38 protein-coding genes and 1 tRNA gene (1 of these 39 running past the window's edge) are annotated in these 57671 nt (G+C 41.3%); 26 read left to right on the forward strand and 13 right to left on the reverse strand.

Features of this window, described 5'->3' with window-relative positions; all coding sequences use genetic code 11:
• Positions 1–319: 319 nt before the first annotated feature.
• Positions 320–952 carry a MarR family winged helix-turn-helix transcriptional regulator gene (locus BMX56_RS27530; protein WP_090652935.1) on the reverse strand — a complete coding sequence of 211 codons (633 nt, stop codon included), beginning with the start codon at positions 950–952 and terminating at the stop codon, positions 320–322.
• A gap of 199 nt (positions 953–1151) precedes the next feature.
• On the opposite strand from BMX56_RS27530, the gene BMX56_RS27535 reads away from it, so the two are divergent.
• The 4 genes from BMX56_RS27535 (at position 1152) to BMX56_RS27550 (ending at position 6834) form a co-directional block, all read left to right on the forward strand.
• Entirely contained in the window at positions 1152–2900 is a 1749-nt protein-coding gene (locus tag BMX56_RS27535) for an ABC transporter ATP-binding protein (RefSeq protein ID WP_090652936.1), read from the forward strand.
• Between the two features lie 141 nt (positions 2901–3041).
• Positions 3042–4802, forward strand: a complete 1761-nt coding sequence (locus BMX56_RS27540) for an ABC transporter ATP-binding protein (RefSeq protein WP_090652937.1) — start codon at positions 3042–3044, stop codon at positions 4800–4802.
• A gap of 142 nt (positions 4803–4944) precedes the next feature.
• Entirely contained in the window at positions 4945–5490 is a 546-nt protein-coding gene (locus BMX56_RS27545) for an REP-associated tyrosine transposase (protein WP_090652938.1), read from the forward strand.
• A 159-nt stretch (positions 5491–5649) separates the two neighbouring features.
• Positions 5650–6834 carry a tetratricopeptide repeat protein gene (locus BMX56_RS27550; RefSeq protein WP_090652939.1) on the forward strand — a complete coding sequence of 395 codons (1185 nt, stop codon included), beginning with the start codon at positions 5650–5652 and terminating at the stop codon, positions 6832–6834.
• Positions 6835–6915: 81 nt separating this feature from the next.
• Here BMX56_RS27550 and BMX56_RS27555 read toward each other — a convergent pair whose 3' ends face one another.
• A complete protein-coding gene (locus BMX56_RS27555) occupies positions 6916–9003 on the reverse strand; it encodes a glycoside hydrolase family 97 protein (protein WP_255369940.1) in 2088 nt (695 codons plus the stop codon).
• Positions 9004–9531: 528 nt separating this feature from the next.
• Here BMX56_RS27555 and BMX56_RS27565 point away from each other — a divergent pair.
• Entirely contained in the window at positions 9532–10236 is a 705-nt protein-coding gene (locus tag BMX56_RS27565) for an NUDIX hydrolase (RefSeq protein WP_090652941.1), read from the forward strand.
• Positions 10237–10249: 13 nt separating this feature from the next.
• Here the strand turns inward: BMX56_RS27565 and BMX56_RS27570 are convergent, their stop codons facing one another.
• Positions 10250–12379 (reverse strand): sensor histidine kinase, encoded by a 2130-nt coding sequence (locus tag BMX56_RS27570; protein ID WP_090652942.1) that lies wholly within the window; start codon positions 12377–12379, stop codon positions 10250–10252.
• Positions 12380–12501: 122 nt separating this feature from the next.
• Here BMX56_RS27570 and BMX56_RS27575 point away from each other — a divergent pair, with 122 nt between their 5' ends.
• From BMX56_RS27575 to BMX56_RS27585, 3 genes are all read left to right on the forward strand, one after another.
• On the forward strand, positions 12502–12951 hold the full coding sequence (locus tag BMX56_RS27575; protein WP_090652943.1) for a response regulator: 450 nt from the start codon (positions 12502–12504) through the stop codon (positions 12949–12951).
• A 222-nt stretch (positions 12952–13173) separates the two neighbouring features.
• A complete protein-coding gene (locus BMX56_RS27580; RefSeq protein WP_177183943.1) occupies positions 13174–16635 on the forward strand; it encodes a PKD domain-containing protein in 3462 nt (1153 codons plus the stop codon).
• 243 nt (positions 16636–16878) lie between these two features.
• A complete protein-coding gene (locus BMX56_RS27585; RefSeq protein WP_090652945.1) occupies positions 16879–17895 on the forward strand; it encodes a PorP/SprF family type IX secretion system membrane protein in 1017 nt (338 codons plus the stop codon).
• Positions 17896–18037: 142 nt separating this feature from the next.
• Here BMX56_RS27585 and rpoN read toward each other — a convergent pair whose 3' ends face one another.
• On the reverse strand, positions 18038–19513 hold the full coding sequence (gene rpoN / locus BMX56_RS27590; RefSeq protein WP_090652946.1) for an RNA polymerase factor sigma-54: 1476 nt from the start codon (positions 19511–19513) through the stop codon (positions 18038–18040).
• A gap of 140 nt (positions 19514–19653) precedes the next feature.
• On the opposite strand from rpoN, the gene mscL reads away from it, so the two are divergent.
• Positions 19654–20073: a large-conductance mechanosensitive channel protein MscL gene (gene mscL / locus BMX56_RS27595; protein ID WP_090652947.1), complete on the forward strand. Its 420-nt coding sequence runs from the start codon at positions 19654–19656 to the stop codon at positions 20071–20073.
• 65 nt (positions 20074–20138) lie between these two features.
• On the opposite strand, the gene BMX56_RS27600 is transcribed toward mscL, so the two are convergent.
• Complete coding sequence (locus tag BMX56_RS27600; protein ID WP_090652948.1) at positions 20139–21017, reverse strand: ChaN family lipoprotein; 879 nt, start codon at positions 21015–21017, stop codon at positions 20139–20141.
• Between the two features lie 134 nt (positions 21018–21151).
• Here BMX56_RS27600 and rpmH point away from each other — a divergent pair, with 134 nt between their 5' ends.
• The 10 genes from rpmH to BMX56_RS27655 all read left to right on the forward strand — a co-directional run bounded on the left by rpmH (position 21152) and on the right by BMX56_RS27655 (position 31838).
• Positions 21152–21310: a 50S ribosomal protein L34 gene (gene rpmH, locus BMX56_RS27605; protein WP_076375290.1), complete on the forward strand. Its 159-nt coding sequence runs from the start codon at positions 21152–21154 to the stop codon at positions 21308–21310.
• 78 nt (positions 21311–21388) lie between these two features.
• The gene (gene rnpA, locus BMX56_RS27610; RefSeq protein ID WP_090652949.1) at positions 21389–21790 is read left to right on the forward strand and encodes a ribonuclease P protein component; all 402 of its coding nucleotides are present in this window, start codon (positions 21389–21391) and stop codon (positions 21788–21790) included.
• Complete coding sequence (gene yidD / locus BMX56_RS27615; protein ID WP_090652950.1) at positions 21787–22029, forward strand: membrane protein insertion efficiency factor YidD; 243 nt, start codon at positions 21787–21789, stop codon at positions 22027–22029. Before rnpA ends, yidD begins: the two co-directional genes overlap by 4 nt.
• 140 nt (positions 22030–22169) lie before the next feature.
• Positions 22170–22865: a tRNA (adenosine(37)-N6)-threonylcarbamoyltransferase complex dimerization subunit type 1 TsaB gene (gene tsaB, locus BMX56_RS27620; RefSeq protein WP_090652951.1), complete on the forward strand. Its 696-nt coding sequence runs from the start codon at positions 22170–22172 to the stop codon at positions 22863–22865.
• A 108-nt stretch (positions 22866–22973) separates the two neighbouring features.
• Complete coding sequence (locus BMX56_RS27625; RefSeq protein WP_090652952.1) at positions 22974–25043, forward strand: HD family phosphohydrolase; 2070 nt, start codon at positions 22974–22976, stop codon at positions 25041–25043.
• An 81-nt stretch (positions 25044–25124) separates the two neighbouring features.
• Positions 25125–25211 (forward strand) — tRNA-Ser (locus BMX56_RS27630).
• A 463-nt stretch (positions 25212–25674) separates the two neighbouring features.
• Positions 25675–25872 (forward strand): hypothetical protein, encoded by a 198-nt coding sequence (locus BMX56_RS27635; RefSeq protein WP_090652953.1) that lies wholly within the window; start codon positions 25675–25677, stop codon positions 25870–25872.
• A gap of 923 nt (positions 25873–26795) precedes the next feature.
• Positions 26796–29921 carry a SusC/RagA family TonB-linked outer membrane protein gene (locus BMX56_RS27645; protein WP_090652955.1) on the forward strand — a complete coding sequence of 1042 codons (3126 nt, stop codon included), beginning with the start codon at positions 26796–26798 and terminating at the stop codon, positions 29919–29921.
• A gap of 98 nt (positions 29922–30019) precedes the next feature.
• The gene (locus tag BMX56_RS27650) at positions 30020–31549 is read left to right on the forward strand and encodes a RagB/SusD family nutrient uptake outer membrane protein (RefSeq protein ID WP_218152502.1); all 1530 of its coding nucleotides are present in this window, start codon (positions 30020–30022) and stop codon (positions 31547–31549) included.
• Between the two features lie 97 nt (positions 31550–31646).
• Positions 31647–31838 carry a hypothetical protein gene (locus tag BMX56_RS27655; RefSeq protein WP_090652957.1) on the forward strand — a complete coding sequence of 64 codons (192 nt, stop codon included), beginning with the start codon at positions 31647–31649 and terminating at the stop codon, positions 31836–31838.
• Positions 31839–31980: 142 nt separating this feature from the next.
• Here BMX56_RS27655 and BMX56_RS27660 read toward each other — a convergent pair whose 3' ends face one another.
• The 7 genes from BMX56_RS27660 to BMX56_RS27690 form a co-directional block, all read right to left on the reverse strand.
• Positions 31981–32631: a TetR/AcrR family transcriptional regulator gene (locus BMX56_RS27660; RefSeq protein ID WP_090652958.1), complete on the reverse strand. Its 651-nt coding sequence runs from the start codon at positions 32629–32631 to the stop codon at positions 31981–31983.
• 184 nt (positions 32632–32815) lie between these two features.
• A complete protein-coding gene (locus BMX56_RS27665) occupies positions 32816–33025 on the reverse strand; it encodes a hypothetical protein (protein ID WP_090652959.1) in 210 nt (69 codons plus the stop codon).
• Between the two features lie 127 nt (positions 33026–33152).
• A complete protein-coding gene (locus BMX56_RS27670) occupies positions 33153–34400 on the reverse strand; it encodes an NAD(P)/FAD-dependent oxidoreductase (RefSeq protein WP_090652960.1) in 1248 nt (415 codons plus the stop codon).
• 10 nt (positions 34401–34410) lie between these two features.
• Complete coding sequence (locus BMX56_RS27675; protein WP_177183944.1) at positions 34411–35634, reverse strand: TolC family protein; 1224 nt, start codon at positions 35632–35634, stop codon at positions 34411–34413.
• A gap of 106 nt (positions 35635–35740) precedes the next feature.
• The gene (locus tag BMX56_RS27680; RefSeq protein WP_090652962.1) at positions 35741–38842 is read right to left on the reverse strand and encodes an efflux RND transporter permease subunit; all 3102 of its coding nucleotides are present in this window, start codon (positions 38840–38842) and stop codon (positions 35741–35743) included.
• 7 nt (positions 38843–38849) lie between these two features.
• Positions 38850–39908, reverse strand: a complete 1059-nt coding sequence (locus BMX56_RS27685; RefSeq protein WP_090652963.1) for an efflux RND transporter periplasmic adaptor subunit — start codon at positions 39906–39908, stop codon at positions 38850–38852.
• A 13-nt stretch (positions 39909–39921) separates the two neighbouring features.
• Entirely contained in the window at positions 39922–40329 is a 408-nt protein-coding gene (locus BMX56_RS27690; RefSeq protein WP_090652964.1) for a hypothetical protein, read from the reverse strand.
• 183 nt (positions 40330–40512) lie between these two features.
• Between BMX56_RS27690 and BMX56_RS27695 the strand changes: the two genes are divergently transcribed.
• Positions 40513–42057: a carboxylesterase/lipase family protein gene (locus tag BMX56_RS27695; RefSeq protein WP_090652965.1), complete on the forward strand. Its 1545-nt coding sequence runs from the start codon at positions 40513–40515 to the stop codon at positions 42055–42057.
• An 83-nt stretch (positions 42058–42140) separates the two neighbouring features.
• Here BMX56_RS27695 and BMX56_RS27700 read toward each other — a convergent pair whose 3' ends face one another.
• Positions 42141–42683: a Crp/Fnr family transcriptional regulator gene (locus BMX56_RS27700; RefSeq protein ID WP_177183945.1), complete on the reverse strand. Its 543-nt coding sequence runs from the start codon at positions 42681–42683 to the stop codon at positions 42141–42143.
• A 659-nt stretch (positions 42684–43342) separates the two neighbouring features.
• Between BMX56_RS27700 and BMX56_RS27705 the strand changes: the two genes are divergently transcribed.
• The 6 genes from BMX56_RS27705 to BMX56_RS27730 form a co-directional block, all read left to right on the forward strand.
• Entirely contained in the window at positions 43343–45034 is a 1692-nt protein-coding gene (locus BMX56_RS27705) for a cellulase family glycosylhydrolase (protein WP_090652967.1), read from the forward strand.
• Between the two features lie 356 nt (positions 45035–45390).
• A complete protein-coding gene (locus BMX56_RS27710; RefSeq protein WP_255369941.1) occupies positions 45391–49587 on the forward strand; it encodes a hybrid sensor histidine kinase/response regulator transcription factor in 4197 nt (1398 codons plus the stop codon).
• 897 nt (positions 49588–50484) lie between these two features.
• Positions 50485–53658, forward strand: a complete 3174-nt coding sequence (locus BMX56_RS27715) for a SusC/RagA family TonB-linked outer membrane protein (protein ID WP_090652968.1) — start codon at positions 50485–50487, stop codon at positions 53656–53658.
• A gap of 29 nt (positions 53659–53687) precedes the next feature.
• A complete protein-coding gene (locus BMX56_RS27720; RefSeq protein WP_090652969.1) occupies positions 53688–55304 on the forward strand; it encodes a RagB/SusD family nutrient uptake outer membrane protein in 1617 nt (538 codons plus the stop codon).
• Between the two features lie 24 nt (positions 55305–55328).
• Positions 55329–56846: a glycan-binding surface protein gene (locus BMX56_RS27725; protein ID WP_090652970.1), complete on the forward strand. Its 1518-nt coding sequence runs from the start codon at positions 55329–55331 to the stop codon at positions 56844–56846.
• Between the two features lie 74 nt (positions 56847–56920).
• Positions 56921–57671, forward strand: the 5' portion of a protein-coding gene (locus BMX56_RS27730) for a cellulase family glycosylhydrolase (protein ID WP_090652971.1). Its footprint extends 779 nt past the window's final position; the window shows 751 of its 1530 coding nt (coding positions 1–751); the start codon lies at positions 56921–56923; its stop codon lies off the right edge, out of view.

A 57671-nucleotide genomic window follows, 5' to 3' on the forward strand; every position in this document is an offset into this window, starting at 1 on the left:
GTGAACTTCCTAACTTCGTTTTAATCAATAGTTCAAAGAACGGACGAACAGGCTCACGTCTGTATAATAGTCTCAATAGTTGCGCAACGACCACCGCAGGTGGAAAGAGGGTTTTGAACACTGAATATCAATACATTAAAAAAAATAAATAATAAATTTCCAAGCCCCTCTTTCCGGCGAAGCCGAAGAGAGGGTGGCGGGCGTAGCCTCGCCGGGTGAGTCTCCGCCGTCATACTATATACGCCATTCCCATTCAGGCTTTCACGAAATTTTACAACTCAGGATATCAATCTATTATATATTGCAAAGCGTCATTTTATTACTGTTTATCTGCCATCACCTGCTCATACATTTGGTCAAAAGGTTTATTCTTTAGCTCGATGGCTACGCCGGAGTTGCGTTGCTCGCAAAAGCGGAGCATCTCGAAGCAATCAATTAAAATATTATCGTCTACACCTTTAAAAGTCATTTCCACAACTTTGCCCGATACCTTGTAGTATTCCTCCAGCGCGCGTAGCCCTTCTTCGGTTATTTTAATGAGTTTGGCGCGTTTATCATCCGGCGATGTCCGCTCGTCAATTTTCTTTTCGGTTATCAGCCGGTTAATTACCTCCATGCCGGTGGTGGTTTCGGCAAACATGTAGTTGATCAGGTCGCTTTTTCGTACCTCGCCTAAATAATTAAGGCCGTTAAGGTAGTAGAAACTTTCGGCGGGGGGCAAGGCAATATGTTTTACCGCCGCACGGAAATAAAGACTGTATGCACTCATGATGCGACCTATTGTTTTTAACAGGAAAGCGCCATTCATAATGCGTTCGCCTTTTTTGCCCGGGTGTTTGGGCTGTGGCCGTTGTTTTTGCAGGTAGTATCTGCAAAATGTTTCAACGGTTTGGTCCGTGCTCACCTCCTCAAATTCCGACCACGCTTTAATTAATTCGACTACTGGCTTCATGATGTTCCTATTTCGGTATAAAAATAAAAAATTATTTCTAAAAAGTTTTAATTATTCCTAAATGGTAATATATTTGAAAAGTTATTTCGGATCGGTTTTAATTATTATTCAAACATTTAAAATGTTTTTGATTATCAATCGTCCAATAAAGTAGCGTTTATTTGTAATATACTTTTACGGCATCTAATATAACTTGCATATGCAACCCAATAAAACCAAACCAAATCAAAAACCACCCGGCGTATTCAGCCTGCTGAAGCCATACATGGGCTGGGTTACACTATTATTAATATTTTCTGTAGCGGCTACGGCAATTAACCTTTGGCTACCTAAAATAATTGCCAATGGAATTGATGCCTACACCCATCACCAATTTGTGGTTAATGATGTAATTAAAAAGTTTTCACTGGCGGCTATATTGGTATTTGTTTTCAGCGCGATACAGGGTGTTATACAAACCTATTCATCTGAGTTGGTGGCTAAGGATCTGCGCGAAAAGCTGGCAGATAAAATTTCGCGCCAAAGCCATGCATTTATTGAGCAGGCCAATCCTTCAAAACTGTTAACCAACCTCACCGCCGATATCGACTCCATAAAGCTGTTTGTATCGCAGGCGCTGGTATCAATTGTTACATCGCTTTTTACCATTATTGGCTGCAGCGTAATGCTGCTTATTATCAATTGGCGGCTGGCACTGGTAGTTATTGTTATTATCCCCATCATAGGCGGTACGTTTGCGTATGTTTTAAAAAATGTGCGCGCGCTGTTCATGAAAAGCCGAGGGGTGATAGATACACTGAACAAGGTTATTAACGAAAGTATTTTGGGCGCGGCGTTAATCCGGGTCATCAACTCGCAACAATTGGAGTTTAACAAATTTTTGGCCGCCAATACCGAAGCCAAAAATTACGGCCTAAAAATCCTCACTTTTTTTGCCGGGTTAATACCTATAGTAACCTTTACTGCCAACATGGCCTCGTTAACCATTTTAGTAATGGGCGGACATTTTGTGATAAACAGCAGCATGAGTCTGGGCAGTTTTGCGGCGTTTTACAGTTATTTGTCGCTATTGATATTCCCGATATTTGTGCTTGGTTTTATGAGCAACCTGATAGCGCAGGCCAGCGCGTCATATACCCGCATTGGCGTGGTTTTAGATGCGCCCGATGTTGTAGACGGCGGCGATTTAAAAGAGGTGCTTCGCGGGGATGTGGAACTAAGGGATGTATCTGTTGCGTACGGGCAAAAGCTGGCGCTTAAGGGGGTATCGTTAAAAGTTACCGCTGGATCAAAAATTGCCATCATCGGGCCAACATCGGCAGGTAAAACCCAATTGCTTTACCTGTTAACCGGGCTTATCAACACAACAAGCGGCGAGGTTTTGTACGATGGTAAAAGTATAGCGGCTTATGACAGCGAATCGTTTCACCGCCAGGTGGGTTTTGTTTTCCAGGATAGCATTATTTTTAATATGAGCATCCGCGAAAATATTGCTTTTAGCGATACGGTAACCGACGAATCGCTGCAAAAGGCGATTGATACGGCTGAGTTGAAAGATTTCATTAGCAATTTGCCCGATCATTTAAATACCATCGTATCCGAACGGGGTTCCAGCCTGTCGGGTGGCCAAAAACAGCGCATTATGCTGGCCAGGGCATTGGCGGTTAATCCCAAGGTTTTATTGCTGGATGATTTTACAGCGCGGGTAGATGGAAATACCGAAAAGAAGATATTGACCAATATTCAACAAAATTATCCGGGCTTAACATTAATATCTGTTACCCAAAAAATAGCCTCTGTTGAGCATTACGACCAGATAATTTTATTGATGGAAGGCGAAATGGTAGCCAGCGGTGTACATGACGACCTGATGAAAACCAGTACCGATTATGTGCAGATTTTCAACTCGCAACAAAGTACCAGTAATTACGAATCGGTTAAGTCTTGAGTCTGAAGTACTAAGTCTTAAGCCAGAAGTCTTGAGTCAAAAAGAATTTTATTTGACCTGAAACTTATTTCTGACTTAGAACTTAAGACTTCCGACTTAGGACTATCGATTTAGAAGTGTCACAAAAAATATTATCACAAAATGAATTACGATCTTAACCAGCTTAGTAAAACTGCCCCAAAAACATCAACCTGGGCGGGTCTTGGCAAGCTGATCCGGCTGATATCGCATGAGCGGCGGATACTTATCATGGCACTTATTGCCATACTAATAAATTCTTCACTCAACCTTTTGGGGCCGCTAATTATAGGCCGCACCATTGATAAGTATATCCAACATAAAGATTTTGGCGGCGTTATTCACAATGGCATACTGTTATTATGCATGTATGCCGTTGCGTTGTTTACCAGCTACAAACAAACCACGCTAATGGGCGGTGTAGGGCAGCGCATGCTGTTTACACTGCGTAATTCCATCTTTAATAAGCTGCAGCAATTGCCCGTGGGCTTTTTTAACCAAAATAAGGCGGGCGACCTGATATCGCGCGTAAATAATGATACCGATAAGCTGAACCAGTTTTTTTCGCAATCGCTGATGCAGTTTATCAGCAACATCTCTATCATGATAGGGGCGGGTATATTTTTACTGCTTATTAACCCCGAACTGGGGGCTGCTGCGCTATCACCGGCTTTAATTATTCTTGTTTTAACGCTGATATTATCGCCATGGATTAAACAAAAAAATGCGGCCAGCCTGAAAAGCACCGGTGGCCTAAGCGGCGAGATACAGGAAAGCCTGAACAATTTTAAAGTGATCATTGCCTTTAACCGCCGCGATTATTTCAGGAAAAGATTTGGCATTGCCAATACTGCAAATTACAAAGCGGCTATTGGGGCGGGCCTGGCCAGCACTGTTTTTATACCGGTTTACGGTTTTTTTGCCAGCATGGGGCAGCTCATTGTGTTGTCATTTGGTATTTATCTTATCGGTAATGGGCTTTTTAGCATTGGTATCCTGGTAAGTTATTTGTCATACACCACTAACTTTTACAACCCGCTAAGGCAACTGGCCGCGCTGTGGACAAATTTTCAGCTGGCTATGGCCGGGTGGGACAGGATATCGCAGATACTATCGTTAGAGAGTGACCTACCACAGATAGCCGTTGGCATTACCGAGCCCAACGCAGCGTTGCTGGAGTTCAGGAACGTGCATTTCAGTTACGATGAAAGCAAAGAGATATTGCACAACGTTAACTTTAAACTGGAACAGGGTAAAACCTATGCCCTGGTTGGCCCCACAGGCGGTGGTAAAACCACAACGGCGTCGCTCATAGCCCGCTTGTATGATCCATCGAAAGGATTGGTATTGCTGGATGGCAAGGATATCCGCACCTATACTGCCGAAGAGCGCAGCCTTAAAATCGGCTTCATTTTACAGGAACCGTTTTTGTTTAGTGGTACCGTAAAAGATAACATCCTGTACAGTAACGATATGTACAAGGAGCATACCAACGACGAATTAGAAAAAGTAATTACAGATGCCAACCTGGGCAGTTTGCTGGCCATTTTTGAGAATGGGCTGGAAACACCGGTACTTTCGAGCGGAGATAGTATTAGCCTGGGCCAAAAGCAACTGATTGCCTTTATGCGTGCCGTACTGCGTAACCCGCAGCTATTGATTTTGGATGAAGCCACCGCCAATATTGATACCATTACCGAAAAACTGCTGAGCGATATCCTGAACAAACTGCCCGAAACTACCACCCGGGTAATTATAGCCCACCGCCTGAATACCATTGAAAATGCCGACGAGATTTTCTTTGTAAATTCCGGTGAGGTGATTCGCGCAGGTGGCCTGAACGAGGCTATTGATATGCTGCTGCATGGGAAGAGGGTGAGTTAGGAGAGGAGAATCAAGAAATAAGAGTCAAGAATCAAGACAGGAGCTTGTTGGACACGTTGTGCGCAGCTGCCGCGAGTTTAGCGTAAGCGTAACTCGTGGTATGCATAATTTAAGCTTAAATTTAATTTGTTAATTTAACCTCATTAGCAGCAATTATAAATTTCGTAACCAGGAATGTTTATACTTTGTAACTTTTACGGTTGTAAGATGGATAGATGTATTGACTAGGAGAGCGTATAAGGATATCATTGTAGAAAGCCTTAAATATTGCATAAAACATAAGGGACTTCAATTACATGGCTGGGTTATTATGAGTAACCATGTGCATTTAATTATCAGTACAAATGATAAGCCCATGCAGGATATTTTACGGGATGTTAAAAGGCACACTTCAAAAGCGATAACCAAAGCTATTATCGAAAATGTGCAGGAAAGCAGGCGTGAATGGATGTTGTGGTTTTTTGAGCGTGAGGGCAAGAGTAACCCCAATAACGAAAATTACCAATTTTGGCAACAAGGCAATCACCCGATAGAAATATATACAAACAAGGTACTTGATCAGAAACTTGATTATATTCACAATAACCCAGTAACAGCTGGCTGGGTTGATGAACCACACCATTTTCTATACAGTAGTGCAAGAGACTATGCCGGAGGTAAAGGCTTAATTGATATTATATTGGTTTAGTTTCATAATTTAAGCTGGAAGCTTAAATTATGCATACCACGAGTTACGCTGCGCTAAACTCGCGGCAGCTTTAGCGTAACTCGGGGTATGCATAAGGCTTTTTGAATGCTGCGTTATACCTAAGGTTGTTATATTTATGCAAATGATTTTTGGAATACAATGGCAGATAAAATTAAAAGTGACTTTGAGGTAGTAACGGCCGAATCGCGCAAATTGGCTATAGCCTGGCAGCATGGCTTTATCAATTACGATCACTTTTTTGTGGCTATGTTGCAAAATAAATGTAAGGCTACAAAATATTTTGACCATTTTGATTCGGATTACTGGGAAGCAAAAATAAAAGCGTTGTATCCTGCAACAGGTAAGCAAAAACAGAGGGATTTGATGCCGTTAACTGTAGAGGCCGAGCTTGTTATAAATCATGCTTACCAAATATCGGGCATTGATGATTTTGCCCCAACCAATACCATACACCTGTTGCTGGCTATTTTAAGTTACGATAATGAGGTAAGCAAAGCTTTTTGCCAGGCGGGGATATTAATTGAAGATATTACGGGTGCTGAATTTAAAAATCCGGTAAAACAGTTTCCATCTCCCGTAGAGGCTATTCGGGAAAAACCATATAGCAAAGCAGAACTCTTTTTTTTGTCAAAAGCATCGAAAAAGAAGCGGGTTGACGCTTTGTATCGAAATGCCCTTAACTTTTATTTTTATGGACAATTCGATGATGTTTTAAAAATATGCCGGATAGGTTTAAGTCTTTTGCCCAATTATATGCACTTCAAGGTGTTAATGGCTTTCGCCAGCCAAAAGCTGCGTGATTTCGATTTAGCATTGTCGCTAATGACTGAATTGGCAGAGCTTAAGCCCGACGACATTGATTTAAGCCTTTCATTGTCACTTCTGTATGGTATGATGGGAAGGTACGGGGAGTGCGGCGAGATGTTAGACGCTCTTTTGCAGGTACAACCGGATAACGTATCATTTTTAAATAACAAAGGCTTTAACCTGCAATTACAGGAGCGTTATGCTGAATCGGTGCCTTTATTTGAGCAGGTTATACAGGCAGATCCTTCAATTGCCTATGTCTGGAATAACTTAGGTTTCTCGAAGTTCAGACTGGGAGAGAAGGAGCAAGGGGTGGGCATGATTAATAAATCGCTTGAGCTGGATAAGGGAAACCCGTACGCGTACAAGAACCGAGGTATTGTTTTGATGGAGCAAGGACAAAAAACTGAAGCAAAACAAAATTTTATACTTGCCCTGAAATTTGGCTACACCGAAAACTACGGTGACGAAGTGGAAAAATTGCTGCATAGCCTAAGCCCGGAGGATCCTATTTAAACGTTGCAAAACGCAAAATAACCCGGATGATGATTCATCCGGGCTATCCAATTCTTCAACAGCGGGCTGCTAAAAAGAAATTTATTTTAACTCAGCCGCGAAACCGCCATTACGTACCATAGTGATGGTCATTTTATCGCCGGCTTTTACCTGTTTGGTTTTACGGCGGTAATCCATAGCCTGGCTGCCTGCGTTTATGCCATCTTCAAACCATGTTATGGTGTATGTTTTGTCTTTATCCAAAAAGTCGAAATTGATTTCCAACTCCCTGGTTTTTTCTTTGCCATTGGTTATGCCACCGATAAACCATTTTTCGCTTTTGCGTTTGGCTACAACTGCAACCTGGCCGGCATCTGCAATTAGCGCCCGGGTTTCGTCCCAGGTGGTGGGCACGCTGGTTATAAATTCGGTACAATCGGCGTTGCGGTAGTAAAGCGATGGGTTATCGCACAGCATTTGTACACCGCTTTCAAACACCACGTACATGGCCAACTGGTTAACCCTGGTGCCTATGGCAGCTGCATTGGGCCGTTGCGCGCTGTAAACGTTGGGCTGCATGTTTATCATGGCCCCCGGTGTAAAATCCATCGGGCCTACGGCGTTACGTATAAATGGCAGATAAGTGCTGTTATCGGGCGAGCAACCCCCCATTTGTTCAAGGCCGCGAACTCCCTCGTACGATATGAGGTTCGGATATTTATATTCGAGCCCTGCAGGTTTAAAGGCACCATGAAAATCAACAAAAACCTTGTTCATGGCCGCTTCTTTAACCACATCTTCATAGTATTTTACCATCCATTGGTCGCTACGGTCCATAAAGTCAATTTTAACGCCTTTAACGCCCCATTCGTGGAAGGTTTTAAACAAATTCATATTATTATGTACGGTAAGCCATGTTAGCCATAAAATGACGCCCACATTTTTTTCCTTGCCATAACGGATTAGCTCTTTCAGGTCTACCTTCGGATTGGGAGTGTACGGGTCGGTTGTGCTTTTGGCCCATCCCTCGTCCATCACAATATATTTAACGCCGTATTTGGAGGCAAAGTCGATATAGTATTTGTAGGTATCCAGGTTATACCCCGACACAAAGTTTACATCGGGCCCATAAGGGGTAGCATCGTTCCACCATTCCCAGCTGGCCTGGCCGGGTTTAATCCACGTGGCGTCGCCAATAACGCTTTTTGAAGACAACCTCAACGTCATGGTGTTTTCTAACAGTTGCTTATCGGTTTTAGCTATTACAAAATACCGCCACGGAAAATTACGGGTGCCGGATGTTTTGGCAATATAATCTGCCGATTTTAAGATCTTCTGGCTCCGGTCGCCGTCGGGGTCAAATTCCAGCGGAACTTTTGGAAACGTAGCTTCGGCGCCGTTGCTGCCTGTGCCTGTTAAAAACATGCCCGGATAATCGGAAAGGTCGGCTTCGCTGATCAGTATTTTATAGTTTTGTTTGGTATCTATCAACACCGGCAGGGTCGACATTTTGTCGGCCGGTTGCCATGAAGCCGATGAAACGTGCGTATAAGCATCTTCATAGGAGGTTTTAAAGCCACTCGGCTGCTGCAGGGTTAACGCGTAATCTTCAGGAAAGTTTATACCAAAATCCTCGCTCATTACCGTTACATCTCCCTTTTTTTGGGTTATAAAACGGTATGCTATCCCATCATCAAAAGCACGGAATTCTACCGAGTAGTTCCCTTTAAAGTTTAATAGCACGGCATTATAAATGCTTTTAACGGTCGAGAATTTCAGGGAAACATATGGTTTGATGATTTCTTCGCCATGTATATGCTTCGAGTGCAGAAGTTTGGGGTTTTGGCCTAAGGTAACATCTTTAAGATTAAGTCCTAGGTGGCTTTTGGTCAGCAATTCTTTACCGTTGCCATATACGGAGTAATATATTTTATCGCCGGTAGTTATAGTTACCTTAAGCTCGCCATTTGGCGAGGCCAGATCAATAGGTTTGTCCTGGGCAAACAGTCTGCCCGTGGCGACAGATAACAAGATAAGGCAACATAGATATTTTTTCATAAAACGGATAACGGTGTAATTGGGTTTATTGGTAAATGATGGTATTGTTGGCAAATTGCCGCAAGCATTGGCTGTGCAAATGGTGCGCTGATAATTTAGTACAGGCAATGATAACGAAACATTACCGGCCACTTTTTATCAATAGCCAAAGTTAATGTTAAGTAGTTAAAATAAAACCAGGCCAATGGCCGCGCGATGTGGATTAATCACCCATAAAACCGGGATAGCCGGGCTTATGGGTGATTTTTTGAAGCCGGTACCACTGGTAGTAGATGTAGCTTCTGAATACTAATTTGCTGATAATTTGTGTTTTAAATAACACTCTAAGTCCGGCAAGATGATTTCCCCCATTGATTTTAATAACAAGGTTCTGCAAAACTTTCAAGATACAATTCAATATCGAAATGTATAGGCCGACAATAAATATGTACGTTTTAACAAAAATGGCAATCAGATAATTTATCCTTTGGGTTGTTGTAAAATTAAAAGGTGGTGAAGGTGTGGCAAAGGTGTTGCACTGGCTTTAAAAGTCAGACGAGCGGATAAACCTGATAATGCAGAAGATACATCCGATAATACCGGCTTATAAAATAGTTGTCGGATTAACACTAAATAATTGCATAATTATTTTTACACTTGCATATAAACTCTAACTAAATTATGCAGAAGTATAGCGGCCAGAAGCGCATCTTAGTGGCTACCGATTGTATCATTTTTGGATTTGATGGCTGGAATATCAAATTATTGCTGGTTCAGCGTGGCCTTGAGCCCGAAAAACATAAATGGAGCCTGATGGGCGGCTTTATTCAACCTTCGGAATCGCCGGATGATGCTGCTAACCGCGTTTTGGAGTTGCGTACCGGGCTTAAAAATGTGTATATGGAACAGTTTCGTGTATTTGGCAGTCCTGACCGTGACCCGGTTGAACGCACGCTTTCGATAGCTTATTTTGCATTGATAGATATTCATCAATATGAAAAACAACTGAGTGATGAATATCATCCTGAATGGTTTTTACTGGATGAAATGCCCGACCTCATATTTGACCATGCCCAAATGGTTAGGTTGGCACTGAGACAGTTGCGCTATAAAGCTGCGCTGCACCCGATCCTGTTCCAGCTTTTGCCCGAAAAATTTACCATCCCGCAATTGCAGGCGCTATACGAGGGGGTTTATCAAACCAAATTCGACGACAGGAATTTTAGCCGTAAACTGTTATCAACCGGTTTGTTGGTTAAGCAACCCGAAAAGGATAAGTTGTCCTCAAAAAAAGGAGCATTTTATTATAAGCTCGACCAATCGCACTACGAACAAAACTTCGAGTCGTTTTTAAATCTTGTACCAAACCCCGAGAAGTTTTTTTAAGACATATTGAACATCAAACCAGGTTTTTAGGCAATACTACGGTAAATGTTGTGCCCTTGCCACGGGCAGATACCACATTAATGCTGCCCCGGTGCTTTTCGATGATGCCAAATACAATTGACAAGCCCAGGCCGGTGCCTTCGCCTACATCTTTAGTAGTAAAAAAAGGCTCGAAAATCCGGTTTTTAGTCTCGTCGTCCATCCCTATGCCAGTATCGGCAATTTCGATGGAAATATGACTGGGCAGTTCACCGGTTGTTATCACCAGGCTATTGCCCTCGTGCTGTTCTTTTGCTTTAATAGCATGTATGCTGTTTCCAATCAGGTTTATCAATACCTGGTTAATTTTCCCCGGATAACAGTTTATAGGTTTAATATTGTTTAAAACGGTTTTAACCTCGATGTAATAGGGGATAGTGCTTTTTAAAATAAGCAGATTGGCCCGTATGGCTTTATTGATATCAAGTTTCTTTAAAATCAATTCATCGGTGCTGCTAAAGGTAAAAAGGCTTTTAACAATTTCGGTGGTACGTTTGGCGCCCTCTTCAATGCCGTTTAACAGTATATGTATCTCGTCCCTTATAAAATCTGGGTTGATGGTTTGCCGGTAGGCCTGCGCTGCGCCGATATATTCTGCGCTATCTGGGTTGTTTAATACATCATCATATTTATTAAGCAAAGTAAATAATTCATCTAAATCAAGACGCAAAGGACTGATGTTTGAACTCACAAAGTTGATGGGGTTATTAATTTCGTGCGCAACACCTGCGGTAAGGCGGCCAAGAGATGCCATTTTTTCGGTATCAACCAACTGGTGCTGCGTGCTCTTAAGGTTATCAATAATTTTCGAAAGGTCTTTATTGGCATTTATCAGTTCACTTGTGCGCTCTTTTACTTTATTTTCGAGCGATTTATTTTGCTGCATAATTAATCGTTGATTTTCCCTGGCAACAGAAATGGCGAAGTTTTGTGCCTCTATTTTTTGGTTCCGGTAAAGGTTAATCTTATCTGCCAATGCGCCCGAAAATAAAACTATGCCAATTACTAAACTTAAGGATGTAAGGTTGGCTGTAAAAATATTGTACGGGATAATATCTTTAGTCTGCGCTGCTGATATTAATATGCCAACAAAAAGAGTTCCCCAGCCCAGCATAAACAATTTGGCAGGTTTAAAGCCCTTTACATACAAATAGGTAACTATGAAAAGTAGGTAAATGGCGATGAAAATCATCGTGATATTAATGATGCCGTAAGAGAGCGCGGTGAATTTGCCAAAAATTACGATGGTGGTAACGATGTATATTGCAAATAACAGCAAATTAATATTGTAGCCCGCCCTTAGGTTTCCTTTTAACTGTAAAAACTCGCCGGCAAATAGTAAAGTAAATACGCCAAAACACACCCTGGCCAAAGGAATGATGTAATTGTTAAAGGTAATTTTATCGTCCGCGAGGTAATTCCCATATCCCCGCCTGAAGGTTAGGTTTAACCCCATGAAAATAATAAAAAAAACGTAGTAGAGATAACTAAGGTCACGTATGATAAAAAAAAGCATTAAATTGTACAATACGCTAATAATAATAGCCCCCACAAATGCGGCAGTAACCACGTTTTCGATGTTTTGACTCCTGAAAAACGACCATTGGCTATAAACTTTTATAGGGATAACCGACCATAGGCTACTTTTAACGCGCAGATATATTGTTTTTGATGAACCAGGTGGTAGCGGTAAACTAATGCTATTTGGGCTTTGCAATTTCGACTGACTGGGCTCATCGCTGGCCGTTAGATGGCAGATTTTATTTGCTTCATTTACATAGTACAAATCAAAAGCGTCAATAATTCCCGCGCCGGTGTTTACCAATATATTGGGCTCATCGTCGCTGTTTTTGATAGTAGCCTTTAACCAAACAGTCGAATTAAAAAATGTCGACATAGGCAGGGAGTTAAGGCTCGTTTTAAAAGCTGTGCTTTTTAGCACATGGTTTGCAGTCAGGCTTCCGGATGGATCTTCCAGTTCGTAAAAATAACCACTGGTTAGCAGCTTTGATTGGTTGTTATTAATTACAAGCGTATCTGCATTATGTGCAAAAACTATAGCGTTTTGGAACAGTAAATATGTGGCTAACAAAAATTTCTTCATATTTACTTATTGTAATTTTTTGATAGCGCAATATTTGCTAAAAAATGGGCAAAAATTAAAACTTTCTATAAATTTACTTTACAAACCAATTATCTAAACCAGTTTTACCTAATTTTTTCGCTATGCCCGTTGGAGTATTGTATGTTGATGATGAGATAAATAACTTAAATAGTTTTAAAGCGGCGTTCAGGCGGAGTTTTAATATTTATACGGCGCAATCGGCAGCCGAGGGGTGCCAGGTACTGCAGGCTTATGAGATAGGTGTTATAATTACCGACCAGCGAATGCCGGTTACAACCGGTATCGAATTTTTAGAGTCGATTTTACCTTTGTATCCCGATACCATCCGTATACTTTTAACTGGTTTTTCGGATGTTAACGCGGTGATGGATGCAATTAACCGGGGGCAGGTTTACAAATACCTGGTAAAACCCTGGCAAAACGACGAACTGAAAATTTACATTCAAAATGCTATTGAAATATATGAGCTGCGAAAAGAAAATAAGGAACTAACCTATAAGCTTCAAATCGCTAACCTTGAACTTGAGTCGCTCCATAAAACCGGGGGATAGTTTAGGTTTAATACAGGTTTAACGGTCATCACACTACTCTTTAATAACCAACGGATGTTTAGTATTTCAAATCTTACGTTTCAAAGCTAATATGATATGAAAACGATTTGCAAATTTAATTTGTATGATTGTTTGCATAAAGCAAAGGGTAAAAGGCTCAAATCTCAACTGATAAATCTTATATCCATTTTCGTTTTTTTAATATTTTTCAATTCAGGTGCAATGGCGCAAAATGGTTTCTCGAACCAGGGGACCGAATTTTGGACGGTTTATATGGATCATATCGATCCACCTACCACAAGCGATCCCAGGGGCAACGTGAGTAAAATGGACCTTTATATTACCGCCGATGTAAATACCAGGGTAACTGTTGCTATTGCCGATGGCACTTTTTCTGAAAGTTACGATGTAGTGGCGAGGCAAATACTTACGGTAGAAATACCAGGAAGCGCTTTTATTGACCAGCAAGGTCTGAGCTTAAAAGGTATTCATATCACATCACAAAAGCCGGTTGCTGTTTATGCCCATATTTTCGCTCAAAGTGTTTCGGGCGCCACCCTTTTGCTGCCTGTAAATGTGCTTGGCAAAGATTATCTTTCTATCAATTACAACCAGCAATCCAATTCCCTTAGCACCGAAAAAAAACCATCTTATTCCACATTTGCAGTTATTGGAACTGAAGATAATACTACCGTAGAAATAACACCAACCACATACCTGCTTAATGGCGAGCCGCCGGGCAAGCCTTTTACTGTAAATTTAAACAAAGGCCAGGTGTACCAGGGCCTGGCAAATGACGATTTAACAGGTACACGTATCCGCACCATAAGTACCCAGGCCGGATCATGTAAAAAAGTTGCCGTTTTTTCGGGGAGCTCAAAAATACTTATCGGTTGTTTAACCAAAAACAATACATCTGACAACCTTTTCCAACAGGTTTATCCCACCGCTGCCTGGGGTAAAAATTATATCACTGCACCCTTAAAAAGCCGCTTTTATGATGTTTTCAGGATTGTTAAAAGCGATCCTAACACAACCGTAAACCTAAACGGCGCTAATCTTTCACCGTCGGATTTTGTAAACGGACGTTATTACGAGTTTAATTCAACCAGCCCTAATGTTATTAAAGCTGATAAACCTGTGCAGGTTGTGCAGTATGCGGTAACACAATTTAAAACAATTAGCTGCATTGATACCGCACTTGATATCGGCGATCCCGAAATGATTTATCTTAATCCGCTTGAACAAACGCTTGATCATGTCACCTTAAATTCAACCGGTAATTTCAGGATAGCAAATAACTATATCAATGTAATTATAAAAACTGCTGCCGTGCCCACCTTTGCGCTCGACGGTAAACCGTATACTGAATTTACCCCCGTAAGCAATAATCCGGTTTATTCATATGCCCAGATATATGTTTACAACGGGGTTCATCATATAAGCGCGTCCGACGGCTTTAACGCCATTGCCTACGGCTTTGGTAACGCCGAATCATACGGCTATGCTGCGGGCACCAACTTGAAAAACCTAACCCGGTTTATTGCTTTGGATGATCCTAAAACCAATACTACTACATTGAACGGCTGCTCTGGCGTAACCTACAAAATACAATTAACCCTGCCCTACAAAACAACGCACATCAAGTGGGATTTTAAAAATGGCATCGTATATGATGATAGCAACCCGGTTGTAAAATCAACTTCGGTAAAGGGCGGGCAAACTTTGTATTTATATGAGTATGCAGCCGATGCGGTTTATAATGCAGGCGATTACTCTATATTAGCAACGGTATTTAACCCGGTTGCTGATGAATGCGGTTCGGACGAGGATGTTGAGCTTGACTTTAATATCTCTGATCCGCCTGTTTCAAAATTTAACTTTTCGGGAGCATGTTTGGGCGATACCACTTTTTTTAGAGATACATCGGTAACCAACGGCCGCGAAATTAAAACATGGTTATGGGATTTTGGCGACGGATACACGGATGTGGTGCAAAACCCATCACATTTTTATAAAAAGGCCGGAGAATATACAGTCAGGCTTACTATTACCAATGAAAATGGCTGTACCGATATATCGGAGGCTTCAAAAGTTAGTATCAGCAATTTGCCTGTAGCAAATTTTGACGTTGCTGCTTCAGGTTGTCCTAAGCAGGATGTAAGTTTTACAGATCGGTCTGTAACTGCTGATGGCACAATATCAAAATGGATATGGGATTTTGGAGATAGTACTGCCGTGATAACTAAAACAGATAAATCGCCCATTGCACACGTTTACCAGGCTGCCGGTACTTATACTGCAAAATTAACCGTAATAAATGCCAATGGTTGCGCCGGGTTGGTTAAACAAAAGGCTGTAGTAATAAGCCAGCTTCCCGTTGTAGATTTTGTTCTGCCAGACGCCTGCGTTGCCGACTATGTTCAATTTAAAGATAGTAGCATGGTAGCCGACCATACAGAAGCCGATTTTATTTACCACTGGGATTTTGGTGATATTAACGCCACTGCCGCCAACAACACATCTGCCGAAAAAAATCCGCGACATCATTATACCGAGGCCCGCGATGATTACCAGGTGAGTTTAACAATTACTTCAAAATATGGCTGCACATACACCCAAACCAAAACTTTTGTAGTTAACGGCGATATTCCTAAAGCAAACGTGGTGTTAAAAGATCCCTCGGCAATATGCAGCAACAAGGAGGCCTTTTTTGAAAACCGGTCGACAGTAAATTTTGGTAACATAACCCGGTTGGAGGTTACTTTTGATATGGCAGATGCCTCATCATTGAGGGTTTATGAACACCCGGTTTACGGGCAGCAGTTACGCTATACTTACCCCATATTTACCGATGGCGACCGTACTTTTAATGTGCATGTTGCTGCTTATTCCGGGGGTGTTTGTGCCAATATTCAGGAATTTCCCTTAGTTGTAAAAGCTACCCACATTATTACTTTAGCGGCAGTGCCACCAATTTGTCCTGAGGCTACCGCTATACAGCTTGCTCCTTTAAGTATAGTAGGCCAGCCTGGCAGCGGCTCATATTACGGCAGTGGAGTAAGTTTAAACGGCTTATTTAACCCGGCTGTGGCTGGTGTAGGCACTGTCAATATAAACTATGTATATACAACTGCAAATAGTTGTCCTGATACTGTGAGCCAACAAATTGTGGTATCCCCTTCGCCAATTGTAACTTCAGAGGGGGCAGTAACGATGCTTGAGGGTGCAGCGATTACGTTAAAAGCATCAGCAGCCGGCCATAACCTTAGTTATAAATGGTACCCTTCAATTGGCCTTGATCATGATGATGTATTGAACCCTATAGCAAGCCCTAAAGAAACTACGGGTTACCGTTTAACGGTGACATCTGCAGAAGGGTGCTCAAGTTCGGCAGATGTTACGGTGAAGGTTTTAAAATACCTGGTAATTCCAAATGCATTTACACCTAACGGAGATGGACGAAATGATGTTTGGGATGTTAAATATTTAAATGATTATCCCGATAATACCGTAGCAGTTTATAACAGGTATGGCCAAAAACTATTTTCATCAGTTGGCTATCCTGTTCCATGGGATGGCAGATATAACGGGAATTACCTTTCGCCCGGCACCTATTATTACATTATCAACCCTAAAAACGGGCGTGGAATTGTATCCGGAAGTGTTACTATTATGAGATAATTAATGGTTTTGTAGATTACATAAAACGGCATTAATTATTAAAACATCGATATTTTAATAAATTCTATCGATAGAATATGTAATAGATACAGAGAAAGATTATATTCGTCAATTGGTTACAATGCACTCCGTAACGGCTAACAGAATGGATCTGGTTTGTCACCGGCAACGTGTTGTTGAATAATGAAGCCTAAACCGGACGGAATGTTATTAGGGTTTTTGTAGCCATCATAAGATAAATTGATGAAGAGAATTTTTTACGTTATTGTTTTTTTTATTGCAGGTGTACATTTTGCGTATGCGCAGCAAAAGCCTCAATACACCCAATATATTTTTAATAATTACCTGTTGAACCCGGCCTTAACCGGCATCGAAAATTATACCGATGTTAAAGCAGGCTACCGTAGTCAATGGACAGGACTTGAAGGTGCACCCACAACCGGCTATTTAAGCATCAACGCGCCTATCGGCGACAGGTTTGTACAGGGGGATGCGACGGCCTTCCCCGCAAGTGGTGGGCTTAATCCCTCAAGCAGATTGTATACCCAACAGTACCAGGCTGCGGAGCCCCATCATGGTATTGGCTTAACGCTTGTTTCTGATAAAACAGGGCCCATAAGCCAAACAACTATCGATGCTACTTATGCATATCATTTAGGCCTTACCGATAGGTTAAACCTGGCGGTTGGTGTATCGGCAGGGGTGAGCCACAACGTGCTCGATCGCGCTGCACTTCATTTTGGTGGGGTAGATGATTCTGATCCAATTTTGGCCAACCTAAACACTAATCAGTGGAAACCCGATTTGGGTTTTGGAGTTTGGGCTTACGCTTCTGATTACTTTTTTGGAGTATCTGTGCAACAAATATTGCCGCAAAGCCTGTATGTAACCGGGTCATCATCATTAAACAAAACAGTGCCGCATTACTTCTTTACGGCGGGCACCAAGCTGTTTTTGTCTGATGATGTTACACTTATCCCCTCGGTATTGGTTAAAGTAATAAAGCCGGTGCCTACTACTTTTGATGTAAACATGAAAGTATCGTTCCAGGACAAATTTTGGTTAGGCGGCTCATACCGCCGCAACGATTCTTTTGCGGCTATGGTTGGTTTTAACCTCAGCTCGTTTATAAACGTTGGTTACTCTTATGATTTTACCACCTCGGCCCTAAACACCGTAAGTAACGGATCGCATGAAATTGTCATCGGAATCCTCCTTAATAACCGCTATAAAGTTACCTGCCCGCAGCATACGTTTTAGATTTCAAATGTGCAGATTGGACTTCGTTATAAATAAAATGCCCCGATTGAATTCAATCAGGGCATTTTCTATTTTATAGCTTTATAATTTAATCCTCAAATATTTCATCTGCACATCTGAAATCTGCACATCTGAAATCTGTCTACAATTCCCTGCGTAACCTTGCAACAGGGATATTCATTTGCTCGCGGTATTTGGCTACGGTGCGGCGGGCTATGTTATAACCGGCATCTTTTAATATATCGGTCAGTTTTTCATCGGCAAGTGGGTGGCGTTTGTCTTCTTTGCCAATGTGCTCTTCCAATATCTTTTTAACCTCTTTATTAGATACCTCTTCGCCGCTTTCAGTTTGGATTGCTTCTGAGAAGAAGGATTTTAACAAAAAAGTACCAAACTCGGTTTGAACGTATTTAGAGTTGGCCACACGTGATACGGTGCTGATGTCCATGTTTATCCTGTCGGCAATATCCTTCAGGATCATAGGCTTCAGGTTTTTGTCATCGCCGGTAAGGAAAAACTCATATTGGTACTGCATGATGGCATTCATTGTTTTTAACAATGTTTGCTGACGCTGTTTAATAGCATCAATAAACCATTTGGCCGAATCAAGCTTTTGTTTTACAAATTGTACTGCTTCCTTTAGTTTTTTATCCTTTTGCGATGCCTTATCATAATGCTGAAACATTTCCTGGTATGACCGGCTAACACGTAATTCAGGAGCATTTTTGGAGTTTAAGGTGAGTATCAGTACACCATCGTTGTTGGTGATGTGAAAATCAGGAATCACCTGCATCTGTTTGGTGTTAATTTCATTACTATCGCCCGGCTTAGGGTTAAGTTTCAAAATCTCGTTAATAACACCACGCAACTCGTCCGAATCCATATTTAGCGATTTTTCCAGCTTATCGTAATGTTTGCGGGTAAACTCGTCAAGATATTGCTCAACAACGATGATCGCTTTTTTTATGATAGGGTCATTAGGATCTTTTTTGCGAAGCTGGATGAGCAGGCATTCCTGCAGGCTACGTGCGCCTACACCGGCCGGATCAAAGTTTTGAATCACCTTTAACATGTCTTCAACTTCTTCATCTTCGGCCATTACATTTTGGGAAAAGGCCAGGTCGTCGGTAAGTGACATGATAGGACGACGCAGATATCCATCATCATCAAGGCTGCCAATGATCTGTTTGCCTATCCTGAAATCCTTATCACTTAGCGGTAATAGGTCAAGCTGTAGTTGCAGGCTTTCAAAAAACGAGCTTTGTACAGCAATCGGGATTTCTTTTCGCTCATCCTCATCGTCTCCGTTTTGGTCATAGCGCGATCCATAGTCATTTACGTTGTCATCCTGCAAATAATCGTCTATATTAAATTCATCCATTTCCCCCTTTTCTTCATCACCGTTAAAGGTGTCTTCGTCAGGGTCGCGGTCTGGATATTCTTCAACGGGCTCATTCAAATTTGTTAAGCTAAGGTCCTCAAGTGCAGGGTTTTCTTCCAGTTCTTCTTTAATTCGGGTATCCAGAGATACGGTAGGCACCTGCAGCAATTTTATAAATTGTATTTGCTGTGGCGATAGCTTTTGTAAAAGTTTTTGTTGAAGGTTCTGTTTTAGCATAGTTTAAGACGTGTTCAAAAATACATCAATTACCGTGAACTTTAAAATAACTTACCGTAAATGGAATAATGATGATAAATGTTAAATAAAAACTTTTGTTTGGTTAGTGTGTTAAATAATCTTAACCAAAAATCAATATCATGGCCGTAATTAAAGAATTTAAGGAGTTTGCCCTGCGTGGCAACGTTATTGACCTTGCAGTGGGCGTTATTATTGGCGCCGCTTTCGGTAAAATAGTTACCTCGCTGGTAACTGATATTATTATGCCGCCAATCGGCCTTGCTACGGGAGGTGTGGATTTTAAAGATATCAAGATATTGCTGAAGCATGGCGATGCCGAAAAAAAAATACCTGATGTAGCTGTTAATATTGGTAATTTTATTAACATCACCATTGAGTTTTTAATAGTAGCGTTTTGTATTTTTCTTATTGTAAAAACAATCAATGCCATTAAACGGTCGCCCGAACCAGAAGCTGTTCCCGCGCCCGAACCAGCCCCAACCAAAGAAGAAATTTTACTTACTGAGATCAGGGATCTGTTAGCAGCCCGGAAATCTTAATGTTCGATGGCTGATAGTTCATGGATAGTAGCTTTGGTGTAAATCCATGAACCATTGGCTATGGTCTAAAAACTCTTTGGTAATTTGGCGTCTGTGAGGATAATATAATCTGCCAGTTTACTGAATTTGGTCCAGTCGGGGTTATCAAAACTTTCATCCGCATAGGCGCCTATGGTGATAACACGTGCTTTTGGTGCGTACTTTTTTAACTGGGCAACAGCACCCATTTTTTCTTCGCTGTGAAAGCCGCCGTTAATTTGCATGATTTTAAAGTCGGTATGTTTTTTATAAAACTGTGCTATTGACCAGCCCATGGTTGCATCCCAAAGATTTTGCGATTGATAAATTTGCATTCCTGCCATCGCTGCGTGGCCGCCCATTATCTTTACAAATTTATCGTAATAGGGGCCCGTAGCGGTATCAATAGGCAGGGGAGGAAGGTAGCCCCTGGCTTGTGCGTCAAGTTGCTGCAGGCTGTTTAAACCATTGCGTGTTACCATGTTGGTATAACGCGATGGGGCGTTTGCTGCTACTACAGGTATTTGACTTTGTTTGGCCAGTTCAACCAGGGGGCGGTAATCTTTATAATTGGGCCAGGTACGTGCATCACTTACCAGATTTTTTTCGCGAATGAAGCCATTCAGGTATTCATTTAACACCAGTTGGCAATCGGTGGTAAACATTTCCATCGATAAGGCCGTTTTGCCGGGATATTGTTGCGCCAGCTGCTTAAAAAGTTCAAGTTCCAGCAGGTGACCGGTAGAATCATTGTGTTCTTCGCCAAAAAAAAGCACATCGGCTTTAGCCATGTTATTAATAATATCGGCAACTGTTGCCGGTTTTTGGGTTGCAGTACTGAATATTTTATAATGAATGACCGGAGTAGCCTGACTTAATGCAACAAAAGGTAAGCAAATGATAAGTAGCAGGATAGATAGTTTCATATTGTGGTTTTAAAACGCTTAATTTACAGCAATAAATATAGAGCAACAAATAAGAAAAATAGTGTTTGAAATGTTTTAAAATATTACTACATTTGCGCTCTTGTTTTTAAAACGACGAATACAATATAATAGTTATGAAAAGAACGTTTCAGCCTTCTCAAAGAAAAAGAAGAAATAAACACGGATTCCGTGAACGCATGTCAACTGCTAACGGCAGGAGAATATTAGCAGCCAGAAGAGCTAAAGGCAGAAAAAGATTATCAGTTTCTGACGAGGGTCGTCATAAAGCATAAACCGGTTGCGCTGGTGGGCATTAAGCCAGCCAATGGATACCGATTGTCTGCTTAAATCCCGGATCCAGATAAGCAACTATGTATACTTTTAAAAAAGAAGAACGGTTATGTAATAAAAGGCTTATTGATAAGCTTTTTCATAGCGGCTCTTCTTTTTTGTGTTATCCTTTTAAAGCCTCGTGGTTATATCATACCCAACCACAACAATATCCTGCCCAAATATTATTTTCGGTGTCCAAAAAGCGTTATAAGCACGCTGTCGACCGTAATTTAATAAAGCGCTATATGCGCGAAAGCTACCGGCTGCACAAACAACAAAACCTATACAATTTGCTGCAAACAGCCGATAAAACCATTGTACTATCGGTAGGTTATATTGGTAAAACAATTGAGCCCTACAGTGTCATGGAAAAAAAGATGCTGAAGATGCTTGCCCAACTGGCAGAACAGGTAACTGCTGCTAATACTACAACGGTATGATGGCATTGGTAACATTGTTTAAACAGCTTGTAGGCTATATTTTTATTGCATTGATAAAAGTATACCAGTATTTTATTTCGCCGATGACGGGTGCTTCGTGCAGGTATACCCCAACATGCTCGCAATATGGGGTAGAGGCTATCAGGAAATATGGGGCCTTCAAAGGCGGATGGCTAACCATTAAACGAATCGCCAGCTGTAACCCCTGGGGAGGGCATGGACATGATCCGGTACCTTAATTAGTTTTAAGTTTTGAGTGATGGGCTTTGAGTTTTGCCTGGCCCTAAGCTTAAAAGGTTTGATTTTTTTGTTTTGTAAAGTGCGGTGGTGATTGAATTTTTCAACTCACAACTCACAACTCACAACTCACAACTCACAAATGGGCCTTATTTTACAAATAGAAACTGCAACAACATCATGCTCAGTAGCATTAGCTGCCGATGGTAAGGTTTTGGATTTTAAACAGGTAAATGAGCGTAATAAACACGCCGAAGTAATTACTTTATTTACCGAGGAACTTATAACCGGGGGTAATTTTAATTACCGCGACCTGGACGCAATTGCGGTAAGTTGCGGCCCAGGCTCATACACAGGTTTGCGTATTGGGGTATCTACAGCAAAGGGGCTTTGCTTCGCGCTTGATAAACCGCTGATAGCTATAGAAACTCTGGAAGCGATGGCTTATGGTATAATTAATGATAATACAATATCCATTAATGAAAACACATTGCTGTGCCCTATGATTGATGCCCGCAGAATGGAGGTTTATTGTGCTATGTTTAATATTGCAGGCGAAAAACTTAGGGATACAGCTGCCGAAATTATTGACGAAAACAGTTTTGCCGATTTGTTAAAAGATAACCGGGTTCTTTTTTTTGGCGATGGCGCCGACAAATGTGAAGCTATTTTAGGCGGCAATCCTAACGCCAGCTTTTTACACAATTTCGAAAACTCCGCAACGTATCTTACCCAAAAGGCAGCCGGGAAATTTGCTGATAAAGATTTTGAAGATGTAGCCTATTTTGAACCTTATTATCTGAAGGATTTTATAGCGGGAAAAAAAAGTAAGAGTTAAGAGCCAAAAACACAGACCAACCCAAATTTCATGCCCTTGGCCCCGATTATCGACTCTTTGCCGTTTATAACAGAAACTTATATTATTTTTGAGCGGTTAATTAAATAAATGGCAAAACTATCTACCTCGCGGCAAAAAGCCTTAATGCGCAAATATGCCCGCAACGTTAAGTTTTTGATGATGCTGATGAGCATCTGCCTTATCGTTTTCTTTTTACCAAAACAGGCAAAGTTTAGTTATGAATACGAAAAAGGGCGCATCTGGAACCAAAAAGACCTGGTATCGCCCTATAATTTTGCTATTCTGAAAACTCCCCAGGAAATTGACAACGAAAAGAAAACCGCCTATGAAAGCATCACCCCCGTATATCAGCTTGATGCCGCCGCAGGCGACCAACAGATAGAAGGCTTTAAAACCGATTTGGAAATCAAGTGGCACAATGCCGGTATTAACGATAAACTTAAGTCAAAATATATTGATGCGGGCGTAGCTTTATTAACAAACTTATATAACATCGGTATTTTAAAGCTCAATGATAAATATTTGCGCCACGCAAATAACTATCCTATTACCATTTTAAATAAAAACGTAGCTACAGAAAAAAATACCAATGCCCTTTTTACCAAAGAAAGCGCGCTGGCTTATTGTGATAAGGTATTAAGTAAACGAACCGATATTGACAGGGCTTTCATGCTCGATCTGCTGCAAAACCGGATACAGAACAACTTAAGCTACGACGATAACCTAACCACGAGGCTGGAAAAAGAAGTGTACGACGGCCTTTCTATCACCCGTGGAATGGTACAAAAAGGGGAGGTGATAGTTTATAAAGGCTCGATTATTAACGATGATGTTTATCAGAAACTTGAATCGTACAAAAAAGCTTTTGAAAATAATGCCCGTGTTAATGGTAACCACGTACTGGTGCTGCTGGGACAATTTTTATTGGTATCAATAGCCATATCGTTGCTTATGATATTCCTATACCTGTTTCGTAAGGATATTTATGCCGATAACCGGCTGGTGGGCTTAATATTGCTTGTAATAACTGCTATGCTGGCTACTTTGTCGGCCGCAATTAAATTCCAGTTCCCGGTAAATTTGTATTACATTCCTTATTGTATTGTACCAATCATCATCCGTATTTTGTTTGATACCCGTTTGGCGCTCAACATTCATTTACTGGTGGTTTTAATAGCAGGATTTTTTGTGCCCAATAGCTTTGAGTTTGCTTATTATGAAATAACCGCCGGGATGGTATCTATCTACAGTATCAAAAACCTAATCCGGCGCGAGCAGTTCCTGGTTTCTGCCGGGATAATCGTATTTACCTATTTCGTGGCGTTCCTGGGCATTTCGTTTATCAGGGAAGGTACCTTCCTTGAAATTGACTGGATGGATTTTTTGCCCTTTGTGGTAAGCGTACTGCTCACTTTGCTGGCTTACCCAATGATTTATATATTTGAGAAGATATTTTCCCTCACGTCGGATATTACGCTCATCGAGCTTACTAATACCAACGCGCCTTTACTGCGTGAACTGGCCTTTACAGCGCCTGGTACGTTCCAGCACTCGTTACAGGTAGCCAATTTGGCCGAGAATGCTATTTATAGTATCGGTGGCAATGCTTTATTAGTTAGGGCAGGGGCTTTGTATCATGATATTGGTAAAATGGAGAACCCGCTGTTTTTTATTGAAAATCAAAGTTCGGGCTTTAATCCTCATGATAAGCTGCCTTATGAAGAAAGTGCACAGGTAATTATACGGCACGTAAGCAAAGGGATTGAAATGGCCCGCAAAGCCAACCTGCCCGAAGTTATTATTGATTTTATCCGTACCCATCATGGTAACACCCGGGTCGACTATTTTTACCAGTCGTCGTTGAAGAATTTTCCGGAGAAATTCATCAACGAAAACATTTTTAGGTACCCCGGGCCTATCCCTTTCTCCAAAGAAGCTGGTGTTTTGATGCTTGCCGACTCGGTTGAAGCCGCATCGCGCTCATTAAAAGAGCCCGATGAAGAATCGATAAGTGTTTTGGTTGATAGGATTGTAAAATACAAGCTTGACCAGAACCAGTTGAAAGACAGTAATATAACCCTGAAAGATATCGAAACCATCAAAGAAATATTCAAGCGTATGCTTATGAGTATTTACCATGTGCGGATAGATTATTAAAAATCCGAACTTTTTTTTTGATGGGAAACATGAATTGCTATATTTGCAATCCCGAAAACGAGGGACAAGTTTAAAAATACTGGTGAGGTGCCTGAGAGGCCGAAAGGATCAGTTTGCTAAACTGACGTACGGGAAACTGTACCGAGGGTTCGAATCCCTCCCTCACCGCTGATAACTTACTCAAAACACATTAAAAGCCTGTGAATCATTTGATTTACGGGCTTTTAAATTTACGTAAACACTCAAAATATTCCCTTTACGTGGATAAAGCACAGATAATTTGACTCTCGTTGGCCGATTTATACTGACCACCTTTAGTATCCGGCGGCTTTTAATGAAATAAAGTCAACTGGTTAAGAGGGGGCAAGGAAATTGATTTTTCCAGGCTATCAATTGCCTGTGGGTTAGCGCAAACCGACGGGCAAAGTCATTCCGTTGCCCCTGTACAAATAAAGCTGAGAAAGGCTGATGTGCATTACGATCAGTCGCTGGCCGCGGCTCTTAGCAATGAACATATGGGATTAGGCCAGATGGTGTAAAAACAAGAGAATATGTACTGGTTATAGGAGCGGACCAATAGGCCGCGGAATAATGGAATAATGCCCGCATTACCGGCGCTAAAGTAATAGACATGGACCTTAACCTTAACACGAAAAGGCTTGAATTTCGCAGGGATGGACTGAAGATAGATCATATTATAAACGTATCGACAGCGGATGCGGCATTGCGACTGGCCGCAATAATGAAAGGAGATATGCCTGCAATGACAGTAGATGCCATCGGCAGCTTAAAAGCAATTAATACCGGGTTTCATTATATGGGCGCATGAAGCAAAATGTTTACTGGTTGGTTCGCAAAAAGAAGATATCGGTGTGAGCCACCCCGAACTTCACAAGCATAAAGCCACTTTAATGAGTAGTTTGAATGTTACGCGGGAAGATTTTGAACATGTTATTGCATCCATAAAAAAGGCTGGGTGTAACCGTCTGATTGCATTACACGTTGTGTACAATTTGATAAGGTACTGGAAGAGCTTGAAAGCTGGTTTGATCCGGTGATCGGCGTAATTAAAGTAATAATAGAGCTATAGGCTGGAAACGTATTTTTAAACCCTTGTCAATAGGGGTACAAATGAATACGGTTCAAGAGATATTATTGAAATTTATCCGCAAGCTCATTGCAAAATGGAGTGTTGGATAAAAGAAGGCAGCACATTTCAACTTCATCGTATATCCTACAACTGCCGGGGAGTTAATGCAATTTATTAATGGCTTTATTTATAACTCATTATACAGGTTTGTACATTTGATCTATATTTTTATTCATCCCTGCCCCCTCCATTTTTTTAAGTTGCTTTAGTTTCACCCCCCGGAATATAACTTCAATTCGGTGCATTTGAAATGCCGATTTTAACAGTATCCACCAATTATCAGTTGAACCGATATTTATTTATTTTTTGACTTAGTGAACAGCTGAGGCTCAGTTTTAATTTTTATAGATATGTTAAAAAACTTACTAATGAACTGTGATGAGCTTTTCAGTGTTGAAGTTTCGCAATCGATTGCGGGCCTGAAAACGCTAACCAATTTATTTATATCACAAAAAATGCTCTGGTTGCTGCCGATGAAAAGGAGATGCACCCCCAATGCGCCACCGGCTTATAACAATCTAACACTTAGGTACCAATCTTCTACATCCAGATATTCTAAACCTTAATAATTAACCAATTTGTTTCACTTAAATTAAAAATTCATGAAAAGAAAATTATTTAACCAACTCCTGATTTTTGTCGGGATAACCTTATCAGCTATCATGATAAGTTTGCCGGGCTTTTCGCAAACGGGGAAAATTACCGGCAAAGTGTCGGATAAGGACGACGGATTACCTCTGCCCGGCGTATCTGTCAAAGTAAAAGGAAAGCCCGAGGTTACGGGTACAAATTCCGAAGGTGTCTATTCCATAAATGCGGCCTCAGGCAGTACACTGATATTCTCTTTTGTTGGTTACGAACAAAAAGAAATTGTTGTTCCTTCATCAGGCACACTTAATGCGGTTTTATCAAAAAGTACCAGCAACCTGAACGAAGTAGTAGTAATAGGATATGGAACCTCCCGCAAAAAAGACCTGGTAGGTGCTGTTAATGTGGTAAACGCGAAAGATGCCGGCGCCAATACATCACTAAGCCCTGCACAACTGATAATAGGAAAGGCCCCCGGCGTTCAGGTAGTGCCCACAAATGGTGTGCCGGGCTCAACTGCGAAAATTATTGTACGTGGTGTGGGTTCTTTCACCGATGTTAGCCCGTTGTACGTTATTGATGGCATTCAGGGTAATGAAGGCTTGTTCAATAGCATCAGCCCACAGGATATTGAGAACATTACCATATTAAAAGACGCAGCTTCTACAGCAATATATGGTGTTGCCGGTGCTAATGGTGTTGTAATTATTACAACAAAAAAAGGTAAAACAGGAGCTCCTCAAATATCGTTTACCTCGCAGGTAGGTTTTGCAACCATACCTAAAAAGCTTGACCTGCTGAAAGCCGCAGATTATGTAAAGCTCCTTAAAGATATTGATGTTACCAACAATAATCCCACACCGGTAAAACTTACAACACCATATGTTTTGGTTGACAGAAACGACTGGCAGAACCAAATTTTTAAAACAGCTTTATCAACACAAAATGATATAAGTGTAAGCGGCGGAAGTGATAAGATTACATATAATATGTCGGCGGGCTACGTAACACAGCAAGCCACAGTTAAAAATTATCAATTAAAAAGGTTTAATAACCGGTTTACATTAGAGGAAAAATTAGGCCGTTTTCGCTTCGGCCAAACCTTAAATTTGAGGTATACCAAAACGGAGGGAATTATGGCAGGCATAGGTAACGCGCTTCAATATGCGCCTTATCAACCTATATATGATTCTTCAATTCGGGGCGGTTACTCCATTCTTACCAATATAGATGATGACAGCAATGCAGTAAATCCATTAGAAGACTTAGGCGTAAAAACACAAAGCGGGCATGAACTGATATTATTTCCGCAAGTATTTGGAGAAGTAAGAATTATAAATGGTTTAACCTTCAGGTCACAAGCGTCAGTACAATATGGCAGCAGTGTGAGCAATTCTTATAATATCCCCTACGTAACCGCCAATAAACTGTCCTTCGACCGGCAAGCGGGCCGTAGTTTTAACGACTACTCCAGTTACACCATTGAAAATTATTTTTCCTATAACCGTACCTTTGGCAAACACAATGTTTCGCTAACAGCAGGTACAAGTTACAAAGACGCGGGCAGCAGTAGCTTTGTTAGTCTAACAGGTACCGGTATGCTGACCGATGAAGTAAGGGACATATCCGTAGCCACAAAAATTACCCCTGCAAGTTCCTCAGGCTATGCCAATGGAGCTGGTATAGAACAGTCTTACTACGGACGTTTGATTTATTCTTACGACGATAAGTATATTCTTTCAGCCAGTTTAAGGCGCGATGGGTCTTCCAACTTTCCTAAAGCAAGCCGTTACGGCAATTTTCCGGGCGCTGGCCTGGCATGGCGCTTCAGTCAGGAAGATTTCATAAAAGCAGCCTTTCCATTCATCAGCGATGGTAAACTTCGCGTAGGATGGGGACGTACCGGTAACAACCGGATATCTCTTACCGCCAGCGATGTGTATACCTTCAATGGATCGACTGCTGGAAACCTGGCGTATTCTTTTGGCAGGAACGAGCAATTTGTTAGCGGCACAACACTTACTACCATCGGAAACGGATTATTACACTGGGAAACAACAGACCAAACAGATGCGGGGATCGATCTGGGTTTTCTCAACAACAGAATAACTTTTAATGCCGATTATTACAACAGAAAAAGCAGTGGGTTATTAGTTAACATACCCGTACCACCAAGTTTAGGTATAGGGATAAATACAGGCGGAAGTTCACAGACTGTTAACGCGGCGGATGCACAAAATAAAGGTTTTGAATTTCAGTTAGGCTACCACTCTGAGGTTAAAAGTGATTTTAGCTATAACATAAGTGTTAACGGTGCTTTTAATAGTAATAAAACAATATCGTTAGGCACCCAGTCGCCGACTCCAATTGTGGGCGGGACAGGTGTTGCAGAAACCCTGACCCAACCGGGTAGCCCTATCGGGGCATATTATGGTTACAGGGTTGATCACGTAGCCAAAGATCAGGCCGAAATTGATGCGTTAAATGCAAAAGCACAACAGAAAACCGGCAATCAGACTGCGGTTTACCAAAGTGGATTAAAACCCGGCGACTTTATATTTAAGGATCTGACAGGCGACGGAACCGTCGATTCAAAAGACCAGCAGGTTTTGGGGAGCGCAATTCCAAAGTTTATGTATGGAATTAATATAGGTGCCAATTACCATAATTTCGATCTTAATGTAGTGTTGTCAGGAGTGCAGGGCGTGCAAATTGGAAATGATCTGAGGTCCAGTTTGGAGTTCGCAGGAACAGGGCATAACGCCTCAACCGCCATATTAAACAGGTGGCAAAAGCCTGGAGACAATGCCGCTCTTCCACGGGCCGGACAGAATGACAATGGATCCGGAAATTTAAGGCCATCGGATTTCTTTATAGACAACGGCGCCTATTTACGTGCCCGTAACATCACCCTGGGTTATACTTTGAGCAAGGCCACTTTGCAATCGTTTTCAGGTAATGTTTTAAGTAGACTGCGCGTATATATTGCTGCGGAAAATTTATTTACTATAACCGGCTATAAAGGGTATGACCCCGAAATAGGTTCAGATGGGGGCGATCTTATTTTTAACCGCAATATAGATCGCGGCCAGGTTCCGCAGCCGCGTACCATTTTATTCGGGATACAAGCAGGATTTTAAGTAACATTTTGAAAGATATAATTATGAAAAGATTTATGAAATTCCTTATGACGGGAGGGTTGTTGGTTCTCTCAATAGGGTGTAAAAAAGATTTGAGTTTGGTTAATAAAAGTGCGTACACTTCTGATACGTATTTTACCAGCGATGTTGCCTTAAACGAGGCTGTTGTAGCCACTTACGCAGGTTTGCTGCATAATGGCATGTGGGCACGCGAGTGGTATTTTACTTTTGACCTGCTTGGTTATGATGCCAAAAATAATCAGCCCCTTGTAGGTGATTTGCTGCAATTGGCACAGTATAATTTTGGCCCCGACCAGAACCAGGCGGGTCAGATGTGGTCGGCATTATACCAAATAATAGCGCGTGCCAATGTGGTTATCGACCGTACGCAGGTATGGAAACCGGACCCGCTTAAACCTACAGAGGCAACGGACCAAAAGCAATATATTGCCGAGGCTAAATTTCTGCGGGCTTATGCTTATTTTCAATTAGTTAATTTGTACGGCCGGGTACCACTCCGCACCCACTACATAACGCTGCCAACACCTGCAGATATTAACGCACCAAGATCACCTGTTGCCGCTGTTTGGGCGTTTATTGAACAGGATTTGAAAGATGCTGAAGCAGGCCTTCCTCTTTCCTATGCTTCTGAAAGTTACGGGCGTGCTACACAGGGGGCTGCGGTGGCGCTTTTGGGTAAATCTTATTTATATGAAAAAAAATGGGCCCTGGCACAAACAGAACTTACCAAGTTAACCAAGGCGCCTTTCAATTATTCGCTTGCGCCGGTTTATAATGATCTGTTTGATGATCCGAAGCAGAATGATGCTACCGCGAATCCTGAAACCATTTTCCAGGTGATGAACCAGAAATGGACAGACTGGGGCGTAGGTAACCAATATTACGTTTTTGGAGGCCAGGAAACCTGGGGTGGCAAAGCAACACACTCAGACCGTGCACAGGAATACGGCTTTAATGATTGGAACAACGTACATATAACTACAACCGCTGTTAAGGCATTTACCTATCCTAATCCACAAAACCCGGCTGCAAATTACGTAGACCCCCGCGCTGCTTTCACTTTTTATGGCGACGCTGCAAGTGGCGGGCAAACACAATATTGCCAGCAATGTTCTGCGGGGCCAGTAGATTTTCCCTTCGCTTCAAAAGGGTACGAGTGGCTTAAATACGAATATTATAACAAACAATCATCTTTTGGCGGACCGCAAAGTGGTATAAACGGCCAGGTAATACGCTACGCTGATGTATTGCTTATGCTGGCAGAAACCTATATACAGCAAGGTAATGTGGGTGCCGAGCCATTGACTCTAATTAACCAGGTACGCAGCAGACCAAGTGTTAAAGCTCCGCTTTATACCTCGCTGGGTAGCCAGACAGATGCTATGAACATCCTGATGCGTGAAAGACAGTTAGAACTAACCGGCGAACAAAGCCGTTATTTTGACTTGATACGTTGGGGCATTGCAAAACAAACAATAAATGCTGAAAGGAAGATTGAAGACGGCACCCAGCCGTTTCAAGATAAAAATGTGTTGTTACCAATACCTTTAGCCGAGAAGAATTCTAATTCTGCAGTGGCTAAGGATATTTCCGGTGATTGGAATTAAAAAAAAACGAACCTATAGTTTTGTAGAAAAGAGTGCGCGCTGCCAATGGTGCGCGCTCTTTTTCACAAAGGCTTAATTCAAGGAAAAAAATGAAATAATGCAAGAGTCACAATTTGAAGAGGTAAAATCTGTAATAGATTTAATTCAAGCCAACACATCATGGACATGGTACAACAATAGCGAATTGGAGAAATTAAATGAAAAAGTGGAAGTTATTCTAAGTGTTTTAGATGAAAACAACGAGTTATTGCGGGAATTAATTTGTGTTATCAAAAACAAAAAAAGCTAATGAACATATTGATGTGTTATGTAGTGTAGTTCAAATCATAAAAAAAGTTCCCCTGAAATCGTTTTACAGTTTCGACCCATGCTGTAAAAGCGATTTTTTGAATGTCCAATTTTAGAAAGCATCGGGAAAGCAATATCTTCTGTTAATGATCCCAAAAAGGTCTGTCTTCATCATTGTTTAAAACCATAATGCCCCGCTGGTTTTTATATGCATTTACAACTTCCAATCCGGTTAATGTCGCTATGCCGCTTAACAGGCAGGCAAATACCTCATCTGTCGGTTTAATTTTATGATTGACCTGTGGAAATATGCCGGAGCCGGATACGATAGCCAGGCTTTCCAAAAAAAACCTTGTTATTACATCGATATCAAAATCGTTGCGGTATAACCCCGATTTCACGCCACGTTCTATACATGCTTTAATGGTTTGATGAATGAACATAGTTTTATGGCCTTTAAGTTTTTCGTAAGCCAATTCATGATTTTTTTCCAGGTCATAAACAATGGCTGGATTTAAGATATTGTAAAGCTCCATTGCGTATACCAACAAAAAATACAACCCAATAATGGCGTCGTCGCTTTTTGCAATAAGAGTTTTACAGCGAAAAATATTTTCATCTATTGCCCTATCTACAAATGTCTCTACCAATGAATCTTTATTAGAGTAAAACTGATAAATTGTTTTTTTACTGATCCTGAGGTCGGATGCAATATCATCCATGCTAATACTACGAATGCCATAGCGGCTAAAAAGATTATGCACCTTATTGGCTATTTTTTTTGAAGTGTCCATTGTTTGGAATTGTTGGCTTTTAAAAAACTGAACGGTATGGTTAAATGCTGCCCGGCATAATATCAATTAACTTCACATTCAATATAGTTGATAACAGCGCAGTGTTGGTCTGTTCTTGATATGGTTAAATCTTTTGTATCAACTTAACTTGCTGATAGTTTGTGTATGAGTAGTTGTATAGATGTTATCTGAAAAATATAAATATCAAGTGCGAGGCCAGGCGATATAACAATACGCGGTTTATTGGCATCGATTTTATTTTTGATTTTAGCCTGCTTATTAGCGCGAATTTTAGCTCTATTTTATTTTCGCCGGTATAAAATACCGAGTAATAAATGATAATGATTCCGCACACTAACATGATACCATGCGTAAGTTCAAATATAATTTCCATAACTGTTTTGTTTAATATGTGTCATTGTTGCAGGAAAAAAAAGGTAAATATTATCTTGATTTAACAGATCTTGAAAAACACGCAGGAGGCTGCAAGAGCCAGTTAAATCGTTTTTTTTATTATTAATTTATTTTTTGGGCCGAATGATCAATCTTAAGGCCGGATCATTTGTCAGCAAGCTACAGAACCAGTTGCAGGCCAGTTTAATTTTGTTACCGAACCCCACAATTGGGATGATATGAACAAATAACCAAACAAACCAGGCTGGCAATCCTTTAAAAAAGGCGTTAGGTAAATCTACCACAGCCTTGTACTTCGAGATAATTGCCATACTTCCTTTGTTTTTATACTTGAATGCTTTTAACGCCTGCCCGGATTGTAATCGCTTCAGATTTGAGGCAAGTTGAATTCCCTGCTGAATGGCAACCTGCGCAAGTTGTGGATGCCCGTTTGGATAATCCACATCTGTTGTTTGAAGGCATTGATCGCCGATTGCGAAAATGTTTTGTGTGCCCTGTACCTTATTGAATTCATCAACTATAATTCGCTTGCCGCGGCCTGCATATACATCCGGAAGTCCGGGCACTTGTCTTGCGATAACACCAGATGTCCAAACCAGTGTTGCGGCCGGGATGCATTCTCCTGTGGAAAGGTGGATATCGCCATCAATATAATCTTTGACGGCAGTATTTAATTTTATCTGCACGCCTAAACTATTTAACACCTTGTAAGCTTCGGCCTGCGATTTTGGGCTCATCGGGCCAAGCAAAGCATTTCCCGAGCTAATTAAATAAATATTAGCGTCGTTTTTTTTAAGTTCGGGATAATCTTTATTGATCAACGAATGGATCATTTCGGCCAACATACCCGAAACTTCCACACCCGTTGGCCCTCCTCCCGAAATAACAATATTCTGTAGTCTTACCTTCTCGACTGGGTCATTTGTTCTTACGGCTTTCTCCGCATTCAACAATAAATGGTTACGAAGATGGATTGCATCATCAATTGTTTTCATGGGTAAGGCATGCTTTTTTATATTCTCCAATCCAAAATAATTGGTCTCTGTTCCCATTGCAAGTATTAGACAATCATAATATAAATCGCCATCCGACGTCTCAACTTTGTTGCTTGATGCTACGATATTTTTCAATTTGCCGAGGTGAAAACGAAGGTTCTCTTTGTATTGGAACATTCGCCTAAATGGATAGCTTATATTCGAGGCTTCGATAAAAGCCGTTGACACCTGGTAAAGCAGGGGCGGAAAAAGGTGATAATTATTTTTATCTACAAGTGTGATATCAATTAATTGGTTTCCGGCAAGGTGCTTTGCCAGATTGAGGCCCGCAAATCCACCCCCAATGATTACTATTTTCATATTTTTCTTTTTATTGGCCTGTCAGGATTTTCAAATCTGAAACTGCTATCAAATAAGACATCTGCGCGGCATACATATCGGCCTCGGATTTTGCTAAGAAAGATTTTGTATTGAGCAAATCAGTTTTTACATTAAGACCGGCAGCCTGCTTGTTTTCTTGTATTTTTAGTTCCTCCTTTTGGTAGGAAACCACTTTTTGCGCAACTGTGATAAGCGCCTGCGACTGATTAATTTTCCTATAAGCCTTTTCAATATCATTATTTACCTGCTGCTGGGTATTAAGGATATTCTCTTCAGACTGCTTTAGCTGAAACTGCCGCTGTTTTACTATCTTTTTGTTTGAAAAAATATCCTGCAGGTTCCATTTCAGGTTTAAACCTATATATGGGTTGTTGGAAGGTACTATGGCGCTCCCGAATACATAAGAATAGCCTCCAACCAAACCTACATCTGGTATATTACTTTGCCTTGCTGCTTTTATTCCCAATAAAGCTTTCGATTTGTTCAGGGTAGCTATTTGCAAATCGGCGTTTGAACCAGATGCTACGTTCTTGTACTCCTCTAAACCATTTACCTGTTGAATAACCGGTTCAGCCTCTGCAAGCTTCAACGTGGCCGCGTTTACACCGGTTATATTAGCCAGATCACCCATGTAATCTTGTATTTGTATGTCTATCTTCAGGATGTTTTGTTCTTCATCGGCAATGTTAGCCTGCAATCCGGCTTTATCTGCACTGGTTGTTTTACCGGCTATTAAAGCATTTTCAACATCTGTGTATTTCGATTTAGCCAGGGTCAGCTTTGCCTCAGCTTCATCCAGTTGTTTTTTTAAAATCAACGTTCCGTAATAAAGCTTTACTATTGCCTGCTTTATTTGCAGTGATGTTTTGAATCTTTCCTTTTCGGTTAATATCTCGTCCGTTTTATCTACTTTCAGTAAAGTGCTGATTTTGGACTGCTGGCTGATGGGTTGATAAACCGATAATCCGGCGCCATAATTATTGTGTTTACCTACTGTAAAAGTTTCGTCGGTGTTAGGATTTGATTCCAGCGTGCCTTTAGGAATCGTGATTTCTCCCAAATTGAAAACATGTTGATAGTTACCATTTAAGGTAGGTGTGGGATACCTCTTGATTACATCTTCTTTAGTTTTCTCCTGCTTTTCTTTAATTTCCCACTGCTTTATTGCTAATACGTGATTATTCTTTAACGCGGAATCTTGTAATTGTTCCAATGTATAAGAATCTCTATTTTGAGCATGCAACGAAGTACTGCGGCATAAGAAAATTAATAACGGCAGTAAAAGGCATTTTATAATTTTTTTCATTTTGTGGTTGGCTTTAATTTTTTTCTGAACTGATTGTTTTGGGTTTTATCCAGGCGATGTATAACACTGGGACGGTGATTAATGCCATAACCATGCTCCATACCACGCCAAATGCCAGTACGCTTGCAAGAGGCGCCCACATAGCAGATCCTGATATGATCATAGGCAACACACCAATTGCTGCTGCCATAGCAGTAAGAAAGATGGGCCTTAAGCGCCTTTTTCCCGATTCTATTGCGGCTGCTTTTAAATCAAGCCCGTGTTTCATCAATTCGTGGGTATGGTCTACCAGGATGATTGCATTACGTACTACAATTCCCGAAAGTGCTATCAAACCAATAAAAGATGTAAAACTGAAGTAGTTTCCGGTGAGATAGAGACCCATGATGGCGCCAAACAAACTTAGCGGTATCGTAAGCATCACTATTGCCGCCTCTTTAAGGTCACGGAATTGAAAAAGAAGAATAAAAAATATCAGCACAAGGCTCACAAGCAATGCGGCAACTAATTGGCCCAATGCCTCTTTTTTGTTAAAATCTTCGCCGCCGTATTCAATGCTGTATCCGTTGGGCAGTTGTATTTTAGCTATTTCGGGTTGTATAACTGCTAATAATTCTGAAGGCAGAACATCCTGTGTTGTTTCGCTTTGCACGGTAAGCGTCCTTACGCCGTTGCGGTGCATAATACGACCTGTTTGCCAATGAGGCTTCAAGTCTGCAATTTGTCTTAGCGGAACATTGGCGCCGGTAACAGGCGACCTCAAATAAATATTTTCGAGATCATTGGTGGTCTGCCTGTTTTTTTCATCCAGCCTGAACACAATGTTTACCGGGTTGTTGCCCTCATATAGGGTAGAGATAGCAGCGCCGCTAAATCCGGTGTACACTGATTGAGAGATACCGGTAGTAGTATAGCCCAGGCGGCTGGCTTCTTCTTTTAATTTTATCCCAATTCCATAATAATCTTCTGCAAAGTCGCTTCTCACAAAACGGCTGCCTTTTGCCTTTTTTATAATATCACTCACCTGGGTTCCAATTGATTTCAAATAATCAATATCCTCGCCAACAATTCTAACCTCTACCGGTGCTTTAAGCGAGGATCCCTGTTGCATCAATTTAACATAGGTTGTGCCCTCTGGTATTAATTTATCCACTTTGCCGCTTAATTCCTCGGCGAGTTCGTCGGTAGATTTTTCCGTGGTGGTGTTAATAAGTATCTGCGCGTAATTATTTGTGGGGAATTCCGGAGAAAAATTGTAATAGAACCTTGGGGAGGCCGTACCCGAAAATGTTGCATAGGATACTACTCTTTTGTCGTTTTTTAATAAAGCTTCCACCCTTAAAATCGCTTCATGAGTCTTTTCTAATTTTGTGCCGGTGGGCATCCATAACTCTACAACAAACTGGCTTCTTTCTGCCGCCGGGAAAAATTGTTGCCTTATTCCCTTTGCAAACAGTAACAATGCAATTCCAATAGGCACTAAACTGCTCAGGATGGTTATCTTTGGATGATTGACACACCAATCTAAAAGCTTGTTGTACCCATTCTGCATTAAGTCCAGCAATGATTTTCTTTCTTTCTTTTTGGTTGTTTCTTTTTTGTCACCTTCGGGTGTACCGGTTTTCTGGTGCAACCCTTTTTTGATAAAGGTGTAACAAAGCATAGGGGTTAATACCATTGCTACTAAAAATGATGATGCAAGGGCAACTGCTACAGTTATAGGTAGTGCGAAAATAAATTCGCCCACAGTTCCGCGTAACAAAATCATCGGCATAAATGAAGCGATGATAGTAACAGTTGCAGCAAGTACCGGTACTACCAAATCATTGGCGCTTCTCCATGCTGCGGTTGCCCTGTCAACACCTTCATCTAACAGTTCTACATAATTATCGGCAATTACAATAGCATCATCCACTACCATTCCTAATACGAGGATTAGCGCGGCCAGGGAAACCTGGTGCAGTTCAATCCCCAGGGCATGCATTATGGCATAGGTTACCGCAACGGTCATCGGGATTGCCATAGCTGCAACAGTAGCAATGCGTAAGGGGAGAAGCAATACAACCACGATGATCACCGACACGATTGCCAAAAAGAATTCCCGGATGAAATGCGATATATTTTCGTCAACCACCTGGGGCTGATTAACAACGGTGGTGATTTTGATATTGGATGGAATTACTTTTCTGGCTTCTTCAATCTTGCCGGTTACTTCTTTACCAAATTTTACAATGTTGTTGCCTTCCTGCATCTGAACCGAAAGGATCACAGCTTTGTTGCCGTTAACTGCAATGATATTATCCGGGTCGGCATAGTTCCTGGTTAAGGTGGCTACATCTCCCAGCTTTGCTACAGAACCCGCCTGGGATGTACCAACTACCTGGTTGGCCAGGTCTGTTTCGGTATTATAGTAGCCATTTGTGTAAAGCGGCGTTTTATTGCTGCTTGTTTTAACCTCTCCGGTAGGATTAATGTTATTTTGAGATTGAAGAAGTTGTACAACCTGTTGTGCGTTAACCCCATATTGTGACATTTTCTCTGAGTTGGATGACACTACAATTTCCTCCTGCTGCTCGCCTATCCGCTTTATTTTTGAAGCAGCGGGGATAGTGCGCAGGTAATCTTCCAATCTTTGGGCATAATGTTTTAATTCTTCGTAGCTGGCATTTTTGCTTTCCAGCCCGATTACAAGGGCTTCAGTGTCGCCGAAATCCGAGTTTACAATAGGCCCTTTAACACCGGCAGGTAAATCAATTTGCTTTGATACTAAAAGCTGGTGGCGCAGTTTACTCCAAAATATGTCGGGCTGTTTTACGCTCTCGGTAAGCTCAACGTTTACTACCACTATGCCATCTCTTGTAGTAGAATATGTTTTGGATTTATCTACCTCTTCATATTGAAAAAGATATTGTTCGAGTTTTTTTGTAACCTGGTCTTCCACCTGTGCGGAGTTAGCTCCCGGGAAAGATGCAATGACTAAACCCTGGCGGATGGTAATTTTAGGGTCTTCCCTGCGTGGCATATTCAACAGTGAATTTACACCAACCGCAAAAAGCAATAGCAATACCGATAATGTGACTTGCTTATACTTAAGCGATGCTTTTATAATATTCATTTCAGTTTTATTTATTGGTTATAGAAATTGATGAACCATCAGACAATCTTTTCTGGCCGCTGGTAACCACCACTTCGCCGTCGCTGAGCCCCGAAATAATTTCAATTTTGTTGTCAAACATATCTCCCAGGCTTATTCTGCGCTTAAATACCTTGTTCTGAGTTTTATCCAGCACAAAAACATAGCTCTGATTTGCCAAATCCTGCTGAATGCATTCTGCCGGTAATAATATCACCTGCTTTTTTTCCGCAGTAGCAATCTTTGCCTCGGCAATCATTCCTGGCCGGATGAGCAATCCTGGGTTATCCAGTTCAATTTTAATGGCGAAAGCCCTGGAGGTAGCATCGGCTGCAGAGCCAACTTCAATTACTTTTCCGGTGAATACCTTATCGAGCGAGGAAATGTTAATCTTGCTGATTTGTCCAATCTTTACTTCATGCAGTTCAGCTTCAGGAACATAAGCCAATACCTTTACCTTTTTGATATCTGCTATAACAAACAGTGGTATGCCAACAGCTACAATCTCGCTAACTTCGGCCTGTCTTTTGAGCAATACGCCGCTGATTGGTGAATACAACCGCGTATCCGACAGATTCTTTTGCTGTAACTGTTGCTGGAATTTTGCCTGCTGTAAATTGAACCCTACTTTTGAAAAGTCACTTTCACTTAAACTGCCTCTGTCATGTAATATGTTTAAGCGGTTAAATTCGTCAGTCGCGGTACTAACCTGCACGTCGGCCGAACCCTTGGCGATGGAGTAATTAGTTGGATCGAGACTGGCAATCAATTGCCCTTTAGAAATAGTTTCCCCTTCTTTGTTTGAAACATAATTGATTTTGCCGGGTACCAGGAACCCAAGTTTCACGGTGGTGCTACCTTCAATATTCCCGCTTACAGATACTTCTTTGGCAATAATATCAGCATGTACCACCTCGGTTTTTACTGCAAAACCTATAGGCGGGTTATCAGCGCCATGTTTATCTGCCGGTTTGCAGCCAGGAAGCAAAAACAAGGAAGCGACAGCTGGGGAAAATAGAACTTGTGTTAGTTTTTTATATCTTTTCATATTGTATATTTTATTATTCGGTGAAAAATTGTTTTTGTATTTGTATTTCGTTTATATCAAAAAAATGCAGTATGCTTTTTACTTTCTCAATAAATTCTGTGTTGCCCGAAAGAATGAAATTCATGTGTGGCATTGTGTTTGCATTCAAAATCGCTTCAATCTCCTCGTTTGGAAATACCGTTGCGGCTTCAATTTCTTTTGAGATGTAGCTTACGTAGAGTTGGGTGAGAAAACGCCTCTCAAGTATTTGCAGCTCTTTTTGGAATATGTGTTGTTTGTTTACAGAAAAATAGAGCAGGGAAACCTGCCGGTATTTTAGGTCAGTCAATTTGAACTTTATGGCTGGAAAGACGGATGCAATCCCAAGATCGTCCGTTATAAATATGTAATGGATCCCCATTCCTTCGATATCTTTTTGCATTAGCGAAAATTTATAATGCAAAGGAAGGCAAGAGGAGTGAGGCTGCTTTTAAGATATCTTAAAAAGTGAAAACAGTATGCAAATTATATCGCAAGGGCTTTTAAAAAGATATTTTGTTATTAAATAGGGCCTTCAGGATCATTATTTAATGTAGTTTTGATAAGCCAATAATGATAAACATTTATGAGAACCCTGATTTTTTTGCTTGCTTTAGTGCTTACTACTCAATGGATACGAGCCCAGCCCGCTCCTGTTAAAGTGAAAGAAGGATTGGTACAAGGAACTTCTGAAAATGGCCTTACCATTTATAAGGGCATTCCTTTTGCAATGCCTCCAGTTGGAGAACTACGTTGGCGTGCTCCGCAGCCTGCCGCAAAATGGAATGGTGTTCGGTTGGCCGATAAATTTGCGCCGGAACCTATGCAAGGCGGCAATCCCATTTCAGGAAAAAGCGAAGATTGCCTGTATCTGAATGTTTGGACGCCTGCTAAATCGCCTGCCGGCAAAATACCGGTGCTGGTTTGGATATACGGTGGTGCTTTTAACTTTGGGGGTACTGCCGAGCCATCTTATAACTGCGAAAAGCTGGCAAAAAAAGGCGTGGTGCTGGTAAGTATTGCCTACCGGGTTGCACAACTTGGTTTTTTGGCGCATCCCGAACTTAGTGCCGAAAGTGCCAGTCATGTTTCGGGAAATTATGGTTTGCTGGACATGATTGCCGGCCTTAAATGGATTAGGGAAAATATTGCCGCTTTTGGCGGAGACCCCAATAAAGTTACAATTTTTGGTGAATCGGCAGGCGGCATAGCAGTAAGTATGTTATGTGCAAGCCCATTGGCCAAAGACCTTTTCCAGGGTGCAATCTCCCAAAGCGGCGGCTCGTTCGGCCCCACACGTGCTAGTACTTATCCGGGCGAAAACATGAAAAGCCTGCCTTTTGCCGAAGCGGCAGGCGCGGCCTATGTTAAAGATGCAGGCTTTACTTCAATTGCTGATTTGCGAAAAATAGACGCCGATAAATTGCCCGCGATACGCGGGTTAGCATGGCCCATTGTAGACGGATGGGTAATACCGGGCGACCAATATAAACTTTATGAAGAAGGCAAATATAACGACGTACCTGTCCTGATAGGTTATAATTCTGACGAGGGGGCCAGTTTCTCGCCTCCAAAAACGCCTGAAGAATACGTTGCCGCGGTAAAAGGCCGTTATGGCAAGTTTGCTGATGAGCTTATTAAAGCTTATCCTGCGGGTAGTGTTAAGGTTGCTAAAACCGCCCGTGATTTGATGCGGGATGCCGCGTTTGGCTGGCATACCTGGAGCTGGGCAAGGTTACAGTCAAAGGGAAAATCGAAGGTTTTTTATTATTATTTTGATCAGCACCCCAACTATCCCGAAGGTTCGCCTCGCGCCGGATACGGATCGCCCCATGCGCAGGAAGTAGCTTATGTATTTGGTACGCTTGATGCTTCAAATCCGCAAACCACTAAAACAGACCTGAATATTTCAGACGCGATGGGCACTTATTGGACAAATTTTGCAAAGTATGGCAACCCAAACGGTGGGGGGCAACCTGAATGGCCCGCTTTTAGCGACTCTAACCCTGTTGTGATGTACTTTTCGCAAAAAGTGCATACCGGCGCTGTACCCGCAGATGCATCCCTAAAGGTGTTAGATAGTTATTTTAAGTGGAGGCGTTCGCCCGATGGCGAAACCGGCGTTAAATAATATTTGTAATATAGGTCAGCGTAAAATAATATGGCGTGACGCATCTGTTGTTTTGAATTTTAACGGAGCTGTTTATTTTTAAATTATTTTTGCGCCCTTATAACACTTAGGGTTTGCTGGGTAATGCCTAAATAAGAGGCAATATGCCCAAGTGGCACCCTTAATAAAATGTTTGAATAATTTTCTGTCATCGATTTATAACGCTGTTCTGCGGTTTGAAACTGCAACGAAAAAAGCTTATCCGAAAATTGTTTTATAGTCTCTACCGATGCCATAAAAGCAAATCTTTTAAATGCGTCGATTTCGTTAAATAAAGTTTCAAATTCCCTGAACTGAATGGTACGTAATGTTGTTTCTTCAAGAACCTCCCTGCCATATGGGTCGGTTTTGTTAAAGTAAATACTCTCCAGCGACATTGTGAAGGTATTTTCGTCAAAAAAGAAATGGGTGATATCTTTTCCGTCTTTGTTATAAAATGTACGGATCATTCCCTTTTCAATAAAGTGGACTTTTTGAGAACGGTTGCCCGGATCAGTCAACGTTGTCCCTTTAGGGTAAAACTCCCGTTTGAAGGCTGCATCAATGGTACTGCTTTCTTCTGCAGTAAGTTTTATTTTGGTATTCATGTATTGGGCCAATTCCATATACTCGTTGAAGGGGAAACGTTATAACTAATTGAATGCCAAATATACTACATAAGTATAAGTTTATTGAGGCAAGTATCAAAAAGCAAGACTAATCTGTTTTGGTGGATTGAATAAGCTTATTATAGATTTTTTCCGGCATTAACCCCTATCTGAGTTCTTTTCTTTTGTTTAAGGTCGTCAATATTTGTACCTGTACATTTGCCTGTAATATTAAAAAAGTGCCCCAACCAAGAGTTCCGCCATTACCTTAGACGTAGGAAATTTTGCCAATTTGAACATTTCGTGCCCTATTTATTCACTTTTGTACCCCTTCATCCATTTTTTCGGTCTATATTTTTGGCTGCCCGATCAATAAACCTGAGTGCGTTTTCAAAGTAATGACAACTATTTTCTTCCGGATATGGAACGAAGGTGCTGTTATTGAAACGAAGGCGATATTATCCGCTATCATTTTTATGGCAGGGAACAAATAAAACTAATTGCCAATTAAATTATCTATCTAATTCAAGTATCGCCAATATAGTTTTATGCATTTGATGATCATGTAATAAGGCGGCTAAATGGATCTTTTACATCCACGATAGCCTACGCGCATTTCATTTTTATCGCTTTTACAAGAAACCAATTTTACATTAAATATGAGAACACTAAACTATTTTTTCGGCATCGCCATCGTTCTGGTGGCGTCGGGATGTCACAAGCAGGAGACTCCCGGTTCGGCAGTTACACCATTTGTCAAAACCAGTAAAAAGACGTTGACTGCTACCAGCTACCCGAGTTACAACATTTCGCCACTTCCGCCCGATCAAACAGGGATGACAAGTACGGCAGTTCAGCTCGCTGCAAACATGACATTAGGATACAACATCGGCAACACAATGGAAGCCGCTCCTAATGAAAACGGATGGGGAAACCCCAATATTACCCAGGCGTTAATTGATAAGTTAAAGCAAAGCGGTTTTAATGCCATACGGATTCCTTGTAATTGGAATTGGTCACATGTACCTGATTCAACAACTGCAAAAATAGATCCGGCCTGGCTCGCCCGTGTGCAGCAGGTTGTTCAATACTGCGTTAACGACGGCATGTATGTGATATTAAATATACATTGGGACGGTGGATGGCTGGATGCCAATATTACCACCGCCGCGCAAGCTGCAGTTAATGCCAAACAAAAGGCACTTTGGGAGCAAATTGCAACGCAAATGCGTGGTTTTGACCAACATTTGATTTTTGCCAGTGCAAACGAACCCCCTGCTTCAGATGCCACAGGGATGAGCATTCTGCTGTCCTATCATCAAACTTTTATCAACGCGGTCAGATCAACCGGCGGGCATAACAGTTATAGAACTTTGCTTATCCAGGGTCCGAGTACAGATATCGTGAAAACAAACAATCTGATGAACACTCTTCCCTCAGATCCCGCATCCAATCGTTTGATGGTTGAAGTGCATTACTATACCCCTTACAATTTTTGTTTGATGGACGGAGACGCATCATGGGGTAACATGTTTTATTATTGGGGTTCGGGGTATCACTCAACCACCGATCCTACGCGTAATGCCACCTATGGCGAAGAGTCGGACCTGAACGGATATTTCCAGTCGATGAAGACGAAGTTTGTTGACCATGGCATCCCAGTTGTAATGGGCGAATTTGCAGCGGGGCGTCGCTCTCTTACAGGAGATGCGTATGATCTTCATATAGCTTCCAGAGCTTATTGGTATAATTATGTTATGCACCAGGCATTGGCAAACGGAATGCTCCCGTTTCTTTGGGACACCGGTTCGATCATTGACAGGTCGACGTACGCTATAAAAGATCAACAGCAGTTAGCTGCGCTTGTGCAAGGAACACAGACAGCCTCCTCCTCCACAATTCAGGTTGGAAGCGTGTATCAGATAGTTAACAGGTTTAGTTTTAAAGCTTTGGAGATTGGCGGCTGGGCAAGTGCTAACGGAGCAACAGCAGATCAATGGGATTATTTGGGCGGACAAAACCAACAATTTAAAGTGCAAGCCGGGAGCGGCGGCCACTATTTGTTAACGCCTATGCATACAAGCGGGAAGTGTCTGGAGATATATAATTGGTCTGGCGCTAACGGAGGTATTGCCGATATATGGGCTTATACAGGTACGGGCGGTAATAATCAAAATTGGATACTTCAGGCAACTGATAATGGATACTACAAAATTATAAACGTAAATAGTGGGAAAGCCCTCGAAGTTGTTTCATCTTCAACAGCAACTTCACTCAGAAATGGTACCGCGGTTGATCAATCGGACTACACCGGTGCCAAAAATCAGCAGTGGGCGTTTGTGAAAATATGAAGCATAAACGGGTACAAATCCATTTATGCAATGTGTTTAAAAATCGCTGTTAACCCAGTTCAAAAAATTAAAGACATCACAATAATAACTGTGATTTAGTTGAAGAAAGACAGGTCAATGCGTCCGGGGTGCGATACGGGCGCATTTTTTAAGAGATCATAATAATATTGTGATTGTAATTGAAAAAAGGCTGGTCAATGCGTCCGGGGTGAGATACGGACGCATTTTTATTTTAATAACCCGTCCTTTGAAAATCGACGTAAAAGTTGACACATGTCCGCTTATTATACAACATTTGTGCTACCTTAGTTTACTAACTTTATAGAAGTTAATCTGTTGATTTTGGGCTTTCGATAATGATCTCCATTCGCGTAAAATATTATTTTTTCCTTTTAGTTACATTAATTTTTGGATGTATAAATGTTTTTGGGCAAAGCAGCCAGTACCGGTTTTCGCACCTCGATATTAGCGATGGCTTATCGCACAACCAGGTTAATTGCATTTTTAAAGATTCGAAGGGCTTTATGTGGTTTGGCACTGCAGCTGGCCTCAACCGCTATGATGGTTACACATTTAAAGTATTTAAGCATGATGTAAATAGTAAAACGTCTGTTAATAATGATTATGTAGACAAAATTTTTGAAGGCCCTGATAAAAAGTTGTGGATATTTAGCCGCAGCGGTTTTTGTTTTTACGATCCCGAAACAGAGCGATTTAGCAGTGATATGCAGCCGTTGCTCCGTTCTTTAAAGCTCCCCGCTTCTTCCAATGTTTCTAAAATAGTGCGGTCGGGCCCTGCCGATTTCTGGTTCTTATTCCCCGATGGTATTTACAGATACAATGCTATAACCAGGCAAACCAAACGCTATTATCATAGCGTTAATTCCATGCCATCGTTATACGCAAATTCCATTGCCGACATTACCACTGATGCGAAGGGCAATGTATGGATTGTTTACAGCGAGGGCACGGTAGAGATGTTTGATGTTAAGCTCAACAAAATTGGCTACCGCACGGATGTTTTTAATAAGGCAACCAATAATAAAAACGGGGCCTACTCTTTAACGGTCGATAGCGATAATGATTTGTGGTTTTATGCACCATACGGTGGGTATGGTGTGTTTTACTATAAACCTTCAACGGGCATTTTGCGGCATATCGATAGGGAATCGGCCGGGGCAAAGTTAAAAGGGAATGCCATTAGCAGTATTATTCAGGCCGATGACGGCCTGATATGGATTGCCATTGACCATGGTGGTATAAATATACTGGACAAAAAGAACTTTAAAATCACCTACCTGCTTAACCGCGAAGATGACCCCACATCATTAAAGCAAAACAGTGCAATACTCTACAAGGATGTTTCAGGTATTATATGGGCCGGTACTTTTAAAAAGGGGATAAGTTATTACCATAAAAACATCATTAGGTTTCCTCTATACAGGCATTTTGCCTCAGACCCGGGTAGTTTAAGTTTTAACGATGTTTACAAATTTATAGAAGACAAACAGGGAAACTTGTGGATTGGCACCAATGGTGGCGGCCTGATTTATTTTAACCGCAAAACAGGCAAGTTTACCCAATATAAGCATGACCCGGGAAACGCAAATAGTTTGAGTAGTGACATTATTGTTGACCTATGTGTTGATCATGATCAAAAATTATGGATAGGTACCTATTTTGGCGGGTTGGATTGTTTTGACGGAACCACATTTACCCATTACAAACATGATGATAAATTAGCCAACAGTATTGCCGAAGACAAGGTATGGAGCATTTTGGAAGATTCGTCGCACCGTTTATGGATAGGGACGTTTGCAAGCGGGCTTGAAATTTTCGACAGGTCCAAAAATATATTTTACCATCCTTTTAAACAGGGTGAAATAAAGTCACCCATGATAATAACCATGTTTGAGGATAAGCGGGGCAACATATGGACCGGAGGATATTTGGGTATTGATGTAATATTAAAAAATGGCAAAGGAGTAACTCACTACAGCTCAAATGGTAGTAATACCAATAGTTTACTTGACAACATGGTAAACAATATCAATGAGGATAGCCGTGGTTTGATATGGATATCAACGGCAAGTGGGTTAAGCGTTTTCAATCCCAATACAAATACTTTTACATCGCTCACCAAAAAAAATGGACTGCCGGCGAATTCAATATCGAATACGCTGGAAGATAATAAAGGAACGATGTGGGTAAGCACTTCAAATGGGTTGAGCCATATTACCTTAACACCAAAGGCGACTGGTTTTAATTTCCGGTTCGAAAATTTTGACGAAACGGATGGCTTGCAAGGCCGTGAATTTAATATGAATTCCGCTTTAAAAACACACAGCGGCGAATTGATATTTGGAGGTGTTGACGGTTTTAATATTTTTGACCCTAAAAATTTAGAACCCAATGTTAATAAGCTACAATTAATATTTACCGATTTTCAGCTATTCAATAAAAGTGTATCAGCCAATGAGGCTATTAACGGGCACGTAGTGCTATCAAAAGTAATATCGTTAACTAACAATATCATACTTAATCACAGCGAAAATATTTTCTCGATAGAATTTGCCGCCCTTGATTTTTTCAACCCCGGTAAAGTAAAATATCAGTATATGCTGGAGGGATTTGATAAAGGTTGGGTAAATGCAGATAGTAGGACACGAAAGGCTAATTATACTAACCTGGATGGGGGGGATTATGTATTTAAGGTGCGGGTATCCAATTCCGGGGGCGCTTGGAATCCCAATTATATTTTGTTAAAGATCAAAATATTGCCGCCATTTTGGAAATCAACTTTTGCATATGTTGTTTACGTCGTACTGTTTCTGGGCATCCTTTTGCTTATCCGGCAACGCGGTATACAAAAAATAAAAAGACAATTCACGGCTGAACAGGAAAAGCAGGAAGCAAAATTACTAATCGAACAGGAGCGTAAGGAGGTTAAGCGTATGCAGGAGCTTGACCAACTGAAAACTAAATTTTTAACAAATGTAAGCCACGAATTCAGAACACCCCTTTCGCTGATCATGGCGCCGGTTGATAAAATGCTTACCCGTGCCGACCAGGAACAGAAACAACAGTTGGGCATGATAAGAAAGAATGCCAGACGATTATTAAACCTGGTAAATCAGCTGCTTGATTTTCGTAAGATGGAAGTTCAGGAGTTGAAATTGCATAGCAAGCCCGGCGATATTGTGAAATTCATCAGCGAAATAAGCATGTCATTTACAGATATTGCCGAAGAAAAAGGGATTGATTTTGTCTTCGATACCACGATTGATTCGTTGTTTACCAGCTTTGACCATGATAAGATAGAAAGGATATTGTTTAACCTGCTATCAAATGCCTTTAAATTTACGCCATCCGGCGGCCAGGTAAGCGTTCTGCTCAATGTGGATGGGAAGACCGCTGACGCCCCGCTTGAGATTAAGGTGATTGATACTGGTATTGGTATTCCGCTTGAAAAACAAGGTAAAATTTTCGAGCGTTTTTTTCAACACGATATTCCTGAATCGATGATTAATCAAGGCAGCGGCATCGGCCTGGCAATTACACATGAGTTTGTGAAGATGCATGGAGGAGAAATAACGGTTGAGAGTGTGCCAGATCACGGCAGCTGTTTTATCATTAAACTGCCATTTGTTATTTATGCAGGGCTGGAAACGGATATAGTAGCCGGCGACGAGGCTGATATTGAGAATCCGGGTGAAGATAGCCACAATGAAATTAAAACCGTACCAAAACAGCAACGGGCAAATAAAATGCCGGTGGTTCTTTTAGTTGAGGATAACGATGATTTTCGTTTTTACCTGAAAGACAATTTAAAAGAAATATTCTTTTTAATCGAAGCTTCAAACGGAAGGGAAGGCTGGCAGAAAGCTCTTTCGCAACATCCGGATATTATTGTAAGCGATATCAGTATGCCCGAGATGACAGGAATTGAGTTATGCAAAAAACTAAAGAATGATAAACGTACATCGCACATTCCCGTTGTTTTGCTAACCGCATTAACGGGTGATGAAGAACAAATAAAAGGTTTGGAAATTGGTGCTAATGATTACATGACAAAACCGTTTAATTTCGAAATACTTCTTTCAAAAATCAAAAATATCTTAACCCTTCGGGATACCTATAAAAGGACATACAAAAAACAAATGGATGTGCAATTACAGGAAACACCTTTGCCAAATGAAGATGAGAAACTGTTAAGGAGTATAGTAGAATATATAGAACTTAATATCTTAAATGATAGCCTATCGGTAGAAGAATTGAGCCGCAAAATGAACATGAGCCGCGGATCGTTGTATAATAAAGTTTTGATGCTTACGGGCAAATCCCCGGTTGAATTTATCCGTTCAATAAGGCTAAAAAAAGCGGTGTATTTACTCGAGAATAGCCAAATGACAATTAGCCAGATTTGTTACGAAGTTGGCTTCAATACCCCCAAATACTTTACAAAGTTATTCAAGGATGAGTATAAGACTCTTCCTTCTGCCTATATCAGTTCTATCCGCCAAAAGAAACTATCCGAAGCTGATGAACAATAGCTTTCACAAAGCAGGGCAAACACATCTAATTGGGTTAACATAACTTAACACATTTCAAATATATTTTTTATAAATATTTGATAATCAATACTTTGAATTTTAACATGGTTAACACTAAATGACCGCGTAATTTAGCCGAATCCCAATATTTGTACCGGTTGTTGGCCATTACAATTCCCTTTGGTAACTGGGGCATTTAAACAGGATCAGCCAATAGAAACAAGGTATCGTTTGATGCTTATATCTTCGCGACGCTATAAGCTTATTCCGTTAGCTATAATTAAATAACAGCTTATCGCCGTTAACTATTTAGATACGTTCGCCCTGTTTCACGTCGTTGTAACGCCGTTATCCATTTCGTGTTTGGCTCCAATTAGCTAATAGTCCACAAAGTCCTTCAAGGATTCCGTGGCCCTGAATTACTATATAAGTTTTTGTCGTGATATAAGGTGTAATGACTATGTTTTGATTTGTAATTTGTTTATTTTAAATGAGTTATGGTCGTTTGAACATTTGGTCTATATTTTTACTCAACTCTGCCACTTTCCATTTTTAAAGTTACCATAGTTTCATCCCCTGGAATATAAGTGTAATGTATTTAAAGATATTGCTTTTGTAAGATGTTCCACCAATTACCAATAGGACCAACAGTTAACTAATTTTTTGAATTACGTAATCATGTGTCTGGCTGTACCTGAAGTTTTTTAACTGATAGTTCGGGCAGTCGTCTTATATGAGGAAGCCAACAGCAAATAGTTTCAAAAAGTTGTTTTTGGGTATTTGTTTATCCAAAAAGATTATGATAACAAAAATAAATTATGAATGAAAAAAAAACCAATTAAGCACTAACCAAAAAACAAATGAATCAATTATCAAACCTTAAAATCCTATTACCAGATGGATAAAAATTTACAAAAGAGAGTGAAATACCAGATTTCATTAATTATCGCGGGCATATTTTTTTATATTTCTGCCCATGCACAAACCGTAAACATTACGGGTAAAATAACAAGTGCCGACGATGGTCAGCCAATACAGGGAGCAAGTGTTAAAATTAAAGGGACGGGCCTTGGATCTATATCCACCATTGATGGTAGCTATACAATAGCTGCTGAGCCAGGCAAAGTATTAGTTTTTAGCTTTTTAGGTTTTGCTAAACGGGAAGTAACTGTTAAACAAGCCGGAGCAATTAATGTTAGGCTGAATTCAACATCCAGTAACTTAAATGAGGCGGTGGTTATTGGTTATGCCAGGGTACAAAGAAAAGATAATACCGGGGCCATAAGTTCCATATCGGGTAACGAATTGCGCTTAACACAACCCACTACTTTTGACCAGGCCCTGCAGGGAAAAGTTGCAGGTGTAGTAGTGCAGCAGATATCAGGTCAGCCTGGTGGTGGCGTATCTATTCAGATACGTGGTGTATCCTCAATATCAGGCGCTAATGCGCCGTTGGTTGTTATAGATGGTGTTATTATTCCTCCGGCTACCGACCCTGGTCACGGTTCCAATCCCTTAAGTGGTATCAATCCTAACGACATCGAATCACTCGACGTATTGAAAGATGCATCTGCAACTGCCATATATGGTTCTCAGGCTACCAATGGTGTTATCGTTATTACCACAAAAAGAGGTAAAGCAGGGCGCCCAACAGTAAATTACGATTTTTATACCGGTTACCAGGAGATTCGTAACAGGCTCCCTACCGTGGACTTACAACAGTTGGCAACATTTTTGAATGCCCGCGCACAAGTTTGGGGCTACGGTACAAGGCCAGAATTAGCCAATCCGCAATATTTAGGTAAGGGTACCGACTGGCAAAGTGAATTATTCCGTAAAGCGCCGATGACCAGTCATACACTTTCTGTAAGCGGTGGTGATGATAAAACCCAATATTATATATCGGGGTCTTATTTCAACCAGCAAGGTATAGCGCTTGGATCCGCTTTCAAAAGATACTCGGTACGTTTGAACCTGGACACTAAGACCACTAAATGGTTAAAACTGGGAACCAGCCTTCAGTTTTTTCGTGTTTATGAAAACACAGTTTCCACTGATGGCGGTGTAATTGGCCAAGCGTTAAGCATGACACCCGATGTTCCGGTAAAAAACGCCGATGGTTCATATGGCGGTGTTGTTGCCACGGATGGTTGGGTACCGCCTGTTGCAAACCCTGTAGGCATAGCCTCGCTTTTAAAAAACGAATCTGCAAGATATGAAGCGTATACCAACGCTTATGCCGAAATACAGTTTACTACAGATTTGTCATTCCGTACAGAAGTATCTGGTAACTTTACATTTGGTACCCACGATGCTTTTAATCCGGTTTTTATATTTGGTAACGCATCTGTTAATGTCTCCAACCCCGTTAACAGCGCCAGCTCGGATATTAATCACGACTACAACACTACCTGGCGCCAATATTTAACTTTTAACCATAATTTCAAGAAATCTAAATTCAATATTTTAGGAGGGCACGAAGCAAATACAGATTATTACGAAAATGTAAGCGCCGGGCGTAAAAATTTCGTTTCAAATAATGTGCAGGCTATTAGTGCCGGTGATCCTACAGTTGTAACAAATGGTGGCGATCATGGTCCCGGTGGCTCATCGGAATCTTATTTCGGCCGGGTTAATTTTTCCTGGGACGATAAATATCTGATCACTGGTAACCTGCGCAACGATGGTTCTTCAAAGTTTCCGGTTGACCGTAATTGGGCTGTTACCTATTCAGGAGCATTTGCCTGGAAAATTAATAACGAGGCGTTTTTAAAAAGTGTAAAATCTATAGATGAATTGAAACTGAGACTTGGTTATGGGCTTACCAACAACCAGGGTATACCGGGCAATACTTATACAACCCAACTTACAACAGTTCCTACCGGTTTATCAGGTGTTTCGCAGTTTCAAAGCAATTTGCCAAATCCAGACGTAACCTGGGAAAAAACAAATTATTATAATGCCGGGCTTGACGCAACGTTTTTTAACGGCCGCATAAACTTGTCGTTTGATGCTTACGACCGCGAAACACACGGGCTTTTATTAAAAATTCCGCTTCCTGAATTTAGCGGTACTACTACGAATTGGTCGCCGGGGGCCATGGCTGCACCTTATGTAAACGTTGGTTCTATTCGCAACAGGGGGTTTGATTTCCGTATTAGCACTACTAATACCAACAGCAAAAACTTTACATGGAAAAGTGATTTTACCTTTTCACGAAATGTGAACACAGTACTCAGTTTAGGTTCTGGCGGAAGTGATGCCAGCTTAACAACTTCGGTTCAAAAAACCGTAGTAGGGCAGTCAATCGGCGAATTTTATGGCTACTTATATGATGGCATATTTGCAAAGCCAAGTGACTTTCAAAACCATGCCCGGACTGCTGATCAAAGCGGAAAACCTTATCCAATTACACCTGCTTTTGGCGGTATCTGGTACGGCGACCGTATGTTTAAGGACCTGAATGGCGATGGTATTATCGATACCAGAGACCAAACTTTCCTGGGCTCGCCTCTGCCTAAATTCCAATATGGGTTCAACAACTCATTTACCTACAAAAATTTCGGCCTGAATATCTTCTTCAGTGGTAGTTATGGCAACAAAGTTTATAACCAATTGGCTGTATCACAAACCAGTTCACAAAATAACACATCCTATTTTGTCCAGGTATTAGATTACGCGAAATATGCTATGGTAAATCCCCAAGGTTCATCATCTGATATTAACAACGTGTATATTTCAAACCCGAATACATCGGTTGTAGGTTTAAGACAGGATAACGTCACCAATTATAATAATCGCCCTTCTACTTTGTGGATCGAAGATGCTTCATTCCTTCGTTGTAAAAATATCAGGTTAGATTACAGTTTTCCGGAAAGCATGTTGTCGAAAATATTTTTGCACTCAGTCCGTGTGTACGCTAACGTATCCAACGTATTTGTAATCACAAAATATAAAGGGATGGATCCTGAAATTGGTACATGGAATCCCCTTCAGGGCGGTGTGGATGGCGGTAACTATCCTATGCCACGCGTATTTACTATTGGTGCAAGCCTAACCTTTAACAAATAAAATGATTACCAATTTTAAAAAGATATTTTATGAAACCAATTAATAAAATTGCACTTTTTTTGCTATTCGGAGCAGCAATTGCCGGATGTAAAAAGGAGTTCTTGAACCGTCCATCCAACTCACAAATCAGCTCTACTAATTTTTACAAAACCCCCAACGATTTAAGGTTGGCTACTGCCAGTCTGTATGGAGGTGCGCCTTGGGGCCAATGGCATTATAATGCTTTGCTGCAATTGGGCGATATATTGAGCGGTACCGGTCACGTAGGCTATAACGACGATATGGGGCAGCTTTTTAGTCGTACAATTACGGCGAATAATGGCATTTTAAATGAGGGTTGGACAGGTTTGTATATCGTGATCGGTCAATGCAATAATGTTATTAATGCCATACAGCAAACAGCGTCGGCATCTATCCCGCAGGCAACCAGAAATGCTGCTATTGCCGAAGCAAAGTTCATACGTGCGGTAGCCTATTATCACCTCGCCGTTTATTGGGGCGCTGTGCCTATTATTGAGGACAATTCCAAATTAATAAGCAACCCCATGCTTAGTCGTAATACTACTGCTGATGTATTTAAATTTATCACCATCGATTTAACTTATGCCGCCCGAAACCTCCCTTTAAAAGATGACAAAGGCAGGTTAACCACCTGGTCGGCGCAGGGAATGCTGGGCAAAGTGTATTTAACAATGGCTGGTGTGGGCAGCAAACAGGAAGGGCAGCGCAACCAAGCATTGCTGGACAGTGCAAAAAAATACGCAGGTAATGTGTGTAAAAACAGCGGATTAATGCTTCTTGGGCAGGATGATCCGAACCATCTCGGCTATTATAATCTTTTCCGGTCGCAATACAACGATAACCCCGAAGCATTGTTTGCTTTTCAGTGGTCGCCAGATCAAACGAGTTGGGAAACCGGTAACATGTATTTAACCTTTTCGCCAAGCAATGCTATAAATCCTCAAAAAAACGGTGCCTGGTTTGGCTTAGCCCCAACCTGGGATCTGTATAAGATGTACTCGGCTGATGATACAATAAGGCGCAAAGCCACTATTATGCTCAACGGAGATTATTACCCCGAATTGAATGCTGCAGGTGGTGGTTTTAAATCAACAGGTGTTGGTTTAAAAAAACACATCATTGGCAACGAAGTGGATAACAACGCGCCAACAATGACTTATACGTCATCCGTTGAGCACGACGCAGTGCTCAGGTTGGCTGATGTATATTTAGTGTATGCCGAAGCTATTTTGGGTAACAATGGCATTACTGTAGATATGGATGCCTTAACCTATTTTAATAAGGTGCGGACAAGGGCCGGCGTGACCCCTGTGACTAAGCTGGACGGTCCTACAATACTTAAAGAGAGAAGAATTGAACTTGCTTTTGAAGGACAATATTGGATAGATCTGGTTCGGTATTCTTTTTACAGTCCGATGGCAGCTGTGAAGTTGCTTAACGATCAGGATGCCACTCACAGCCGCCAAACATTTAGTTATGATGCTACAACGCGTAAGGCTACAAGGGATACTACTGCTGCTCCATCTGCGGTTCCGGCATCCATCAGTTCATTTACATTGCAAATTCCAGCGTCTGAATTATCTTCTGATCCGAAATTGGCAGCTCCACCGGTACCATATTATTAATTGAACCATTTTAAATAAATTGTTATGAAAAAGAAATCATACCTAAGCTTGTTTTTTTTGCCGCTTTTATTCATGATAGTGGCCTTATCACCAGCTTGTAAAAAGAATGCTGACGGCAGCGGTGCTCCTCCTGTTATTTCAGCCATTAAGAGTTACGTAGCATCACCTAATGATACGGTTTTGCATAGCGCTGTAGCAAATGGCCAATGGGTGGTAATAACCGGGCAGAATTTGCAAGATGCAACTCAAATTTATTTTGACGGAGTTCCTGCCTCTTTTAACATTGCTTTATTAGCCCCCGGCAGTGCCGTTGTGAAAATCCCTCCCATACAGTTTTCAACAATTGATACTGCCAAGTTATATACGGTAAAGTATGTTACAGCAGCAGGTTCAGCAACCTTCTCTTTTAAGTTAGGCCCGGCGGCACCTACTATTAGTGCAATTTCCAATGTATTTGCCAATCCGGGCGATTCGGTTTATCTATATGGTACAAATTTAGTATTGGTTCAACAGTTTATTTACGGGGGAACTAAAATTCCCTCATTTAATTCAAACGCTGATGGAACCTCTCTGGGTTTCCGTATGCCGGCTGCAACACCAAACAGTCAAATAGTAGTGACTACTAAGTCCGGTACTGCCCGGGATACCATAAATGCCACGCCAACTGTTACCTGGGTTTCCAACGAAAATGCCAGCCCTGGCGATTCAGTTTATATTCATGGTACCTATTTGAAGAATATTCAATCGCTAAGTTATGCGGGTGCCGCGGTTAGCTCCTTTACAACATCAACTGATTTAAAATCTGTCGCTTTTGTTGCGCCTGCAACGTCGCAAAGCGGGCCGGTATCTGTTACTACAAAGTTTGGTACGGGTACTACTGTTTTCAATGTTCATACCGCAACATATCTACAAAACGGTGTTATCGAAAACATGGAAGGCGGATGGAGTTTTAATGGTATGAATGGTTGGTGGGCGGCAGGTAGTGGTGGTATTAATAAAGCCTCAAATGATCCATTCGGCTGGCTTACACACACCACCGACTTTGATGGCGTATTGGGTACAAACAATTCCATATTTATCTTTTTGAATACCGGTATTTTAAATAGTGGTGAAGGGCAATGGTATGGTGGTTCCGGGACTCGTTTATCAGGAAATCAATGGGTGCCGACGGCTAACCTTAATGACGCACCAGGCAACTGGGCCTTAAAAATGGAAGTAAGTATCGGAAAAAACTGGAATGGTGGTGCACTGGATATTTCAACAGATGCAGGTGGCTATATATACAGATGGGAACCATGGAACACCGGAACCGCATACAAAACAAAGGGCTGGATTACTTTAACTATACCGTTAACATCATTTAGGGCAAGTGATCCAACACTTGGCGAGGGTATGGGAGCTCCTTTAACTAAAATTGCCGATTTGGTGGGGCCAACAGGAAACACCGCTGCCAACATATATGTACATAATTATGGCACAGCTAAAACAGCGACAGGTTTTTACGGTGCATTTGATAACATCCGTATTGTAAAAATTAAATAAACCTACAGCGCCGCAACAACACGTTGCTGCGGCGCTGTAACTAATTAAAAGGTAACTTTTTAATAAAAACGAAAATGAAGATAATGAAAATAGCGACGGTGTATAAAATTGTAGGGGTTTTCTTTGCAATTTTAGTAGTGGTTTCCTGTAAAAAATCGGGAACGCCGTCCGCACAGCTAACACTTTCCAATCTAACAGATGCTATACCGGATGGTGGTGGAACTGTAGACTTAAAATTTACCACCAACGCTGCCTGGCGTGTTGATACTGCCGGTTTAGGATGGCTGCATTTAGACAAAGCATCAGGGAATAGCGGTGATGTAACCATTAAAATTTCAGCAGCAGCAAATTCATCCGGCGGCACCCGGTCAACGGTGTTAAATGTAAGTTCGGTCAATGGTCAAATCAGGCGAATTACCGTAACACAAGATGCCCAAATTTATCCATCATATAACACATCGGCCAAAGCACCCGATGTAACAGGCATGGGTAGCACCGCTTCGCAGCTGGCCGCAAAGATGACAATGGGATGGAATATTTATAACACGTTGGATGCGCCCGGATGGGAAACCGGATGGGGAAACCCTAAAGTTACCCAGCAGCTGATTGATCTGGTAAGATCAACTGGTATGAATTCCATAAGGATTCCTTGCACCTGGAGTAACCACATAATAAATAACCAAACTTCCCAAATAGACCCACTCTGGCTCGCCCGCGTAAAAGAAGTTGTTCAATATTGCATTAACGACAATATGTATGTGATACTTAATACCCACCACGATAGTTATATTGATTGCACAGTTACAGGTGCTAAACAGGATTCTG

It is taken from the genome of Mucilaginibacter sp. OK283, assembly GCF_900110415.1.
GTDB lineage: Bacteria > Bacteroidota > Bacteroidia > Sphingobacteriales > Sphingobacteriaceae > Mucilaginibacter.

What these genes read in the sequence shown, in the direction of transcription:
- BMX56_RS27710 (WP_255369941.1), top strand. Translation starts at nt 45,391, where the DNA reads ATGATCTCCATTCGCGTAAAATATTATTTTTTCCTTTTAGTTACATTA.
- BMX56_RS27565 (WP_090652941.1), top strand. Translation starts at nt 9,532, where the DNA reads ATGCAGAAGTATAGCGGCCAGAAGCGCATCTTAGTGGCTACCGATTGT.
- tsaB (WP_090652951.1), top strand. Translation starts at nt 22,170, where the DNA reads ATGGGCCTTATTTTACAAATAGAAACTGCAACAACATCATGCTCAGTA.
- BMX56_RS27670 (WP_090652960.1), bottom strand. Translation starts at nt 34,400, where the DNA reads ATGAAAATAGTAATCATTGGGGGTGGATTTGCGGGCCTCAATCTGGCA.
- rnpA (WP_090652949.1), top strand. Translation starts at nt 21,389, where the DNA reads ATGTATACTTTTAAAAAAGAAGAACGGTTATGTAATAAAAGGCTTATT.
- BMX56_RS27685 (WP_090652963.1), bottom strand. Translation starts at nt 39,908, where the DNA reads ATGAAAAGATATAAAAAACTAACACAAGTTCTATTTTCCCCAGCTGTC.
- yidD (WP_090652950.1), top strand. Translation starts at nt 21,787, where the DNA reads ATGATGGCATTGGTAACATTGTTTAAACAGCTTGTAGGCTATATTTTT.
- BMX56_RS27660 (WP_090652958.1), bottom strand. Translation starts at nt 32,631, where the DNA reads ATGGACACTTCAAAAAAAATAGCCAATAAGGTGCATAATCTTTTTAGC.
- BMX56_RS27600 (WP_090652948.1), bottom strand. Translation starts at nt 21,017, where the DNA reads ATGAAACTATCTATCCTGCTACTTATCATTTGCTTACCTTTTGTTGCA.
- rpoN (WP_090652946.1), bottom strand. Translation starts at nt 19,513, where the DNA reads ATGCTAAAACAGAACCTTCAACAAAAACTTTTACAAAAGCTATCGCCA.
- BMX56_RS27625 (WP_090652952.1), top strand. Translation starts at nt 22,974, where the DNA reads ATGGCAAAACTATCTACCTCGCGGCAAAAAGCCTTAATGCGCAAATAT.
- BMX56_RS27705 (WP_090652967.1), top strand. Translation starts at nt 43,343, where the DNA reads ATGAGAACACTAAACTATTTTTTCGGCATCGCCATCGTTCTGGTGGCG.
- BMX56_RS27680 (WP_090652962.1), bottom strand. Translation starts at nt 38,842, where the DNA reads ATGAATATTATAAAAGCATCGCTTAAGTATAAGCAAGTCACATTATCG.
- BMX56_RS27655 (WP_090652957.1), top strand. Translation starts at nt 31,647, where the DNA reads ATGCAAGAGTCACAATTTGAAGAGGTAAAATCTGTAATAGATTTAATT.
- BMX56_RS27665 (WP_090652959.1), bottom strand. Translation starts at nt 33,025, where the DNA reads ATGGAAATTATATTTGAACTTACGCATGGTATCATGTTAGTGTGCGGA.
- BMX56_RS27540 (WP_090652937.1), top strand. Translation starts at nt 3,042, where the DNA reads ATGAATTACGATCTTAACCAGCTTAGTAAAACTGCCCCAAAAACATCA.
- rpmH (WP_076375290.1), top strand. Translation starts at nt 21,152, where the DNA reads ATGAAAAGAACGTTTCAGCCTTCTCAAAGAAAAAGAAGAAATAAACAC.
- BMX56_RS27720 (WP_090652969.1), top strand. Translation starts at nt 53,688, where the DNA reads ATGAAACCAATTAATAAAATTGCACTTTTTTTGCTATTCGGAGCAGCA.
- mscL (WP_090652947.1), top strand. Translation starts at nt 19,654, where the DNA reads ATGGCCGTAATTAAAGAATTTAAGGAGTTTGCCCTGCGTGGCAACGTT.
- BMX56_RS27535 (WP_090652936.1), top strand. Translation starts at nt 1,152, where the DNA reads ATGCAACCCAATAAAACCAAACCAAATCAAAAACCACCCGGCGTATTC.
- BMX56_RS27575 (WP_090652943.1), top strand. Translation starts at nt 12,502, where the DNA reads ATGCCCGTTGGAGTATTGTATGTTGATGATGAGATAAATAACTTAAAT.
- BMX56_RS27695 (WP_090652965.1), top strand. Translation starts at nt 40,513, where the DNA reads ATGAGAACCCTGATTTTTTTGCTTGCTTTAGTGCTTACTACTCAATGG.
- BMX56_RS27725 (WP_090652970.1), top strand. Translation starts at nt 55,329, where the DNA reads ATGAAAAAGAAATCATACCTAAGCTTGTTTTTTTTGCCGCTTTTATTC.
- BMX56_RS27700 (WP_177183945.1), bottom strand. Translation starts at nt 42,683, where the DNA reads ATGAATACCAAAATAAAACTTACTGCAGAAGAAAGCAGTACCATTGAT.
- BMX56_RS27550 (WP_090652939.1), top strand. Translation starts at nt 5,650, where the DNA reads ATGGCAGATAAAATTAAAAGTGACTTTGAGGTAGTAACGGCCGAATCG.
- BMX56_RS27645 (WP_090652955.1), top strand. Translation starts at nt 26,796, where the DNA reads ATGAAAAGAAAATTATTTAACCAACTCCTGATTTTTGTCGGGATAACC.
- BMX56_RS27690 (WP_090652964.1), bottom strand. Translation starts at nt 40,329, where the DNA reads ATGCAAAAAGATATCGAAGGAATGGGGATCCATTACATATTTATAACG.
- BMX56_RS27635 (WP_090652953.1), top strand. Translation starts at nt 25,675, where the DNA reads ATGGACCTTAACCTTAACACGAAAAGGCTTGAATTTCGCAGGGATGGA.
- BMX56_RS27530 (WP_090652935.1), bottom strand. Translation starts at nt 952, where the DNA reads ATGAAGCCAGTAGTCGAATTAATTAAAGCGTGGTCGGAATTTGAGGAG.
- BMX56_RS27570 (WP_090652942.1), bottom strand. Translation starts at nt 12,379, where the DNA reads ATGAAGAAATTTTTGTTAGCCACATATTTACTGTTCCAAAACGCTATA.
- BMX56_RS27580 (WP_177183943.1), top strand. Translation starts at nt 13,174, where the DNA reads ATGGCGCAAAATGGTTTCTCGAACCAGGGGACCGAATTTTGGACGGTT.
- BMX56_RS27715 (WP_090652968.1), top strand. Translation starts at nt 50,485, where the DNA reads ATGGATAAAAATTTACAAAAGAGAGTGAAATACCAGATTTCATTAATT.
- BMX56_RS27585 (WP_090652945.1), top strand. Translation starts at nt 16,879, where the DNA reads ATGAAGAGAATTTTTTACGTTATTGTTTTTTTTATTGCAGGTGTACAT.